54 protein-coding genes, 1 other RNA gene and 1 pseudogene (1 of these 56 running past the window's edge) are annotated in these 57,671 nt (G+C 41.7%); 27 read left to right on the top strand and 29 right to left on the bottom strand.

Going from position 1 to position 57,671, the window contains the following annotated elements:
- The 4 genes from lptB to FTT83_RS05575 all read left to right on the top strand — a co-directional run.
- Positions 1–481, top strand: the 3' portion of a protein-coding gene (gene lptB, locus FTT83_RS05590) for an LPS export ABC transporter ATP-binding protein (protein WP_166168127.1). The gene continues 266 nt to the left of window position 1, outside the view; 481 of the gene's 747 nt are visible here — the last part of the coding sequence; its start codon lies beyond the left edge, outside the window; it ends in the stop codon at positions 479–481.
- A gap of 162 nt (positions 482–643) precedes the next feature.
- Positions 644–1,243, top strand: coding sequence for a YigZ family protein (locus tag FTT83_RS05585; RefSeq protein ID WP_180176338.1), 600 nt, complete (start codon positions 644–646; stop codon positions 1,241–1,243).
- Positions 1,236–1,853 (top strand): DapH/DapD/GlmU-related protein, encoded by a 618-nt coding sequence (locus FTT83_RS05580; protein ID WP_180176337.1) that lies wholly within the window; start codon positions 1,236–1,238, stop codon positions 1,851–1,853. The genes FTT83_RS05585 and FTT83_RS05580 overlap by 8 nt, the downstream gene beginning before the upstream one ends.
- Before the next feature lie 132 nt (positions 1,854–1,985).
- On the top strand, positions 1,986–2,828 hold the full coding sequence (locus FTT83_RS05575) for a universal stress protein (protein ID WP_180176336.1): 843 nt from the start codon (positions 1,986–1,988) through the stop codon (positions 2,826–2,828).
- Between the two features lie 142 nt (positions 2,829–2,970).
- Here the strand turns inward: FTT83_RS05575 and FTT83_RS05570 are convergent, their stop codons facing one another.
- The 20 genes from FTT83_RS05570 to FTT83_RS05475 form a co-directional block, all read right to left on the bottom strand.
- Positions 2,971–3,636 carry an O-methyltransferase gene (locus FTT83_RS05570; RefSeq protein WP_180043665.1) on the bottom strand — a complete coding sequence of 222 codons (666 nt, stop codon included), beginning with the start codon at positions 3,634–3,636 and terminating at the stop codon, positions 2,971–2,973.
- 135 nt (positions 3,637–3,771) lie between these two features.
- Entirely contained in the window at positions 3,772–4,485 is a 714-nt protein-coding gene (locus tag FTT83_RS05565) for a D-Ala-D-Ala carboxypeptidase family metallohydrolase (protein ID WP_086195110.1), read from the bottom strand.
- Positions 4,486–4,625: 140 nt separating this feature from the next.
- Entirely contained in the window at positions 4,626–4,949 is a 324-nt protein-coding gene (gene fdxA, locus FTT83_RS05560) for a ferredoxin FdxA (RefSeq protein WP_004279936.1), read from the bottom strand.
- Between the two features lie 200 nt (positions 4,950–5,149).
- Positions 5,150–7,801, bottom strand: coding sequence for a DNA mismatch repair protein MutS (gene mutS, locus FTT83_RS05555; RefSeq protein ID WP_180176335.1), 2,652 nt, complete (start codon positions 7,799–7,801; stop codon positions 5,150–5,152).
- A gap of 329 nt (positions 7,802–8,130) precedes the next feature.
- Positions 8,131–10,140, bottom strand: coding sequence for an alpha/beta fold hydrolase (locus tag FTT83_RS05550; RefSeq protein WP_180043653.1), 2,010 nt, complete (start codon positions 10,138–10,140; stop codon positions 8,131–8,133).
- A 132-nt stretch (positions 10,141–10,272) separates the two neighbouring features.
- Entirely contained in the window at positions 10,273–11,187 is a 915-nt protein-coding gene (locus FTT83_RS05545) for an ABUW_2363 family tetratricopeptide repeat lipoprotein (protein ID WP_166168139.1), read from the bottom strand.
- Between the two features lie 111 nt (positions 11,188–11,298).
- On the bottom strand, positions 11,299–12,108 hold the full coding sequence (gene cysE, locus FTT83_RS05540) for a serine O-acetyltransferase (protein WP_086195115.1): 810 nt from the start codon (positions 12,106–12,108) through the stop codon (positions 11,299–11,301).
- A complete protein-coding gene (locus FTT83_RS05535) occupies positions 12,101–12,958 on the bottom strand; it encodes an RNA methyltransferase (protein WP_180176334.1) in 858 nt (285 codons plus the stop codon). The genes cysE and FTT83_RS05535 overlap by 8 nt, the downstream gene beginning before the upstream one ends.
- 33 nt (positions 12,959–12,991) lie before the next feature.
- A complete protein-coding gene (gene dnaE / locus FTT83_RS05530) occupies positions 12,992–16,561 on the bottom strand; it encodes a DNA polymerase III subunit alpha (protein ID WP_180176333.1) in 3,570 nt (1,189 codons plus the stop codon).
- A 242-nt stretch (positions 16,562–16,803) separates the two neighbouring features.
- Positions 16,804–17,499 (bottom strand): methionine ABC transporter permease, encoded by a 696-nt coding sequence (locus FTT83_RS05525; RefSeq protein ID WP_086195118.1) that lies wholly within the window; start codon positions 17,497–17,499, stop codon positions 16,804–16,806.
- Positions 17,496–18,521, bottom strand: a complete 1,026-nt coding sequence (locus FTT83_RS05520; protein WP_180043649.1) for a methionine ABC transporter ATP-binding protein — start codon at positions 18,519–18,521, stop codon at positions 17,496–17,498. The genes FTT83_RS05525 and FTT83_RS05520 overlap by 4 nt, the downstream gene beginning before the upstream one ends.
- A gap of 73 nt (positions 18,522–18,594) precedes the next feature.
- A complete protein-coding gene (locus tag FTT83_RS05515; RefSeq protein ID WP_086195120.1) occupies positions 18,595–19,467 on the bottom strand; it encodes a MetQ/NlpA family ABC transporter substrate-binding protein in 873 nt (290 codons plus the stop codon).
- A gap of 439 nt (positions 19,468–19,906) precedes the next feature.
- A complete protein-coding gene (locus FTT83_RS05510; RefSeq protein WP_180043647.1) occupies positions 19,907–20,743 on the bottom strand; it encodes a TIGR02391 family protein in 837 nt (278 codons plus the stop codon).
- Between the two features lie 85 nt (positions 20,744–20,828).
- Positions 20,829–22,112 carry a phosphoribosylamine--glycine ligase gene (gene purD, locus FTT83_RS05505; protein ID WP_180043645.1) on the bottom strand — a complete coding sequence of 428 codons (1,284 nt, stop codon included), beginning with the start codon at positions 22,110–22,112 and terminating at the stop codon, positions 20,829–20,831.
- A 130-nt stretch (positions 22,113–22,242) separates the two neighbouring features.
- Complete coding sequence (purH, locus tag FTT83_RS05500) at positions 22,243–23,817, bottom strand: bifunctional phosphoribosylaminoimidazolecarboxamide formyltransferase/IMP cyclohydrolase (protein ID WP_180043643.1); 1,575 nt, start codon at positions 23,815–23,817, stop codon at positions 22,243–22,245.
- Positions 23,818–23,905: 88 nt separating this feature from the next.
- Positions 23,906–24,175, bottom strand: coding sequence for a DNA-binding transcriptional regulator Fis (gene fis / locus FTT83_RS05495; RefSeq protein ID WP_001086304.1), 270 nt, complete (start codon positions 24,173–24,175; stop codon positions 23,906–23,908).
- Between the two features lie 390 nt (positions 24,176–24,565).
- The gene (locus FTT83_RS05490) at positions 24,566–25,441 is read right to left on the bottom strand and encodes a DUF3426 domain-containing protein (RefSeq protein ID WP_180043641.1); all 876 of its coding nucleotides are present in this window, start codon (positions 25,439–25,441) and stop codon (positions 24,566–24,568) included.
- Between the two features lie 3 nt (positions 25,442–25,444).
- Positions 25,445–26,362: a 50S ribosomal protein L11 methyltransferase gene (gene prmA / locus FTT83_RS05485; RefSeq protein WP_180043639.1), complete on the bottom strand. Its 918-nt coding sequence runs from the start codon at positions 26,360–26,362 to the stop codon at positions 25,445–25,447.
- A gap of 132 nt (positions 26,363–26,494) precedes the next feature.
- Complete coding sequence (locus tag FTT83_RS05480; protein ID WP_180043624.1) at positions 26,495–27,370, bottom strand: bile acid:sodium symporter family protein; 876 nt, start codon at positions 27,368–27,370, stop codon at positions 26,495–26,497.
- 137 nt (positions 27,371–27,507) lie between these two features.
- Positions 27,508–27,945, bottom strand: a complete 438-nt coding sequence (locus FTT83_RS05475; protein WP_180176332.1) for a hypothetical protein — start codon at positions 27,943–27,945, stop codon at positions 27,508–27,510.
- A 254-nt stretch (positions 27,946–28,199) separates the two neighbouring features.
- Between FTT83_RS05475 and mnmG the strand changes: the two genes are divergently transcribed.
- The 3 genes from mnmG to FTT83_RS05460 all read left to right on the top strand — a co-directional run bounded on the left by mnmG (position 28,200) and on the right by FTT83_RS05460 (position 32,052).
- On the top strand, positions 28,200–30,089 hold the full coding sequence (gene mnmG / locus FTT83_RS05470; protein WP_086196403.1) for a tRNA uridine-5-carboxymethylaminomethyl(34) synthesis enzyme MnmG: 1,890 nt from the start codon (positions 28,200–28,202) through the stop codon (positions 30,087–30,089).
- 308 nt (positions 30,090–30,397) lie between these two features.
- A complete protein-coding gene (gene mhpT, locus FTT83_RS05465) occupies positions 30,398–31,603 on the top strand; it encodes a 3-(3-hydroxy-phenyl)propionate transporter MhpT (RefSeq protein WP_086196402.1) in 1,206 nt (401 codons plus the stop codon).
- 122 nt (positions 31,604–31,725) lie between these two features.
- On the top strand, positions 31,726–32,052 hold the full coding sequence (locus FTT83_RS05460; protein WP_086196401.1) for a hypothetical protein: 327 nt from the start codon (positions 31,726–31,728) through the stop codon (positions 32,050–32,052).
- Between the two features lie 67 nt (positions 32,053–32,119).
- Here FTT83_RS05460 and glnG read toward each other — a convergent pair whose 3' ends face one another.
- Together glnG and glnL are read right to left on the bottom strand one after the other, a co-directional pair.
- Entirely contained in the window at positions 32,120–33,598 is a 1,479-nt protein-coding gene (gene glnG, locus FTT83_RS05455; RefSeq protein ID WP_086196400.1) for a nitrogen regulation protein NR(I), read from the bottom strand.
- Positions 33,585–34,694, bottom strand: a complete 1,110-nt coding sequence (gene glnL, locus FTT83_RS05450; protein WP_166168179.1) for a nitrogen regulation protein NR(II) — start codon at positions 34,692–34,694, stop codon at positions 33,585–33,587. The genes glnG and glnL overlap by 14 nt, the downstream gene beginning before the upstream one ends.
- 360 nt (positions 34,695–35,054) lie before the next feature.
- Between glnL and rimO the strand changes: the two genes are divergently transcribed.
- The 12 genes from rimO to lpxA all read left to right on the top strand — a co-directional run bounded on the left by rimO (position 35,055) and on the right by lpxA (position 47,393).
- Entirely contained in the window at positions 35,055–36,398 is a 1,344-nt protein-coding gene (gene rimO / locus FTT83_RS05445) for a 30S ribosomal protein S12 methylthiotransferase RimO (RefSeq protein WP_180043566.1), read from the top strand.
- Positions 36,399–36,456: 58 nt separating this feature from the next.
- Positions 36,457–37,185 (top strand): UMP kinase, encoded by a 729-nt coding sequence (gene pyrH / locus FTT83_RS05440; RefSeq protein ID WP_086196397.1) that lies wholly within the window; start codon positions 36,457–36,459, stop codon positions 37,183–37,185.
- A 78-nt stretch (positions 37,186–37,263) separates the two neighbouring features.
- Positions 37,264–37,818, top strand: coding sequence for a ribosome recycling factor (frr, locus tag FTT83_RS05435; RefSeq protein ID WP_180176331.1), 555 nt, complete (start codon positions 37,264–37,266; stop codon positions 37,816–37,818).
- A 6-nt stretch (positions 37,819–37,824) separates the two neighbouring features.
- Entirely contained in the window at positions 37,825–38,577 is a 753-nt protein-coding gene (uppS, locus tag FTT83_RS05430; protein ID WP_086196395.1) for a polyprenyl diphosphate synthase, read from the top strand.
- A 3-nt stretch (positions 38,578–38,580) separates the two neighbouring features.
- Positions 38,581–39,405, top strand: coding sequence for a CDP-archaeol synthase (locus FTT83_RS05425; RefSeq protein WP_086196394.1), 825 nt, complete (start codon positions 38,581–38,583; stop codon positions 39,403–39,405).
- Entirely contained in the window at positions 39,406–40,602 is a 1,197-nt protein-coding gene (gene ispC, locus FTT83_RS05420) for a 1-deoxy-D-xylulose-5-phosphate reductoisomerase (protein WP_180176330.1), read from the top strand. It abuts the gene before it with no gap.
- Positions 40,603–40,605: 3 nt separating this feature from the next.
- Complete coding sequence (gene rseP, locus FTT83_RS05415) at positions 40,606–41,961, top strand: RIP metalloprotease RseP (protein ID WP_180043570.1); 1,356 nt, start codon at positions 40,606–40,608, stop codon at positions 41,959–41,961.
- A 41-nt stretch (positions 41,962–42,002) separates the two neighbouring features.
- On the top strand, positions 42,003–44,513 hold the full coding sequence (bamA, locus tag FTT83_RS05410) for an outer membrane protein assembly factor BamA (protein WP_180176329.1): 2,511 nt from the start codon (positions 42,003–42,005) through the stop codon (positions 44,511–44,513).
- 35 nt (positions 44,514–44,548) lie between these two features.
- On the top strand, positions 44,549–45,046 hold the full coding sequence (locus FTT83_RS05405; RefSeq protein WP_086196390.1) for an OmpH family outer membrane protein: 498 nt from the start codon (positions 44,549–44,551) through the stop codon (positions 45,044–45,046).
- 3 nt (positions 45,047–45,049) lie between these two features.
- Positions 45,050–46,117 (top strand): UDP-3-O-(3-hydroxymyristoyl)glucosamine N-acyltransferase, encoded by a 1,068-nt coding sequence (gene lpxD, locus FTT83_RS05400; protein ID WP_180043574.1) that lies wholly within the window; start codon positions 45,050–45,052, stop codon positions 46,115–46,117.
- Between the two features lie 5 nt (positions 46,118–46,122).
- Positions 46,123–46,608 (top strand): 3-hydroxyacyl-ACP dehydratase FabZ, encoded by a 486-nt coding sequence (gene fabZ / locus FTT83_RS05395; protein ID WP_171263214.1) that lies wholly within the window; start codon positions 46,123–46,125, stop codon positions 46,606–46,608.
- Entirely contained in the window at positions 46,605–47,393 is a 789-nt protein-coding gene (gene lpxA / locus FTT83_RS05390; RefSeq protein ID WP_086196388.1) for an acyl-ACP--UDP-N-acetylglucosamine O-acyltransferase, read from the top strand. Before fabZ ends, lpxA begins: the two co-directional genes overlap by 4 nt.
- A gap of 52 nt (positions 47,394–47,445) precedes the next feature.
- Here the strand turns inward: lpxA and FTT83_RS05385 are convergent, their stop codons facing one another.
- A complete protein-coding gene (locus tag FTT83_RS05385; RefSeq protein WP_180176328.1) occupies positions 47,446–48,306 on the bottom strand; it encodes a YbgF trimerization domain-containing protein in 861 nt (286 codons plus the stop codon).
- A gap of 294 nt (positions 48,307–48,600) precedes the next feature.
- On the opposite strand from FTT83_RS05385, the gene ffs reads away from it, so the two are divergent.
- Positions 48,601–48,697, top strand: an RNA gene (gene ffs / locus FTT83_RS05380) — signal recognition particle sRNA small type.
- A 39-nt stretch (positions 48,698–48,736) separates the two neighbouring features.
- Here ffs and FTT83_RS05375 read toward each other — a convergent pair.
- From FTT83_RS05375 to FTT83_RS05360, 4 genes are all read right to left on the bottom strand, one after another.
- On the bottom strand, positions 48,737–49,336 hold the full coding sequence (locus FTT83_RS05375; RefSeq protein WP_180176327.1) for a regulatory protein RecX: 600 nt from the start codon (positions 49,334–49,336) through the stop codon (positions 48,737–48,739).
- Positions 49,337–49,409: 73 nt separating this feature from the next.
- Positions 49,410–50,453: a recombinase RecA gene (gene recA / locus FTT83_RS05370; RefSeq protein ID WP_086196385.1), complete on the bottom strand. Its 1,044-nt coding sequence runs from the start codon at positions 50,451–50,453 to the stop codon at positions 49,410–49,412.
- A 156-nt stretch (positions 50,454–50,609) separates the two neighbouring features.
- Positions 50,610–51,047, bottom strand: a complete 438-nt coding sequence (locus FTT83_RS05365) for an RNA-binding S4 domain-containing protein (protein WP_180176326.1) — start codon at positions 51,045–51,047, stop codon at positions 50,610–50,612.
- A complete protein-coding gene (locus FTT83_RS05360) occupies positions 51,040–51,726 on the bottom strand; it encodes an HAD-IA family hydrolase (protein WP_180176325.1) in 687 nt (228 codons plus the stop codon). Before FTT83_RS05360 ends, FTT83_RS05365 begins: the two co-directional genes overlap by 8 nt.
- Before the next feature lie 13 nt (positions 51,727–51,739).
- Between FTT83_RS05360 and FTT83_RS05355 the strand changes: the two genes are divergently transcribed.
- Both FTT83_RS05355 and FTT83_RS05350 read left to right on the top strand, forming a co-directional pair.
- A complete protein-coding gene (locus FTT83_RS05355) occupies positions 51,740–52,594 on the top strand; it encodes a 3'(2'),5'-bisphosphate nucleotidase CysQ (protein ID WP_180176324.1) in 855 nt (284 codons plus the stop codon).
- Positions 52,595–52,652: 58 nt separating this feature from the next.
- Complete coding sequence (locus tag FTT83_RS05350; RefSeq protein WP_180176323.1) at positions 52,653–53,396, top strand: histidine phosphatase family protein; 744 nt, start codon at positions 52,653–52,655, stop codon at positions 53,394–53,396.
- 179 nt (positions 53,397–53,575) lie between these two features.
- Here the strand turns inward: FTT83_RS05350 and rpsT are convergent, their stop codons facing one another.
- On the bottom strand, positions 53,576–53,842 hold the full coding sequence (rpsT, locus tag FTT83_RS05345; protein ID WP_039622003.1) for a 30S ribosomal protein S20: 267 nt from the start codon (positions 53,840–53,842) through the stop codon (positions 53,576–53,578).
- A 214-nt stretch (positions 53,843–54,056) separates the two neighbouring features.
- On the opposite strand from rpsT, the gene FTT83_RS05340 reads away from it, so the two are divergent.
- The 5 genes from FTT83_RS05340 to FTT83_RS05320 all read left to right on the top strand — a co-directional run bounded on the left by FTT83_RS05340 (position 54,057) and on the right by FTT83_RS05320 (position 57,593).
- The gene (locus tag FTT83_RS05340; protein WP_180176322.1) at positions 54,057–54,731 is read left to right on the top strand and encodes an NAD(P)H-binding protein; all 675 of its coding nucleotides are present in this window, start codon (positions 54,057–54,059) and stop codon (positions 54,729–54,731) included.
- A 3-nt stretch (positions 54,732–54,734) separates the two neighbouring features.
- Entirely contained in the window at positions 54,735–55,247 is a 513-nt protein-coding gene (gene rraA / locus FTT83_RS05335; RefSeq protein WP_086196380.1) for a ribonuclease E activity regulator RraA, read from the top strand.
- A gap of 22 nt (positions 55,248–55,269) precedes the next feature.
- Complete coding sequence (locus FTT83_RS05330; RefSeq protein WP_166168228.1) at positions 55,270–56,049, top strand: glutathione S-transferase N-terminal domain-containing protein; 780 nt, start codon at positions 55,270–55,272, stop codon at positions 56,047–56,049.
- 309 nt (positions 56,050–56,358) lie between these two features.
- Complete coding sequence (locus tag FTT83_RS05325; RefSeq protein ID WP_180081291.1) at positions 56,359–57,042, top strand: response regulator transcription factor; 684 nt, start codon at positions 56,359–56,361, stop codon at positions 57,040–57,042.
- Positions 57,039–57,593, top strand: a complete 555-nt coding sequence (locus FTT83_RS05320) for a hypothetical protein (RefSeq protein ID WP_373456106.1) — start codon at positions 57,039–57,041, stop codon at positions 57,591–57,593. Before FTT83_RS05325 ends, FTT83_RS05320 begins: the two co-directional genes overlap by 4 nt.
- On the opposite strand, the pseudogene FTT83_RS16035 reads toward FTT83_RS05320, so the two are convergent.
- Positions 57,555–57,671, bottom strand: a pseudogene (locus FTT83_RS16035) (transposase); the annotation flags it as partial. The gene FTT83_RS05320 and the pseudogene FTT83_RS16035 overlap by 39 nt on opposite strands.

Genomic DNA, 57,671 nt, shown 5'->3' with positions numbered 1-57,671 from the left:
TTTGCCGCAAGAAGCCTCAATTTTTAGAAAACTGACGATTTCTGAAAACATTATGGCAATTCTTGAAACCCGTAAGGATTTGAACAAGCAACAGCGTCAACAGCGTTTAAATGAACTATTGGCAGATTTTAAAATCACGCATATTAAGGATTCACTGGGGATGAGTGTGTCTGGTGGTGAGCGCCGCCGTGCTGAAATTGCCCGTGCTTTGGCGGCCGATCCCAAGTTCATGTTGTTGGATGAGCCTTTCGCGGGGGTTGATCCTATTTCTGTAGCGGACATCAAGGATATTATCCGTGAGCTTAAAGACCGCGGAATTGGTGTATTGATTACCGATCATAACGTACGGGATACATTAGCGATTTGTGAGCATGCCTATATTGTCAGTGAAGGTGCGGTAATTGCAGAAGGTACACCGCAAGAAGTGCTTGAAAATGACACTGTGCGCAAAGTCTATTTGGGTGAAGATTTTACTGTTTAATTAAAGTTTAATCAGAATGATTTAATCTTATAAATTACAGTATCATTTGACTTAAAATATTTTTTTAATTTAAGAAACCTTCTTTTATAGGAGGTTTTTTTGTATCTGCAAGCGGTTCAAAACAGGCTATACTGCTGCTGTATTGTTATTTATTCCAGATTTATGCCATTTACAATTGCCTCATCCGTTACTTTCGAAGAAGACATTAAAAAAAGTCGCTTTCAGGCGATTGCTACACCAGTAGAAAATGAACAGGATGTCAAAAACTTTTTAGAGTTCCATAAAGATATCACCACCACACATCAGTGCTGGGCCTGGAAAATTGGTCATAATGTTCGTTTTAATGATGATGGTGAACCATCAGGTACTGCGGGAAGACCGATTTTGGCAACCATTGAAGGCAATGAATTAACCAATATCATCGTTCTGGTCAATCGCTGGTTTGGCGGTATTAAACTCGGAACGGGCGGGCTAGTTCGGGCCTACGGTGGTTGTGCAGGGCAGTGCCTGGTACTGGCGGAAAAAATTGAACTGATTGAAAAAAAGAAAGTCAGCTTTGCCTGTCAGTTTAATGAATGGGCCATTTTTCAGTATGAGTTGAACCAGCAAAACATCGAATTTCAAGAACAATATACTGCCACAGGCGTACAGGTCGAAGCCTTGTTACAAGTTCATCAAATTCAGCCTTTGGCACTGAAAATTCAGGATGTGACTCGCGGACGTGAACAACTGAAAATTGTAGAAGAGCCGAACTATGACTGAACAGGATCCGCTATTAAAATATCGTGAACAGCACAAGCATCGTTTGAATTACATGCCGTGGCTGTACTGGTCATTAAAACCGAAAAATCGCGGCTGGGCAGAACAGTGGCAAAAAGAATATCAGGCTTATTTGATGGAAATGGAAACTGTCGAAATTGGTGAAAACTGTTTTATTTCACCGCTGGCCCATATTTTTGCCGAGCCAGGCCGGAAAATCATGATTGGTGATAATACTTTCATTGCCGCAGACTGTACCTTGCATGGTCCTTTAGAAATTGGCAATGAAGTGGCCATTAACCATCACTGTATTCTCGATGGTGGGCGCATGGGGATCAAACTGCATGATCAGGTCCGTATAGCTGCATATTGCCATTTATATGCCTTTGACCACGGGATTGAACTTGCACAGCCCATTTACCAGCAAGCGGTACGTTCTCAGGGTATCGAGATTGGGCAAGATGTCTGGCTGGGCGCGCATGTGGGGGTCAAAGATGGTGTTAAAATTGATGCTCATGCCATTGTCGGCATGAACAGTATGGTCACAAAGAATGTTGAAAAGGCAACTATTGTTGCAGGTAATCCGGCCAGGTTTATTCGTCATCGGGATTAAAAAATCCAAGAAAATGAAGATGAATTAGGGAGTAAGTTTAATTACATAAAAGCCTGCACAGCGGTGAAGAGTTATGCTAAGTTAAAATAACAATTAGACTTAAAGCCTGTATGGGCGAAAAGCGAGGCGAAAATGAAACGTGTAATCGCTTGTATTGATTCTTCTCCATGTGTAAATGCAGTGGCTGAAGCTGCGGCATGGGTTGCAAAGCAGACACAACGTGAATTGGTACTATTACAGGTTTTAGATTATTACCCGGCTAGTTATCATTTGGGGGAAATTAGTGGGGTGATCGGGTTTGAAAGTAATGCAATGTTACTGAAAGAACTGGCAGAACTTGAACAAAAACAAAGTGAACTGGCACTGGATTACAGCAATAATCTTTTAACCCATATTTCTGACATGATTCAGCAGAAGTATGAGATTAGCACCTCGCATCTGCAAGAAAAAGGCGATTTCCTAGAACAAAGTTTTCATGTGCTTAAAGAAGATGACATCGCCATTATTGGCCGGGTCGGAGAGCATTCTGCGGAACGCAACAAACCAATAGGCAGTAATGTAGAAAATTTTATTCGTGGTGCAAAATGTACCGTAATGACCGTCGGGGAACAGTTTAAACCACCCACACGATTCATTTTTGCCTATGAATATTCACCAACCTGCGTTAATCTGATGAAACGTGTCGCACAAAGTGATTTATTAAGACTCTTACAGTGCCATCTGTTATATGTAGGTGATCATCCGGAAATACTGAATGAACCTTCGCAGTATTTACGTGATGCCGGGATGGATGTGGTGACTGAATACCGTTATGGCGATGTTTCGGAAAATATACTGGAATACCAAAGTGAACATGGCATACAACTGATATTGCTGGGTGCATTTAGTCACAGCAAGATTCGCCAATTCTTTTTGGGAAGTGTGGCAACAAGTATATTCCGAAACTCAACCGTACCCTTACTGGTGGTGAAATAACTGAGTCAATATCTAACAGGTTTGATTAATAATTGCCCATAGTTATCCGCATAAGTTGTGGATAACTATATGGACAGTATCTGTAAGTTATTAATAAAAAACAAAAAAAATAAAAAGATTGTTTTTTAACCTTTGTGTCATATTATTTCACTATGGCAAGTGCAAAGCCATCATGTCCTTTGCTACCAACTGTTTGTAATGCAGTACAGGACAAAATTCGAGGATGGTCTTGCAAGGCGACAAACATATCGCGAATACCTTCAATACTAGGTTTGTGGTTTGCAGGATTAATGATCTCGCCAGCACGAATCACGTTATCCAGCACAATAATAGTCCCTGAATGGGACAAGTTTAAGCTGAGTTCTAGATACTCTGGATAACTCTGTTTGTCGGCATCAATAAACACAAAGTCAAATGGTTCAAAATCTGCAGGCAATGCCTTTAATACATCTGCTGCACGCCCTACCTTAAGCTCAATGGTCTGCGGAAGTTTGGCATGATCAATATTTTCCTGACCCAAAGCTGCATGAGTATCACGACCCTCAATGGTCAGAATGTAGCCATCTTCTGGTAGCGCACGAGCCAACCACATTGTACTGTAGGCAGCAAAGGTACCCAGTTCCAGTACACGTTTGCACTTGTTCATCTGAATCAGCATTTGCAGCAGCATGCCCTGATTGGGTGCGACTGCGAGGTGATCTGGAAAACCTTTATCTTCAGTATTTTTTAATGTCTGTAGCAGAATGGGGTCTTCTGGAATTAAATGTGAATCGATGTAAGCATCAATCTCTGTCCACATTTGTTGCATAGTCTGGTCACCTGTGTTGCGATGCATGCATTTTAAACTTTTCCATTCAGAGTGCAATTTATCGTTTTGATTTATTGAAAATAGGGCAATAAAAAAGAGATCAGCAGGATCTCTTTTTTACCGCAATACACGATTTTAAAAATTACACATCGAGCTGTGGCGTGAGTGGTCTGGACCCCAGGTGCGGTAACCTTGAGTATCAATATGGATTTGACCAGAAGCATATAGCCCAAGTCCCATATTCAGGCTTTGTCCGTACTGCACCCAGAATTGACATAATTTAAATTTGCTATTTTCAATAAATGCATAATCTTCTGCTTGGGGCACTTCAGGCCCAATACGGAAATCGATCGCCGAATTAAATAAGTGGCGTGATGAATTTGCGCCACCGGCACACTGGTTAAGTGACAAATCCCGGTAAACAGAGGTCACTTCAAAGTCAGTAAGCACTTTGGCAGCAACCAGGTATTTAAAGACACGTAAAGTTGCAATTTGATTGTTCCACAATTCACGGTTAGGAATCATATATTGTGGACGGCCGCATTTTTGCCAGTCACGGGCAGAACGCAACAATTCGAAACTTGGGATAATATTGCCGACACCATTACGTTCCAGAAAATTTTCATATTCACGGACACGATGTAAATTATCACCGATGGCAATCCATGAATTATAAACATAAGGTACTGTTTTAGGTGGAATTGGGCGTTCAAGGCTAATGCGTTCTTGAGGAATGAAGATCCGTTTTCCATGGGGCATTTGCCCTTGTTTCTGAGGAGATGTGCTACATCCAATCATGACAAGTGGGACCAAGCTCAAGCCCAGTAAGCCCTTTAAAACATGCTTCATTATAGAAATCAGATATTTATAAATACATGCTATTTTAATCTAATTTGAAGGATAAAATTTGAAAATATTGCAATCAAATGTTTTTTTAAGTATAAAAAAAGATCAGCCTATGCTGATCTTTTTCAGGCTCAGAAACAGTCTTATTTTTCCAAGTATTGTAACTTGTCGGCTTTACCGTTCCATTCTTCACGATCGGCAGGCTGGTCACCAATTTGAGTGATGTTTGGCCATTTTTGTGAAAGATCGGCATTCAGCTCAATAAAGACTTCCTGACCTTCAGGCAACTCATCTTCCGAGAAAATAGCATTTGCCGGGCATTCAGGTTCGCATAATGCGCAGTCAATACATTCATCTGGATTAATCACGAGGAAATTTGGACCTTCGTAGAAACAATCTACCGGACAAACTTCTACGCAGTCTTGGTATTTACATTTAATACAATTTTCAGTGACAACAAAGGTCATGGCGACAGCTACCTAAAAAATATGGTTCTAGTTACTCTTGCTGTATTTTAGGCAAAAATGCTGCTAAGTAACAATTGCTTTTATTGATATTTATTATATATAAGGCTGTTAATTTTAGTAAAAATTGAATATTTCATTAAATATATGTAGTAAATGAAAAAGACTTCTATTTAGAAGTCTTTTTCTGGCACAGATTTAAATTAGCTTTCCAGGGCATCTTTTAAAGCATAAATCTGTTGCAAAGCTTCACGTGGAGAAAGATTGTCTACATCCAGCGATCTTAACAAACTTAGTGCAGGGCTATCTTTTTCAATTTCCACTACACGTTCAATAATTTCTACAGCCGGTTCATCGATCGCACTAAACAAGTCATTTTGTACTACCTTATTGACCTGTTGATGTTGCTGTTTTTCCAGAATCTTTAACCGATTTTGTGCTTCTTTGATCACGCTGGCAGGAATACCGGCCAGTTTTGCCACCTGTAAGCCATGGCTTTGACTGGCAGGGCCGTGCTGAACCTTGTGTAGCAGGATTAAATTACCGTTCAGCTCCTTGGCTGTGACATGATAGTTATCAATTCCTGATTCCTTGCCCAGTTCGGTCAATTCGAAATAATGAGTCGCAAACAGGCACAGGCACTTAATCCGTTTGCTCAGGTCAATCACACAAGCCCAGGCTAGAGACAAACCATCATAGGTACTGGTTCCGCGTCCGACTTCATCCATCAGTACCAAAGACTGGTTGGTGGCATGATGCAGAATTTGCGAAGTTTCGGTCATCTCCACCATAAAAGTCGATTTACCGGTCGATAAGTCATCTGCTGAACCAATACGGGTAAACACGCGATCAATCGGGCCTAATACTGCGGACTTTGCAGGCACATAGGAACCGCAATAGGCCAGTAAACTGATCAGTGCGGTTTGACGCATAAAGGTGGATTTACCGCCCATATTCGGACCGGTCACAATGGCCATACGGTGGTTGAAGTCCAATGTGGTATCGTTCGGGGTAAAAGCAGTTTTGCTTAAGGCTTCCACCACAGGATGCCGGCCTGCAACAATTTTAACCCCAATTTCAGGGCTGAATTCTGGACGGGACCAGTTGCGTAAACGCGCCTGATGGGCAAAATTGGCCAGCATGTCAATCTGGGCAATAGCGCTGCTCATCATTTGTAAATTGCCAATGTCTTGACGTAATTCATCCAGCAGCATTTCAAACAGCATTTTTTCACGCGCGAGGGCACGTGATTCGCTCGACAGGACTTTATCTTCAAAAGATTTTAGTTCCGGCGTGATATAACGCTCAGCATTTTTCAAGGTCTGGCGACGGATATAATGATCCGGTGCTTGCTCGGCTTGAGCGCGGGTCAGTTCAATATAGTAGCCACTGACACGGTTATAGCCAATTTTCAGGGTTGAAATACCGGTGTTAGCACGCTCTTGAGTTTCCAGATCAATCAGAAATTGTCCTGCATGATCACGGATTTTACGCAGCTCATCCAGTTCATTGTCAAAGCCTTCTGCAATGACATTGCCATCACGGAGTAATACTGGTGGATTTTCGACAATCGCAGACATCAGGCGTTGATGCAGGCCATTAAAATCACCCAGCTCATCTGTCATTTGCTGAATCAGAACGGATTGCTTAGTCTGCGTCATTGGCTGTAGGGCATGGCGTAAAAAAGGAATTTGCGCACAGGCCTGACGTAGTTGTACCAGATCACGCGGACGTGCCCTGCCTAAAGCGACACGGCTCAATACACGTTCAATATCGCTAATTTCTTTCAGGACCAGACGAATCGGTGTTTCATGATAACCGCTTAACATAGCAGCAATGGCATCCAAACGGGCATCCAGTATTTTGGTGTCGCGTAAAGGTTGCATCAGTGTACGGCTGAGCAGTCGGCCACCCATGGCAGTCTGGCAGTCATTGATCAGCTGGAACAGGGATGTACCATGTTCAAATAGAGGTTCAACCAGTTCCAGATTGCGACGCGTGACCGGATCTAGCGCAATAAAATCACTGCTTTGTTCTAGCTGAATCGAGCGGATATGCGGTAAAGCAGTTTTCTGGGTTTCTTTGGCATAATGGATCAGTGCCGCTGCCGCCGCTTTGGCCAGCGGTAAATGGTCAATTCCGAAGCCGGACAGGGTAGATACCGCGAACTGGTCACATAAGGTTTTTTGTGCATTATTCAGGTTGAAATCGACATTCGGACGACGGGTCACAGGGCAGTCGAGTTGTTTTTTGATCTGCTCGATAATATTGGGATCGACAATATCTTCATCTACCACAATTTCACTTGGCATTAAGCGGGAAAGTTCAATTGCCAGTTGTTCGTGATGAAACTCTTGTTGTTGTACCTTGAAAATACCGGCACTTAAATCCAGCAATGCAATACCAATTTGCCCCTGATGTAAGCAGAGTGCAACCAGATTGGAAGACTGATGACTGTTCAATAGCGCATCATCGGTCAGGGTGCCCGGAGTGATGATACGCACCACACCACGCTCCATAGGTGCCTTTCCGCGAGAGCCTGCGCTCTCGCCCTCACCCAGCTGTTCGCAAATGACCACGGTTTCGCCTTTTTTGACCAGACGGGCCAAATAGCCTTCAGCGGCATGATAGGGAACACCTGCCATGGGAATCGGTTCGCCATTGGCCTTACCGCGGTGGGTTAAGGTAATCCCCAGTAATTTGGCGGCTTTATGGGCATCGTCAAAAAACAGTTCATAAAAGTCACCCATGCGATAAAACATCAGGGAGTGCGGGTGCTGCATTTTGACGCTCATGTACTGCTGCATCATCGGCGTTAAAGTGGAAAGATCAGCCATGATTTCCGGGTAACTCATTGAGGTAAAATCCTTAAATATTTAAATACATCTCATCGTTAAAATTTGGCTGTCTCACCAATTTCAAATTTATGCATGAAACGATATGCGTTAAATCCTAGACTCTGGCTTTGTTCTTATTCTTATTTTCAAGCCAACCCGAGCTATGGAAAAACGCTATTTCATTTGCTCAGACATCTTATCAAATTTGCATGAATTGCGAAAAATGCTTTGCAGTAAATGAATAAAAATTAGGAGAACAGTTTGACGGGTTTTATCGCAGTGCTGATTGTACCGGCAATGAAAATGACGCTGCGGGTTGATACGAAACTGGAGAACTCAAGCGGACATTAGGGCTGATGCAAACCAAGTCTGGTTAAATGTAGACGCAAGATACGACGCAATTCTAAAACAGCTTCTGGTGTTTCCTGAATGGAATGACCGCCTTTAATAATTTTTTCCGAAATAGCACCCTCCAGATGGGCACTCTTATAGGGCACTATGTCATCAGTGATCACATGGATATCATTACTGTTGGTGATATTGCCAATAATGGAATGAAAGACCAATCCTTTACGCGGGTTAATGTCTTTGGTCAGTTCAATAAACTTGGACTGATAACTTAAATCACTCGGTCCATTTTGAATCAGGCCATGATCAATCTGCTGTAACAGCTCTTTCAAATCCAGATCCTGAGTTTGTATGCTATCGCTAATCGCAGAGAGGAAAGCTCCGGGAATACGGATGATTTTACGTGCTGCCTTGGTAAACCAGCGATCGGCATAATCGGTTCCCCGATGCGGGGTGGCCAGAAAAATCGCCCGAGAAAAATTAGGAATGTCCTTGATCACCAGGCGCTGCGAAATAATCGGTAATTTCTGAAACTTGTTTAACTGACGATTATTCATCATGGATAAGGCTTTTTGGGTTAAGTCTGCATCACTGACCAAAAGCCGGGCAATAATGCCCCCCATACTATGTCCGACCAGTACCGCATCTTTTTTGGCAGGGGCATTGGCATCGACCTGGGCAAAGGCCTGAGTCAATAGGGCATAAATCTGAAAACGGCTTTCCATAATCGGCATATTAGTTGAATAAAATACCTGCCAGACCTGAAAATTTTCCCGTAGTACTGTGTCCCCCATAATATCGTTCGTCAGACGAATCCAAGCTTCGGGACTACTGGCCAGACCGTGGATTAAGACAATCACTTTTTTATTCGGATTATAAGGTTCCAGCATATATAAATGCGGCATGGTGAGATGATCATCACGGTCAATAAGGGTTAAATAGGCTGCCCGGCCGAGATTGTTTTGTGCAAGCCATAAGCCATAAGGCGTAGAAAAGTTTCCAGCCAGCGGATAGGTCTTTCCGGCCATATTGACCTGATCATATTTGTACGGATCAAAGGCTTTTATTTCAAATTCTGCATTGTTTAAAATGTCTTCTACACTGCTGGCCGCTTTAGGCTGGGCAGTCAGGGTTGCCGCTAAATAGCGGGCCTGATGAATATTGGGATTGACCCCGTTTTTGTAACTGAAATTTATTGGGTTAATAATATATTTATTTTTCCCTTCGCTAATACCATCCTTGACCTGCGGTAGAACCAGGACAAATTCTGAGCCAAAACCATCGCGACGGTTAATGGAACGTAAGCCTGAAAAATTCAGGTTGTAACTGGAAAGCAGCTGCTCGATTTTCTGATTTTTGAGCTGTGGATAGTAATCAAAGTTGATCTGATAAATACTTTTACCCACCTTGACCTGTGGCTCAACTACAGTAGGTTTATGACGCAAGGCATAAGCAGTTACCAGTTTAGCCAGTGCTAAATTATAAAAGTCACGTATTTGCACCTGCCGGTTGTCAAAAATGCGGTCTTTGGGCTGTCGTTTGGTCTTAAACATGTAGGCATAGCTGTAGCGGATACTTTTATCCAGCATATACAGTTGCTGATCCAGACATTGATCATAGGTTTCTTGTTGCTGTTTCTGTTTTTCTTCGGATCGGGTACTGGCTAAAGTACTGGTTTTACAGTCAGAAGAATTTTCAAATTCCAATGCTTTGGCCAGGTAAATTTCGCTGGAGGTAGAGAGCAGCTGTTCGTCCTGAATTTGCGGAATCTGTTGCAGTTCCTGAATACACTGGTCGGGTTGGTCGGAACAGATTTTAGCTTCACGACCGGTCATGGACAGCACATTTAAACTGGCTTCACTCAATTTATTTCGGGTAAGGATACTTTCACGTTCATTGGCAATGGTGACATTAATGCCTTGGCTTTTGACGCTGACAATTTGACAACCTGTAAGCAGATAACTACTCAGCAGTGAGGCAAATAAAAGCTGATATATTTGTTTTGGCATAAAGTATGTCTACGTTCAGTATTTATTTGAGTTTTGTTCATCATACGATGATTCTTCTAATTTTCAATTCGTACATATAAAAATAGACCGTTTTGAACGGTCTATCTGAAAGGTGAATGGACAAAGTAAAAATTAAGACGTTTTAGCCGGATTAAGTACTTGCCATACATTCCAGCGACCTTGCTTTTCAATTTCGGCAATTAAGCGGTCAGCAACTTCAGCTTCTTGCGGATATTTCACTTTGTAATTTTTCAAGACCTGAATCGCATTTTTCTTTTGTTCCATGGCAATGTAATTGTTTGCCGCGGATAAATAGGCTTCCTGCACACCTGCCTTCATGGCCTTGTCTAAATAAGGAATGGCTTCACGTTGACCACCACCTTCAGATAAGCCAAAACCGAACCAGAAGTTTGCCTCGGCATCTTCTTTATTAATTTTCAAAATGCGCTGTGCATAAGTTAAAGACTTGGTGGTATAGACTGAACCCAGGTCCAGGTTACGTGCCATAACACTGGCTTTAAATGCACGAATCAACACATCAAAAGAGGCATTGTCTTTGGATGCCAGGGTATCGAGCTGTTGAGTCACTTGTTTCAGTTTGGCTTCAAAGCCTTTACGTTCCTGACGTTCAGTAAAACGAGGCGGATAATGGCGTGCTTTGCCTTCTACCAGCTGCAAGAAGTCATCAATTTCGGTGATATCTACTTCATTGTCACCCGCCACAACCGCATATTTTACATTACGTTGCTTGCTGTTCACGGTAGGAATAATCAGCTTATTGACATCAAGCATCACTTTTTTCTTTGGATCACCCGGCAGTGTGACTTCCATTTTGGTTACCGGCTGTGCAGCAGCTTTTTGTAAGGCAATTTCAAATGGAGGTGGGGCATCATAGTTAAATGGATTTAGCGCATAGAATGGCGCAGTCAATTCAGGTTCAGTGAAAACGATCGGTGCATTGGAATTTTTATCTTTTGTTGGTGTCGAGCTACAGGCTGAGAGTAAAGAAACAGCAATCAATGTACATGCCAAAGGCTTAAGGGTCATAGGGGTCATCCGTTCATTTAATTTTAAAATTAATTAGTAGGTATGTTCCTCAGTCTAAAAAAACTTTCAGGAACATACAAGTCAGGGCTTGTTAATATTCAGGACAGCTGTTCAGGCTTTGGACTGACTGCTTTGCGCTTCGCATTCACGGCGAACGTCCTCCATAATTTTTAATTCTTCTGCACTAAAAGGTTGTTCATTCTGCTGCTGCTTTTTAAATGAAGGATCAATCACTGATAAACGCTGACATAGGGTATTCATACGTTTTTCATTAAGCTGAATCCGGTCCAGCAGTACGCGCATGCCATCCAGAATCGGGTCAGACTGGTCCTGTGTGGCTGCATAAGGCTGAAAGCCAATACTTTCTGCATAATCACGACGGCGGGCTTCTTCTGCGTCTTTAGGCTTATCTTTTGTAATAAAGCGCGCCGGGTTTCCTACAGCAGTGGTATTCGGTGGAACAGCCTTGGTTACCACGGCATTGGAACCGACTTTGGCATTTTTACCCACGGTAAAAGGGCCCAGAATTTTGGCACCAGCACCAACCACCACGCCATCTTCCAGCGTAGGATGACGTTTGCCCTTGTTCCAGGTGGTACCGCCCAAAGTGACGCCGTGATAGAGCGTGACATCATCTCCAATTTCAGCCGTTTCACCAATTACTACACCCATGCCATGATCGATAAAGAAACGGCGACCGATTTTGGCACCCGGATGGATTTCAATGCCGGTGGCAAAACGGCTAAAAGAAGACAGCAGGCGGGCAGAGCCTTTACACTCTTTTTGCCAAAGTTCATGGGCAATACGGTGCATGATCAGTGCATGAATGCCGGGATAGGTAGTGAGAACTTCTAAAGTGTTTCGTGCTGCAGGATCGCGCGCGAATACAGCTTGGATGTCTTCTTTGAGCTGTTTAAGCATTGGATTGATCCTCTGAAGAATCGGTTGTTTTGTCTGTAGATTTTTTCCATGTACCATTGTTCAATGCCTGTACACGGCTAAAGATGCCACGCAGTAAATGATATTCCATACGATCTAATTGTATACGTCCAAATAAACGACGCAAGCGTAAAGGCAATAATCGTGGGTTTTTCGGGTCCATAAATTCAATTTCAGCCAGCATTTTTTCAATATGCGGATAAAACTGTTCCATCTGTTCATGTGTGACCAATGGTTCATCCCACTGCATGTCAATTTCATCGGTGACATGCATGGTAGCTTCAGGATCTTTCTTTTGTTCAGTCAATGCCATGGCAGCCATACGCATTTCATAGCAAATGACCTGAATGGCCTGAGCGACATTCAGTACGCCATAATCGCTATTTACAGGAATGGTCACATGATAATTGGCCATCGCCAATTCTTCATTGGTCAAGCCGCGATCTTCACGACCAAATACAATCGCAATTTCCTGTTTGTTCTGTACCACAGCTTGCAATGATTTTTCTGCAGCAGGGCGGGCATCGAGTAAAGGCCAGGGAATAGTGCGGCTACGGGCACTGGTTCCAAAAACCAGATGGCAATCTTTAATCGCTTCTTGCAAGGTCGGCACAATTTCAATCTGTTCAATCAGATCGGTTGCGCCTGCGGCCAGTGCATCAATATCAGGATGCGGATAGATTTTAGGCTCTACCAGTACTAGTTTGGATAGGCCCATGGTTTTCATGGCACGTAAGGCGCTGCCGATATTGGCAGGCAAGGTAGTATTGACCATGACAATACGCACATGAGAGAGATGTGCGGAAACCACAGCATTGTCAACTTGACTCATAAGGTGTCCGATTTGAATTTAAATATTTAAAAATTAAGAATATTGAGTGGCTTCAGCCTGATACATATCCATCGCTTCATCCATGCTCACATTGGCTGGAGGCGGCGGGACATTCGCAGGCATGGCCTGCTCGTAACTCACAGCTTTGGCCGCCTTGGATTTGACCTGATATTCAATATGAATTACGTCTTTACCAAAATAGTCACGTAATTTCGTCAGTAACTCATCCAGTGGAGCCACCTTCCAATTCAGGCCCAGGTTGATATCAGCAGAGGCATAGGAATAATCAATGTGTAATTGCATCGGGATATGATTGCACATATCGACATTACAGAACGGGGTTAAGATTTTGCGTAAATCCTGACTGAGTGAAGGGTTGAGGTGTTCCGCATTCAGCTTGATTTGAATACTGTTGGCACGTTTCTGACGGATTTCATTCAGGCTAAAAGCTTTGGTCAGGCGTCCCATAGGACGGTCAAAACCTTCACGTTCATAAATTTCGCCTTCAATCACCACCACTTTTTCATTTTGAATAATGTCTTTAAAACGCTGGAAGCGTTCATGATTAGCCGAGACTTCTATACGTGCAGTGCCATCATCCAGAGTGACCATCATACGGTTCGGGAAGTTGGCGACATCGACCACCAGACCGGCAAATACGGTAGTCACACCACGGCGTGTAGGGGTGAGCTCATTAATACGTGCAGGAATAAAGGATTTAAGTTCTGGACGATACACATCAATCGGATGTCCGGTCAAGTACAGTCCCAAGGTGTCTTTTTCACCTTTGAGGCGGACTTCATCTGACCACGGTTTGACCGGTTTGGCTGGTTTGCGCTGAACTTCCTCAACTTCACCAAACAGGTCCATCATGCCGGTTTCACGATTAGAGCGTGCCTGTTCTGCGGCTTGAACCGCTTCAGGAAGTTGCGCCATGAGGTCAGCACGTTCAATGCCCAAACAGTCCATCGCACCTGCACGGATGAGTGCTTCAAGGGTGCGTTTATTGATTTTTTTCAGATCGACTCGGTGGCAGAAATCAAACAAATCTTTATAAGGACCATCCTGTATGCGTGAATCAATCACCGACTGCATTGCAGCTTCACCCACGCCTTTAATTGCACCTAAACCATAGACAATGGTATTCGGACTGCTGGCATGGAAGTTATATAAGGACATATTGATAGATGGGGGAAGAACCTCTAAACCATTGATACGGCAGTCATCAATCAGGAACACGATGTTGTCGGTGTTCTGCATTTCCGAGGTCATTACCGCAGACATAAACTCTGCAGGATAATGCGCTTTTAGCCATGCGGTTTGATAAGCAACCAGGGCATAGGCGGCAGCATGCGATTTGTTGAAACCATAACCGGCAAATTTTTCCATATAGTCGAAGATATGGTTGGCGGTCGCTTCATCAATATCTTTTTCAGCAGCACCTTTAATAAAGATCTGGCGCTGTTTGACCATTTCCTCAGGTTTTTTCTTACCCATGGCACGGCGCAGCAAATCCGCACCGCCCAGACTGTAACCGGCACAGAACTGTGCAGCCTGCATCACCTGTTCCTGATACACCATAATCCCGTAGGTCGGTTCCAGAACTTTTTCCAGTAATGGATGCAGGTATTCAAACTCACCACCATGCATACGGTGAATAAAGTCAGGAATCAGATCCATTGGACCCGGACGGTACAGGGACACGAAGGCAATAATTTCTTCAAACTTACTTGGGCGTGCCTCTTTCAGCATCTTTTTCATGCCCACGGATTCAAACTGGAATACCGCAGTGGTATTGGCGTTGGCAAAGATTTCGTAGGCTGGTTTATCGTCCAGTGGAATATAGGAAATATTGACCGGCTCTGTGACATCTGGACGCGCATTGATATGCTTAATCGCATCTTCAATTACGGTTAAGTTACGTAGACCCAGGAAGTCGAATTTGACCAGACCGGCTGCTTCGACATCGTCCTTATCGAACTGGGCAACACGGTTAGTCCCGTCAGCATCACACATCACGGCTGAGTAGTCGGTCAGCTTGGTCGGTGCAATGACCACACCACCGGCATGTTTACCAGTATTCCGGGTAATGCCTTCAAGTTTGAGTGCCATTTCCCAGATTTCAGCGGCATCGTCATTATCCGGGTTGGACGGATTGGTGACAATATCCTTGAGCTGTGGCTCAGCTTCCAGCGATTCTTCCAGACTCAAACCTAAGGGCTTGGTTGGAATCATTTTGGAAATACGGTCCGCTAGACCATAGGATTTACCTAAAACACGTGCCACGTCCCGAATTGCACCTTTGGCCGCCATGGTCCCGAAAGTGGCAATCTGCGATACCGCATCCCGGCCATAAGTACGTGCCACATAGTCAATTACGCGGTCACGGCCGGCAATACAGAAATCGACGTCAAAGTCGGGCATCGACACACGTTCCGGGTTCAAGAAACGTTCGAACAGCAGGTCGTAACGCAGTGGATCCAGATCGGTAATCTTTAAGCTATACGCCACCAGTGAACCGGCACCTGAACCACGACCCGGACCGACAGGTACACCGTTACCTTTGGACCATTGAATAAAGTCCATTACGATCAGGAAGTAACCAGGGAAACCCATATCCAGAATAATCTTCACTTCGAAGGCTAAACGCTCATCATAGGGTTTGCGAATTTCTGGCCAGTCTTTACCGCGTTTTTCAGGTGGATACAGGAAGTTAAGTCGTTCTTCCAGACCTTGTTCGGATAAATGTGCAAAGTAGGTATCAATGGTGTGACCTTCCGGAATCGGGTAGTCTGGCAAGTCATTAAAACCTAAGCGTAAAGTCACATTACAACGCTTGGCAATGTGGTAGGTATTTTCAATGGCTGTTGGAATATCTGAAAATAGTTCCGTCATTTCTACAGCAGTTTTAAAGTACTGTTCAGGGCTATAGGTTTTAGGACGGCGGTTATCACCCAATACATAACCATCGGCAATACAGACCCGGGCTTCATGCGCTTCAAAATCATCACGTGTAATAAAGTGTACGTCGTTATGGGCGACCACGCCTATATTGTATTTTTTTGCAAGTTTGACAGCTTCTTCAATAAAGGCATCTTCATCAGGGCGGTTGGTACGAGTCAAAGCCAAATAAACCCGATTGCCGAATTTTTCAATCCATTCTTGAAGGAGGGGTTCAGCTTTATCTGGATTTGATGTGATCAGCATTTTGCCGACATCAGATTGCATGCCCAATAGCACAATCAGATCTTGATGCTGATCTAAAATCCAGTCTTTTTGCACACAAGGAATATCGAGTTGCTGACCTGAAATAAAACCTTGAGAAACCAGTTCGGTCAGACTGCGCCAGCCTTTATTGGTCATGGACAATAATGTCACACGATGTTCAGCATCATTCAGGCGGATTTCTGAACCTAAAATAGGTTTAATGCCTTTATCCAGACATTTTTTATAGAATTTTACCGCAGCATGCAGATTGGACAAGTCGGTAATGGCCAGTGCTGGCATTTCATCATTTGCAGCAGCTTTAATTAGATCAGATATACGTACGATAGATTCTGTAATGGAAAATTCTGTATGTATACCAAGATGAACAAAGTGCATAAATGAGTCCCTGCAAAAACCACTGGATAGTTTAGCACGCTCCAAGAAAAGTCATGGATTATTATTTAGCTAATTCAAGTTCAAAATTGACTTTTTAAGTGTGATGAATAGGTGATTAAAATCATATCAGTAGGTTAAACGAATTTGAGTCCTCCTAATATTGATGGGAAGTGAAGCGGTGCTTAAACTTAATTCTGAATATAAAAAAGCCCTCAATCGAGAGGGCATTCAATAATGGTATTTTATCTTAATCGTGACAGCCATTCACCAAAGGTCTGTACAAATTGCACCAGCAATAACAGGACAATCACGGTCAAAATGACCACACTGGTATCAAAACGCTGGTAACCATAGGAAATGGCCAGGTCGCCAATACCACCGGCACCCACGGCACCTGCCATCGCCGTTGCGCCGATCAGGCTAATAGTGGCTGTAGTCAGGTTTAAAATCAGCGAGCTGCGTGCTTCAGGCAAAATAAACTTGAAAATAATTTGCAGGGGCGAAGCACCCATGGCTTGTGCCGATTCGATAATACCTTCATTCACTTCAAGCAATGAAGTTTCAATCAATCGACCCATATACGGACCAATATAAATGGTCAGTGGCACAATTGCCGCCCATGTACCAATCGATGTTCCCACCAGCAATTTAGTCAGCGGAATAAAGGCAATCAGCAGGATAATAAAGGGTAAGGAACGCAGTGCATTTACAATTGGGTTTAAGCCATGATAAATCACCCGGTTCGGCAAAATACCTGCCGGACGGGTCACCAACAAAATGATGGCCTGGATAAAGCCCCAGATACAACCAAACAGCATGGCAAAGAACACCATGTGCAAGGTTTCTTGCAGCGCGGTTACAAACTGGTCAATCGAAAGTGAGCTTTTCCAGTAAGGCGCCGTGATTTCAGTCAGCCATTGAACAATTAAATCTCTCATGCGCTGACTCCAGACTGTTCAACTTTGACCCCATTTTGCTGGAAAAATGCAACAGCTTGCTCAATCACCACAGGATCACCTAGCAGCTGGACAAACATTTGTCCTATCACTGAACCGTTAATTTCAGTCATATTGGCAAACAGAATATTCAAGCTGATATCAAACTGTTTAATGGCTGCCTGTACTACGGTTTCTTGTGCAGATGTACCCAAAAATTGCAGGCTATAAATGCTGTTATGATTTTGATTTTCCAGGTTTTGTAGAATATTAAAAGGAAGTTGCTGCTGCAAAACGGTCTGAATAAAATTCTTCGTGGTTGGATGCTGTGGCTGACTGAAAATTTCCAGCGTCGAACCGGTTTCGATCACTTTACCCTGTTCCATTACCGCAACATAATCACAAACAGATTCAATCACATCCATTTCATGGGTCACCATAACAATGGTAATGCCTTGTTCTTTATTAATCTTTTTAAGCAAATCTAAAACAGATTTGGTGGTTTGCGGATCCAGTGCCGAAGTCGCTTCATCACAGAGTAAAATTTTAGGATGATTGGCGAGGGCACGGGCAATACCGACACGCTGTTTTTGACCGCCAGACAGTTCATCCGGATAAGCATCTTTCTTATGCTTAAGATCGATAAACTCGAGCAATTCCGCTAAACGTTTTTCACGCTCGGCTTTGCTCCAGCCCAACAGTTTCATTGGCATTTCAATATTGGCTGCGACAGTTTTACTCTGCAACAAATTAAAATGCTGAAAGATCATCCCGATGTTGGCACGTTCCTGACGTAATGAACGTGCATCCAATGCGGTAAAATCTTTTTGATTAATGATGACTTGACCATCATTTGGTCGTTCCAGCAAATTAATCAGGCGGATTAAGGTACTTTTACCCGCACCACTATAGCCAATAATGCCAAAAATACTGCCATCTGGAATCTGTAAATTAATTTGATCCAAGGCACGAATTGTTTGACCTTTAAGCTGATAATGTTTTGAAATATTTTTAAATTCAATCATATGGTCAAAAACTATCTATAAAAAGAAAAACAGGCAAAGAAACTTTGCCTGTTTAGATAAACCAATTATATTACTATTTCGAGTCAGTGAGATAGCTAATCGGTTTATTTACGTCAACTTTGGTACCGCCAAATTTCTGTTGCACAAATTTTTTCACGGCTTCAGAGTGGTAAAGTGCACCTACTTTTTGCAATACTGGGTCATTTTGACGACCTTCTGCAACAGCAAGAATATTGACATTCATTTTGGTGCTTTGGTCGATTGGCTCATAATAAATAGAGTCTTTCAGCACATTTAAGCCACCTTCCATTGCCAAAGTATTACCCAAAACAATGGCATCGACTTCGTCTTTTACACGTACAGCAGTTGCCATCTGAATTGGTTTGATCACAATTTTTTTGTTGTTTTCAACAACATCGGCAGGGGTGCCTTTTACGTTGTCAAAATTAGTTTTTAATTTAACCAAACCGGCAGATTGAAGTAACAATAATGCACGTGATTCATTTGCACCATCGTTAGGAATGGCAATCGTTGCACCTGTTTTGAATTCATCAAGTTTCTTCACTTTACTTGAATAAATACCCATTGGTTCCAGGTAAGTGGTAGAAAGCGGAGCAATCTTGTCTTTATTGGATTCGTTAAAAGCAACCAGGTAGGCATAAGACTGGAAGGCATTCACATCAATTTCTTTATTGGCTACTGCTGTGTTCATAGACACATAGTCAGTGAAGTTTTTCACTTCAAGCTTAATACCAGCAGTTTTGGTTTCCGGAAGTGTGGCAATATAACGCCAAACTTCTGCATCCGAACCTGTAGACGCCATAGTGACCGTTTGCAGACCATTCGCGTCTTTTGTTTGAGCTGCATTATTTGCAGGCGCTTCTTGCTTACCACAGCCAGACAAGCCAACTGAAAGACCTAAAACAAGACCAAGGAGCTTTTTCATGTATATGTCCTAGTAAATTTAATTTGGCGATAAATTTACGAATATGTCATTGGAGAGATTAAATCAAGTGTGAATCAGATCAACTGATTGATGCAGATAACTTTAAAATGTCCCATTCATCAACGCAATTGGATATCGGTAGCATCATGGAGAGATGTTTTTTGTTTGAAAAAAGCAAATTGCTGTAATCAAACAATTTTCATGATGACTTATTCCTAAAAATTGGATACATCATAACAATTTTTTTTTATGCATAATAGTGATTATAAATCTGATATTTAGCTTAATTTTGCATAAAAAAGTGAGACGTTTTTATAAATTAATTCATAAAACAATAGATTAAATTTATTGAAATGAGTAAAACCGATAATTAAAGAATTTTGTTTCTATATAAATTTTTTGAAAATACAAAGCTAAAAAATGGATATTGATAAAAATACTAATTGTTTGGTATTGATTCATTCTCTAAAAGATAAAGTTCATTAATTAGCATAAATTCGCGTATTTGCATTTTGTAGTGTTTATTGATTTCTCCGTGGGCGCGTTCCTTTCTATATGCTGTAAAAATGTGAGTGAACAAGCGTCCTATAGCATTTGATACCTCTTCATTATCTACATTCCACTTGTACATTGATTTATGTTTATCAGAAATGAATGCAGTCTTGAGCAGATTTGAAGAAAATAAATCTGTCTTGGTTTTGTGTCTAAGTATGTCTTCAAGTCTGGCATATGCTGTCATAATTGCATTGTTAGGCTCTTCCTTAAATTTTAAAGCTAAATCAAAAATACGAGGGTCGATAAGGTGATAGCTAAGCTCAATTGGATAATGTCGATCATTGATTTGTTGATATTCTAATGTTTCATAGATTGTATAAATATATTCATGAATACGTAAAGGGCGAACAAATTTACTTTCTAATATGTGTTTTACATCCGACTCTAAAATTAATGCTTTATTAACTTTCTTCATTAGTTTTTCGGAAATATTAACTTCTTCAATGTCTATTTGATGTTTCAGGAGAAGTTGAAGCGAAGATGCTAGACCTTTTGGACCCTCACCCATATAACCGGATGTAAATCCTGATCGGACTACGTAAGTATTTCTTTCAGAAATAATTAAGAATGCATGATATTGTTTATTTGATAGAAGGATAGCTTTTTCTATATTTTGTTGTGTTTGAAGTATAAATCCTAAAGCTTCTAAACAATCTTGTGTATAGCAAGTACCTAAATATTGTATTTTTTCTGAACCTTGAGTAAATAGAGTACTGAGCATTTTTAAGTAAATGATTTTATAGAATAAAATTAATATACATTAAAAAAACCCGCACTAGGCGGGTTTTTTTGCTGAATTAAATCAATCAAGCATTTTCGCGTGCAATTGCGCGGTAACCAATATCCTTACGGTATTGAACACCATCAAAAGTCACTTTTTGGCAAAGTTCCAAAGCTTTGGCTTGTGCTTCACCGATGGTATTGCCGAGTGCAGTTACGCAAAGCACACGACCACCAGCAGTCACAATTTCACCTTTTTCATTGGCTTTTGTACCTGCATGGAATACTTTTGTATCTACCATTTCAGTGTTTAAGCCTGAAATTACATCACCATTGCTTGAAGTTTCCGGATAACCTTTAGATGCCAGTACGATACCGACAGTCTTACGTTCATCCCATTCAGCGTCCGCAGGTAAGCTACCTGCAATACCTGCTTCAACCAGATCCACTAAAGATGATTTTAAACGCATCATGATAGGCTGGGTTTCAGGATCACCAAAACGACAGTTGAATTCGATCACTTTAGGTTGACCTTGTTCATCAATCATTAAGCCTGCATACAAGAAACCTGTATAGACATGACCATCAGCTTTCATGCCATCAACGGTTGGACGCATGACTTCTTTCATGACTTTTTCAAAAACGTCAGCAGTCACAACAGGAGCAGGAGAGTAAGCACCCATACCACCAGTGTTTGGACCTTGGTCACCTTCAAAGATACGTTTGTGATCTTGCGATGTTGCCATTGGCAAGATGTTGTCGCCATCAATCATACAAATGAAAGATGCTTCTTCACCTGCAAGGAACTCTTCGATCACAACGCGAGAACCAGCATCACCAAATTTGTTGCCAGCCAGCATGTCATCAATGGCATCAAATGCTTCTTGATTGGTCATGGCAACGATTACGCCTTTACCCGCAGCAAGACCATCGGCCTTGATTACGATTGGCGCACCATTTTTCTCAACAAATGCTTTGGCTGCATCTACTTCAGTAAATACGTCATAGAAAGCAGTAGGAATGTTGTGACGTTTTAAGAAGTGCTTGGCGAATGCTTTAGAGCCTTCAAGCTGTGCAGCAAATTGAGTTGGACCCCAGATTTTAAGCTCAGCCGCGCGGCAAGCATCGACTACACCATTTACCAGTGGTGCTTCAGGACCAACGACAATTAGATCAACTGCATTGTTTTTAGCAAAGTCGATAATTGCAGCATTGTCTAAAATATTTAACGCAACATTTTCGCATTTATTTTCTGTTGCAGTACCTGCATTACCCGGTGCTACAAATACTTTTGCGACTTTGTCATCTTGCGCGATTTTCCATGCCAAAGCATGTTCACGACCGCCATTACCCAAAACTAAAATATTCATCGGTTCATACTCCATGAATCGAAAATGACATAAAGTCCTCAACCTAAAAATAGGAGAGGACTTTATGCAAGATTAGAAATCTATTTGTCTAAATGTAGATGACTTTGTCATTACATTAATATCCAATCACTTAGTGACGGAAGTGACGCATGCCAGTGAAGACCATTGCAATACCAGCTTCGTCAGCAGCAGCAATTGTTTCTTCATCACGCATAGAACCACCCGGTTGGATAATGCATTTAATACCTGCTTTAGCAGCATTATCAATACCATCACGGAATGGGAAGAATGCATCAGACGCCATGACAGCACCTTCAACCACTAAGCCAGCATGTTCAGCTTTGATCGCAGCAATACGAGCAGAGTTTACACGGCTCATTTGACCTGCGCCGACACCAATGGTTTGACGGTTTTTCGCATAAACAATCGCGTTAGATTTTACATATTTCGCAACTTTCCAGGCGAAGATCATGTCATCGATTTCTTGCTCAGTCGGTGCACGTTTAGTCACAACTTTAAGATCATCTTTGGTGATCATACCCAAGTCTTGATCTTGAACCAGTAAACCACCGTTTACACGTTTGTAGTCAAGCTGTGCTTTACGCTCATCAATTGCTGGCAATTCACCACATACAAGAACACGGACGTTTTTCTTCGCACCAGTGATTTCAAGTACGCCTTCAGCTACGCTTGGCGCAATGATCACTTCAACGAATTGACGGTCAACAATCGCTTGCGCAGTTGCAACGTCTAATTCACGGTTGAATGCAATGATGCCACCGAATGCAGATTCAGGGTCAGTTGCATAAGCAAGATCATAAGCAGCTTTAATACCGTCAAGCGATACTGCAACGCCACACGGGTTCGCATGTTTTACAATCACACAAGCAGGCTTCGCAAATGATTTCACACATTCAAGTGCTGCATCTGTATCTGCAATGTTGTTGTAAGAAAGTTCTTTACCTTGCAGCTGTTTCGAAGTTGAAACAGAAGCTTCTGTTGCATTAGCTTCTACATAGAAAGCAGCAGCTTGATGTGGGTTTTCACCGTAACGAAGGTCTTGGGCTTTATTCAATTGAGTATTGAAAGTACGTGCAAATTTGTCTGCTTGACCTTCTTCTTTACCTACGCGAGCGCCTAAGTAAGAAGCGATCATGCCGTCATATTGTGCAGTGTGTTCAAATGCTTTCACCGCTAAGTCGAAGCGAGTTGCATAAGACAATGCACCTTCAGCTTTAAGCTCGGCAACTACAGTCGCATAGTCAGCAGCATTTACAACAATACCTACAGATGCATGGTTTTTCGCAGCTGCACGAACCATAGTAGGACCACCGATGTCGATGTTTTCAATTGCATCAGCCAGTGAACAGTTTGGTTTTGCTACAGTTGCAGCAAATGGGTAAAGGTTCACCACAACCAGATCGATGGCATCGATGTTGTGTTCAGCCATTACAGCTTCGTCTAGACCACGACGAGCGAGGATACCACCATGGATTTTCGGGTGAAGTGTTTTTACACGTCCGTCCATCATCTCTGGGAAACCGGTGTGCTCTGAAACTTCAACTACAGCGATATTGTTGTCTTTTAAAAGTTTGTAAGTACCGCCAGTAGATAAAATTTCTACCCCAAGAGCAGCAAGGTCTTGTGCAAATTCGACAATGCCGGTTTTGTCAGAAACAGAGATTAAAGCACGTTTAATAGTCATGATGTCGTCACAGTTATCAAGAATTAAATCAAAAAGCTAAATAGCAGGCCAAAAAAAATGCCTGCGGAAACCGCAAGCATTTTATCACTTATTCACTCATTAAACCGTGAGCTTTTAACTTTTTGCGCAAAGTACCACGGTTAAGGCCTAGAATTTCAGCAGCGCGGGTTTGGTTGCCGCGAGTGTATTCTAAAACAACAGATAAAAGAGGTTTCTCCATTTCTGCCAGCACCATGTCATACACCTGAGAGGGTTGCTCGCCTTGCAATTGTGCAAAGTAATGGCGAACTGCGCGATCTACGTGAATACGAAGAGCGACATCAGATTGTGCAGTAAAAATAGGAGACTTGCTATTCATGCGAATTAATCCGAAAAATCAAATATCACTTGGGTAAAGAGATATATAAAAGTGGTCTATAGAAATTCAATGAACCCCGTTTTAGATCCTAAAACGGAAGTTCTAAAACTTGATCATTTAGCTTGCCACAACTCGACGTTTTTGATCGAAATTTAAGCGTAACAATAGATTAATATTTGTTACCACCCAAAATCAAAACAAAAAAATCTACTCAATACGCTATATTTAATAAAGCGCATTTCAGTTAGACAATTTTGTTGTAAAAATTTTCGAGGAGTTTGCAGCACTAAGCTTTCGTGGCGCGTATGATAGCATTGTCTAAGAAAAAGTGAGCAAGAAAACTACATTTTTTTTACATTTTTTTGTATTTTTTAATAGTTTTTTTCAATGTTACGGGCGAATTATTTCTAAACTATAAGTGTCAAAGCTTTTGCGTGGCATAGGAACGCTAAATTTGAATTTAAAAGGACTATTCTGGGGAATTCGTTGAATTCCTTGCAGACTCGTAATCAGATATTCAGAAGGCTTAAAGGAATAGGTCGAGATGGTTTCCCCATTTGCTTTCAGATCCACCCTGATCATTGGAAGAGCCAGGCTTTGAGTATGATAGTTAATTAGTTCTCCGCTAAACTGGGTTTCTTGTTTGGAAATTTGTTTAACCTTTAACTTGTTGGTAGAGAGTAGTCGATAATTTTCTTCCATAACCGAACATTTAAGTGCCTGACATGCTGTATTAAACAAAGCACTGAATACTGGGCTATTGTTTAAAATTTTCGGATTAAACCAGAAAAACTGAAAAACAAGCAAGCTGACTAAACATAAGTTGATTGTTCCCCATAAAACATAATGCCGCGCACCATATTTTTTCTCTTGTTCAGCTTTTTCTGACCAGTTTAGTGTGGGGTAGTTGCCAATCGGTTCTGTACTAAAATAATTCAAGTTATTGAGATAAGTTTTTAAATCGATATTCGAGTTTTCAACTTTATGATCGAAAATATCCAATAAATGTTTTACCGGTTTCTGTTCTGTAATGAACTGTTCTTTAATGAATGCATTGGATAAAGAAGTTTGTTTGGCTGGATCTAAAGAGGGAGTTGCTTGAGGGAGAGAAAAAGCCTCTTCTTTCTCTACGACCAGATGACTCAATGCATTAAAGTTGGTTGAGCATTTGGCACAACAAACCATGCCGCGAGCAACTGTAAGTTGAGCCACAGAGACTTTGTACTTGGTAAAACAGTTGGGGCAGCAGGTTTGTTTTTCGCTCATAGTCTATTCATGATTAGCAGGGGTATTTTTGCGTTTACCCGAAATTCGACACCAATGTTCGTCACGTTTTTCGACTTGCAGTATATCAAAAAATTCAGAATAAACACTAGAAACATCAGCAACTTGCTCTTCTAATATGCCGGCAAGTGCGAACTCCCCCTCAGATTTAACCAAAGTTGCGAATTCAGGCGCAAGCTCCATTAAGGGACCTGCCAGAATGTTGGCAACAAACACATCTGCTTTCTGATTTTTCAGCTCTTTATTGAACTCTTCAGGTAGTCCAACATACAGATTTTCAAGTACACCATTCAATTCTGCATTTTGTTTGGTTGCCAGTACAGCTTGTGGGTCAATATCGGTAGCATAGACTTTTTTTGCGCCCAGTAATAAAGCGGCAACCCCTAAAATGCCTGAACCACAACCATAATCGATGACAATTTTATCTTTGAGATCGACTTTGCCGAGCCATTGCAGGCAAAGGAAAGTTGAGGCATGGTTACCGGTACCAAAAGCCAGACCTGGGTCAAGCTTGATATTTACTGCATCGGCTTCAGGAGCTTCCATCCATTCAGGTACAATCCAGTATTTCTCGCCAATTTGAATAGGCTCATAGGTATCCATCCAGGTACGTTCCCATTCTTGGTCTTCAAGAAACTCGTAACGTAATGGTGCTTCAGGCATCTGTGCAGTAATAAAGGTAATGAGGGCATCTACATCAATTTCTTCATCATCTTCCTGCGCATAGATACCGGTTACAATGACTTTATTCCACAGAGGCGTTTCACCTGGAAGTGGTTCAAGCAAGTCCTGATTTTCAGCATCGTCTAAAGTTACGCTCACTGCACCCAATGAACTTAATAATGTTTCAGTAAAATCGACTTGAGCCTGCTCAACAGTAATATGAATTTGTAACCACTTCACGGAGATAACCTAAATTTGTGTTTTTAAAAATGCCATTGTAACGGAACTCAGGCTGAAACCACTATATATTGATGAAAACTATCTTGAAAAAGCAAAAGAAGCAGTTTGCACTCTTTATTTACAGAAGCGAAATCAGGGCGTTATAGCCGCTGGATGAGCTGCGAATTTATTTAATAACATGCCGAATAATGTGGCAAAAATATACATAAAAATAGTGTAAATTCCTGCGGGAATGGCAATGGTGGTATTTGATAACACGGAAAGTGCAATAGTAAGCGCCATGCCTGTGTTGTGAATTCCTACTTCAAATGTACATGCGCGTGCCTGTTTGTCGGAAATTCCAGATAAATGTGGAACTAGATAACCCACTAAAAAACTGATGAGGCAAAACAGCGCGATGGCAACCCCAATCTCGGAAAAGTATTCGGTGACATTGAATCGTTCTTTATAAAGGGCATACAAGAAAATCGAAAATAAAAAAATTACTGAACATAATCGCATGGGTTTGTTGAGTTGCAATGCAGTGTTGGGGGTAAGTGAACGAATCAACATACCCAAACAAACCGGAACAAAAATAATTAAAAAGACTTGGGTTATTTTTTCAATAGGCATGGCAACACTTTGCGACTCACCTAAAAAATAATGCATGGATAAATTGACAATAAACGGCAGGGTAAAGGTACAGATAATAGAATTAAGGGCTGTAAGGGTGAGGTTTAACGCCACATCTCCCTTGAAAATATAGCTAATCAAATTTGCTGTAGGGCCACCAGGAGAAGCGGCAAGCAACATTAAGCCAATCGCTAAAAGTGGAGAAGGCTTAAATAAAATACAGATAAAAAATGCCACGCCAACCAAAATGACTTGTTGCGAAAATAAAGCTAAAAAAATAGCTTTAGGGTGATGACGGATACGAAGAAAATCTTTAACTGTGAGTTCAAGCCCTAAACCAATCATCATAAAAGCAAGTATAAGAGGTAAAAAAAGGGTAAAGAGACCTGAATCCATTGAATATCCTTTATTGTTTTTATCCTTTGATATCCGTAGAGTTTAAACAAGATTTTTAAATAAGCAATATATGAAACGGGTAAAACCTAGGTATTTTACCCGTTAATAATTTTAATAAAATTAACATTTTATGGTGATTATTGTGGTTGCATCTCAGGTTTTGGCTGCATTTGAGGCTGGGTTTGCATTTCTGGTTGAGCATGCTGCATCTGCATTTGGGGTTGAGAAGAAGGACGAGGAGCCATAAAACCTAAAGTACATTTACCTTTAACTTCAGTCCCGTTGATGTTTACAGTTGTTGCACCGGTATCTCCGCTACATGCACTGGTTAACTCAGGTTCATCTCCTGCGATGGACGAATTTTTTACTGAAGGAAAGAATTGAGGTTCACAGGTACCATTCCAGATAATACCTCGATATGCAAAACTCACCTGTGCACCCTGACTTTTACCTTTACACACCTTTTGGTACCTTTGAGTATCATATACCTTTTCGACCTTATCATTTGCTGAAGCTGCAAATGGCGCAAAACATAAACCACAGAGTATGGATGAGAGGAAAATATTCTTATTCATCTTTTATACCTTTGTTCGTAATGTATCCAATCTATAGATTAAAAAGTAATCAAATTTAAACAATGCTAATCAAGTAAAAAAAATTGCTTAAATGTTTAATTTCTATAGCGAGTTTGAAAAGCAGGATTACATTGCAACATTAAAAGGTTAAAAATCTCTTCAATCTTCATCAAGAAATTTGACTCATTTTGTCAACTTATTTTGCTCAGTTTTGATATAATGCTCCGTCATCATTTTTAATCTCTCAAACCATTATGCATTATCCTAAAGTTTACGATGTCATTGTTATCGGTGGCGGTCACGCAGGTACCGAAGCAGCCCTTGCTGCAGCGCGTATGGGTCGACAGACTCTGCTCTTGACTCACAACATTGAGACTTTAGGGCAGATGAGCTGTAACCCGGCCATTGGTGGTATTGGTAAATCACATCTGGTTCGTGAAATTGATGCTTTGGGCGGTGCAATGGCATTGGCTGCCGATAAAGGTGGTATTCAGTTCCGTATCCTGAATTCACGTAAAGGTGCTGCAGTACGTGCAACACGTGCCCAGGCTGACCGTGTACGTTTTAAAGCTGCAATTCGTCATACTCTGGAAAATCAGGCGAATCTGGATATTTTCCAGCAAGCGGCAGATGACCTGATTGTTGAAGGCGATACCGTTAAAGGTGTTGTAACCCAAATGGGCATCCGCTTTGATGCGAAAACAGTAGTCTTGACGACCGGTACTTTCTTGGGTGGTGTGATTCACATCGGCTTAAACAATGCCTCTGGTGGTCGTGCCGGTGATCCTCCATCTATTGCATTGGCTGCACGCTTACGTGAATTAAACTTGCCTGTAGGTCGTTTAAAAACAGGTACGCCACCGCGTATTGATGCACGTTCAGTGGATTTTTCTGTCATGACTCCGCAACCGGGTGATTTCCCGTCTCCGACCATGTCATTTATGGGTGATGCATCAATGCATCCGGAACAGATCAACTGTTATATCACCCATACCAATGAAAAAACTCATGACATCATTCGTGGAGGCCTCGACCGTTCACCAATGTATACTGGTGTGATTGAAGGGGTAGGTCCACGTTACTGCCCATCGATTGAAGATAAAATTCACAAATTTGCCGATAAAGACTCGCATCAGGTATTCCTTGAGCCGGAAGGCCTGGATACGCACGAGCTTTATCCAAACGGTATTTCTACATCTCTTCCATTTGATGTTCAGTTTGAACTGGTGCGCTCAATTCGTGGTATGGAGAATGCACATATTCTTCGTCCAGGTTATGCTATTGAATATGACTATTTCAATCCGCAAGCCTTGAAATTCTCATTGGAAACTAAAGCCATCAATAACCTGTACTTTGCAGGTCAAATTAATGGTACAACTGGTTATGAAGAAGCAGGTGCGCAAGGTTTGTTGGCAGGTTTGAATGCGGCACGCCGTGCATGGGATCAGGAACAATGGACACCGAAACGTGATGAAGCGTACATGGGCGTATTGGTTGATGACTTGATTACACTCGGGACCAAAGAACCGTACCGCATGTTTACCTCACGTGCGGAATATCGTTTGATGCTGCGTGAAGACAATGCGGATCAGCGTTTAACTGCCATTGGCCGTGAAATGGGTCTGGTGGATGATGAGCGTTGGGAATCTTACTGTGAAAAAATGGAAGCGGTAGAAACAGAAAAAGGCCGTTTGCAACACCTTTGGGCTGCGCCAAACAACCCGATGGGTAAAAAATTCGTGGAAATGACTGGTGCAGACTTGTCTAAAGAATGTTCTGCTATTGATTTGTTGAAACGTCCTAACATCAGCTTTGCTCAAATTGCGGAACTGACAGGTTCAGAAGTTTCTGCATTTGTCGGTGAGCAAATTGAAATTGCGGTGAAGTACGAAGGTTATATCAACCGTCAGCAAGAAGATGTGGCGCAAATGAAGCGTCTGGAAGAAACTCGTATTCCAGCAGACTTTGATTATGATGTGGTTTCTGGTCTTTCTCGGGAAATTACACTTAAATTAAAAGATGTGCGTCCTGAAACATTGGCTCAAGCAAGCCGTATTCCAGGCGTAACACCAGCAGCAGTTCAACTGGTGATGATTACCATTCGTAAGAACAATCAAGCGAAAAAACTGCTTAATACAATGTGAGTCAAGTTAATAAAAGCCCGCTAAATGCGGGCTTTTTTATCATTTAATTTTAAACTATTACTTTTGACTATGGTTTGATCATAAATAACTACCAAAATTATAAGTATTTGAAAATATGAAATAATAAATAAAATTAAGATCTATTATGTCTATTTTTTTAATCTTTTATGTCTAATTTGAATGATTTTCTTTGAGGTAGCGCACATTAAACCCGACCATTGTAGTGGTATTTATTTCAACAGATTGATCTGAAAATAGTGAAGCAAATTGCTGTGGGCTAATTTGCTTAATATGGACGGAGTTCAATCATGGCACAAATACAAACAGGTAAAATGCAGAAATTCTTAACAGTATTTTTGTGTTTTTGGGTCGCATTTTTTGAAGGTTTTGATCTTCAGGCTCCCGGTATTGCCGCAAAAGGAATTGCTGAAACATTTGCTCTAGACCAGGTGCAAATGGGCTATGTATTTAGTTTGGGTGTTTTTGGTATGTTGTTTGGTGCGTTCTTTGGTGGACGTGTTGCCGACTTTTTGGGTCAGAAGAAAGTTTTAATGCTTTCAATTGCAATTTTCGGCCTATTTATGTCGCTTACTGCGATCGCGCCGAGTATGGAAATTTTATATGCAGCGCGCTTTTTTACCGGCTTAGGCTTGGGTGCTGCGATGCCAACCATGATTTCTGTGGTGGGTGATGAGGCGACTGAAGCCAATCGCGGCAAGCTGAACAGCTTGATGTATTGCGGATTACCGGTAGGCGCAATTTTTGTTGCAGGCTTGGCTATCTTATTTAAAGATATTTCTTGGCATACTCTATTTTTGATTGGTGGCTTAACCCCTTTAGTTCTGCTGCCATTCATGGCGATTATTCTTAAAGACAAGCCTAAGAAAGTCGCTGTTGAGCAAGCTGCAGATGAAGCTGTTCCGGGTATGGTTGAGGTGCTATTTAAAAACCAGCAATATAAATATACCATGCCGCTTTGGGTGGGCTTTTTCTTTACCCTGATGATCAATTATATTTTGATTAGCTGGTTACCTAATTTGCTTATGGAACAAGGTTTGGAAAAACCACAGGCTTTTATGGTGATGCTGGTATTCCAGGTAGGTGCTGTAATTGGTACTCTGGCTTTGGGTTATTTGCTGGACCGTTTAAAACTGTGGCAAATGGCGGTGATTATCTATAGTGGTTTATTTATTGCCCTTGTACTGTTATTTACCTCTAGCTCTATTCCAGTACTTGTTTTGGCAGGCTTTATGGGCGGGATTTTCTCGACAGGCGGACAATCGATTCTGTATGGCATTTCACCGATTTTCTATTCGGGTACAGGTAAAGTCACAGGCGTGGGCAGTGCGATTTCTTTGGGTCGATTAGGTGCAATGACTGGGCCGTTACTCACAGGAAAAATTTTAGCGATCGGCTTGGGAACAACAGGGATTTTAATGGCCAGTTTACCTGCTGTGGCTATCTCGGCAGTAGCGGTGACTGCACTCTCACATTATAAAGCAGCACATAAATAAAAGCATAAGGCTATGAAAAAAGGGGGAATCTTGAGGATTCCCTTTTTTTATTAAGTATTTTAAGCATTCACTTTACTTGAGTTTGTTAATATAGCCGGATAGAAAACTGAATTTAAAATGTTATGAGCTATCAACTGATCGAACTCGATATTCAAGCCACAGATAATATCCAATGTCCACACTGTCAGCAGCACGTGATCAATTGGGCTGAAGAACAATATATACAACCCTGTGAACATGTCTTGTTTATCGCTATGGATATTGGCTTTGAATATATCACGGATGAATTCGAACACACCATGCTGCGCTCTGTAGATGATCTGCATGCCCATGATGACCAGGTGAATATGTGGGCCGAAATTATCCAAGCTACGTATCCCGATTATCTGATTTTTAAATCTGATCTGGGGGCTGAAGGCTATTTTCGTTATGTGGGTTTTACTGCGTAAGTATTTACTAGGTGAAAATACAATAATAAAAAAGCGCCTTTAGGCGCTTTTTTATGGATAGAAAAGTTTAGCTTTCGATTTCTTCTTCTACATCATCATCGGCAGTATCCATACCCAGCTCTTTCAATTTTCGGGTCAGGGTATTGCGTCCCCAGCCCAGTAATTCAGCTGCATGACGTTTACGCCCGCGGGTTTGCTGCAAAGCGGCAGTAATTAGCGTGCGTTCAAACATTGGTGTGGCAATGTCCAGAATCTTCATTTCACCATTTTTCAGTTTCTGGATGGCCCATTGACCCAATAACTCATCCCAATGATGTAGGGAAATACGGTCAAAGGTGTTGTGTGGTTGTGTATCTTCGGCTGAGCGCTGAATTGGAATCTGTTTCAGTTCTGAAGGCAGGTCTTCAGGATAAACTTCACGTCCGGTAATCATGACAGTCAGCCAGCGACAGGTATTTTCTAACTGACGCACGTTGCCTTGCCAGGGTAGCTGTTGCATATATTCCTGGGTTTCAGGGCGCAAGATTTTAGGATTGACACCCAATTCTTTACCCGCGCGAGCCAAGAAGTGCTGCGCCAGCATAGGAATGTCTTCGCGACGATGGGCCAGTTTTGGAATATGAATACGGATCACATTTAGACGGTGATACAAGTCTTCACGGAAGCGTCCGTCATGCACCAGTTTTTCCAGATCCTGATGGGTTGCTGCAACAATACGTACATCGACCTTAACCGGGATATGTCCACCGACACGATAGAACTCGCCATCTGCCAGAACACGCAGTAAACGGGTTTGGGTTTCAAATGGCATGTCACCAATTTCATCTAGAAATAGGGTGCCACCATTGGCTTGCTCGAAACGGCCTTGGCGCTGTGAGTTGGCACCAGTAAAAGCACCTTTTTCATGACCGAAAAGTTCGGTTTCAATCAGGTCTTTAGGAATGGCTGCCATATTTAAAGCAATAAAAGGTTTGCTGCTGCGTGGAGAATGGCGGTGTAACGCATGCGCGACCAGCTCTTTACCAGTTCCCGATTCACCATTGATCAATACGGTAATGTGTGACTGGGATAAACGGCCAATCGCGCGAAACACTTCCTGCATGGCAGGAGATTCACCAATAATTTCAGTCGATTGAATGGCCGGGGTGACTTTGGCAGATTCCTGCTGCTGTAATTTGGCAATATGCAGGATGGCACGGTTGACCAGTGCCAGCGCTTCATCAATATCAAAGGGTTTTGGCAGATATTCAAAAGCACCGGTTTGATAGCTGGATACGGCAGATTCCAGATCTGAATGCGCGGTCATGATAATAACCGGTAAATCAGGATGGGTGCCTTTGACTTTGCCCAGGAAAGTCAGACCATCGATGCCAGGCATACGAATGTCAGTTAAAATAACATCAGGTGCATCTATGCTGAGCTGATCCAGTGCAGACTGTGCCTCTTCAAAACTGGTCACGTCAAAGCCTTCTTCTTTGAAGGTTTTTTCCAAAACCCAGCGCATGGCACGATCATCATCAATGACCCATATTTTATTTCGCGACATGGTTAGACTCCCAAGGTAAATATAAGCTAAATACTGTTTTTCCTGGAACAGATTGGCATTCAATCATTCCGTTATGTTGGTGCATAATATTCTGTGCAATGCTCAGGCCCAGTCCGGTGCCTTTAGCACGTCCTGTGACCAGTGGATAAAATACCGATTCTAAAATTTCTTCTGGAACGCCTGGACCGTTGTCTTCAATATCAATACGGACTGCAGAACGTTTTAATACCCCATTAATGGTGACCAGGCGCTGAATCCGGGTTCTTAAAATCAATTCCGGTTGATGATCAACAAAGAATTCTCTGTTTTCCATCATGGCCTGTACGGCATTGACACTGATATTGAGCATGACCTGAATCAGCTGGTCGCGATCTGCCATGACTTCGGGCAAAGACAGATCGTAATCACGGGTAATCTTGATTTTCTTTTTGGTTTGGTTGGTAATCAGTGAACGTACACGTTCCAGAGGCTCATGCACATTGACCAGTTCGTAACTTGGTAGTTGGCGGGAGCCGAGCATTGTGTCGGCCAGATTGCGCAAACGGTCTACTTCACTAATGATAATATCGGTAAATTCTTTGTATTGCGGGTCATTCAGGCTGCGCGCCAGTAATTGGGTAGCGCCACGAATTCCGCCTAAGGGGTTTTTGATTTCATGGGCGACACCACGAATCAGTTGTCTCGCCACTTGGTGTTGTTGAATCAGGTTTTCTTCTTTGGATATTTTCAGCATCCGGTCAATTTGATTCAGCTCAATCAAGAGGAGCGGATGATAGGGTTTCTGCGAATTAATCAGAGATACAGTGTAATCGACATGAATATCTTTAAAATTGACACTAATGGTCGCTTCGCGACGGGTATAGGGCTGTCCGGTTGTAAAAGTATTGAGTAAGGCTTCTTCAGTATTGAACTCATCATCCGGCATATGCAGCAAATTTAACACCGGCTGTCCCGCCGCCCGTAGTAAACTGATGTCGAACAAGGATTCGCAAGAAGAATTTAAATAAAAAATATTCAGGTTACTGTCGACCAATAAAACTGCAGTGGTTAAATTATCCACTAAAAGGCGATAGTCGATAGCGACGGGTTGATCCATTTGCGAAAGCATCCTGTATTAAAATAGCGCAATGGCATCTGCACTTCTTTTCATTTCTCCCTGTTATGGGACATTCAACGAGTTAAACGTGGTCGAAATAAAGCAAAATGCACGCCAACTTTGAGCATGGAGGTAAATATAAATTCTGCCGCTATAAAACTGTGCTTTTTTGTTTTTGATAACAGAATTCCAATTTCATAGTAATAGAAATATAATTATTAGTGAACCAAAATGGTGCGTTTGAATTATTTGCTAAAAATATAGCCGTATTTTGGTGCGTAATACAAAGAGTCGGGATTCCACCTGTTTTTATGATTGGAAAAGACATACAATACGCGCATTATAGTGGAGCGCAGATTCATGAAATCCCCCAAAGTCGGTTTTGTTTCTTTAGGTTGTCCTAAGGCATTGGTAGATTCCGAACGAATTTTAACTCAGTTGAAGACTGAAGGTTATGATGTAGCATCGGATTACGATGGTGCTGATTTAGTAGTTGTTAATACCTGTGGTTTTATTGAATCTGCAGTACAAGAATCTTTAGATGCAATTGGCGAAGCCATGAGTGCAAATGGTCGTGTGATTGTGACTGGCTGCTTGGGTAAAGATGAAGAAAAAATTCGCCAGATGCACCCCAATGTCCTTAAAGTGACGGGTGCTGCAGCATATCAAGAAGTGATGGAAGCCGTACACCAGTACGTGCCTGAACCACCAAAACATAATCCGTTTATTGACCTTGTTCCGGAGCAGGGTATTCGTTTAACCCCTAAACATTATGCCTATCTAAAAATATCAGAAGGCTGTAACCATCGTTGTACCTTCTGCATTATTCCAAGCATGCGCGGTGACCTGGTATCACGTCCGGTCGGTTCTGTACTTGAAGAAGCAGCAGCGCTCAAGCGTGCAGGTGTGAAAGAAGTCCTGGTGATTTCTCAGGATACTTCCGCTTATGGTGTAGATACCAAATACAAGCTGGATTTCTGGAACGGCCAGCCGGTAAAAACCAAGTTTTACGATATGTGTGAAGCATTGGGTCAGTTAGGTATCTGGGTGCGTCTGCACTATGTCTATCCATATCCGCATGTGGATGCAGTCATTGATTTGATGGCACAAGGTAAAATCCTACCTTATCTGGATATTCCATTCCAGCATGCCAGCCCTAAAATTCTGAAACTGATGAAACGTCCAGCGCACAGTGAAAATACATTAGAGCGTTTAAAATTGTGGCGTGAAAAATGTCCGGATCTTGTGATTCGTTCAACTTTTGTGGTGGGTTTCCCTGGCGAAACAGAAGAAGACTTCCAAATGCTATTGGAATGGCTCAAAGAAGCTCAGCTTGATCGCGTAGGTTGCTTTACTTACTCACCCGTTGAAGGTGCAACTGCCAACGATTTGCCAGGCCATGTACCGGAAGAAATCAAGCAAGACCGTTATGAACGTTTCATGCAAGTGCAGCAGGAAATTTCTGCAGCCAAACTGCAAAAACGTATTGGCCAAACCATGACTGTGCTGGTCGATGATCTGGAAGATGAATTCCCGGTTGCGGTTGCGCGTTCTTATGCCGATGCGCCTGAAATTGATGGTAATGTCTTTGTAGAAGATATTGATAAAAGTCAGATTAAAGCGGGTGATTTGCTGGAAGTGGAAATTACTGATGCCGATGAATATGACTTATATGCAAAGTTGATTCGCATTAAATCAGCTTGATCTGTCATAAAAATAGACGAATAAAATTTTAGATATTGGAAGATTTGGAGATTTCCTGATGTTGGACTCAAAAAAGCCCCGTTATGCACGTATTTTATTGAAACTTTCTGGTGAAGCACTTGCCGGAAACAAAGATATGGGTATTGACGCCACTGTGCTTGATCAAATGTCCCTGGCGATTGCGCACTTGGTCGGTTTAGGCGTACAAGTGGGTATCGTAGTGGGCGGTGGTAACCTGTACCGCGGTAGCCAATTGCAAAAAGATGGTCTGGTTGGCCGTGTCACTGGTGACCAGATGGGTATGTTGGCTACGGTAATGAATGGTCTGGCATTACGCGATGCTTTAGTGCGCCGTAACATTAAAACCCGCTTAATGTCAGCACTTCCAATTGGTGCTGTGGTTGAATCTTATTCAAGTCGTGATGCGATTCGTCATTTAACTCAAGGCGAAGTCTGTGTATTTGTTGCCGGTACAGGTAATCCGTTCTTTACTACCGATACAGCAGCCTGCTTACGTGGTATCGAAATTGAAGCCAACCTGATCCTAAAAGCAACTAAAGTGGATGGTGTTTATAATAAAGACCCAAGCAAATACGATGATGCTGTGAAATACGAAGCACTGACTTTCGATCAGGTACTTGATGAAAAATTAGGTGTGATGGATTTAACCGCGATTTGCCTATGTCGTGACCATAACGTGCCACTTCAAGTATTCGATATGAACAAAGCTGGTTCATTGCTTTCAGTGGTGATGGGTGAAAAAGAGGGTACTCACGTTACGAATTAATGTACGTGAGCCTGAAAGCTCTTTATACTACACGCTATTTAGTTATTACATCTCTTAGAATTAAGTAAGGAAGATCACATGATTAACGATCTTAAAAAAGACGCTGAAGACCGTATGAACAAGACGCTTGAGTCTTTGGAGCATGGTTTTTCCAAGGTTCGTACAGGACGCGCGCATCCATCCATCCTGAACGGTGTTATGGTTCCTTACTATGGCTCGGATGTGCCATTAAACCAGGTGGCGAACGTGGGGGTTGAAGACTCGCGTACATTGCTTGTTCAGCCATTTGAACGTTCAATGGTCTCTGCAATTGATAAAGCGATCCGTGAATCAGACTTGGGCTTGAACCCAATTACGGCTGACGCGATTCGTGTACCGATGGCGGCACTGACTGAAGAAACACGTCGTGACATGCAGAAAGTTGCACGTAATGAGGCTGAAAATGCCAAAGTTGCCATTCGTAACATTCGTCGTGATGTGTTGGGTGACATCAAGGCATTATTGAAAGAAAAAGAAATTTCTGAAGATGATGAGCGTCGTGCAGGTGATGACATTCAGAAAATCACTGATAAATTTGTTGCTGAAGTTGAAAAACGTCTGGCTGCTAAAGAAGCTGAATTGATGAAGGTCTAAGATTGAATGACCGTATCAGAAGATAATATGCTTCTTCCAAAACATGTTGCCATCATCATGGATGGCAACAATCGTTTTGCAAAAAAAAAGCAAATGCAAAAAGGGGCTGGACATCGTGAAGGGAAAAATGTCCTGGATCCGATTGTTGAACATTGTAGAAAAAATCATATTCAAGCGCTAACCGTTTTTGCATTTTCCAGTGAAAACTGGAATCGCCCTCAGTTTGAGGTTGATTTGCTCATGCTACTGTTGGAAGAAACTATTCATGAGCAATTGCCACGGATGGAAAAATTCAATATTGCCTTACGTTTTATTGGTGACCGTTCACGTTTGTCCGACCGTTTGCGCGAGTTAATGTTGCAAGCCGAACAAAGGACTGCTAAGTTCGACAGCATGACTTTAACCATTGCTATCAGTTATGGTGGTATGTGGGATATGGCTCAGGCTGCAAAACAGATTGCAGCAGATGTGCTGGCGAAAAAAGTTGCGGTTGAAGATATTGACGTGGAGCTTTTTGGGCAACATGTCTGCATGGCCGATTTGCCTGCTGTAGATTTACTCATTCGTACAGGGGGTGATTATCGTTTGTCAAATTTTTTACTTTGGCAAGCTGCGTATGCTGAGCTATATTTTACCCCAACCTTGTGGCCTGAATTTACTGTAGAAGAATTAGATGATGCATTCGCGGTCTTTGCTGGACGTGAACGTCGTTTTGGTAAAACTTCAGAGCAAATCCAACAAGAGAAACTTGAGAATTAATAAATGTTAGAGCGGATTATAACCGCATTGGTATTGGTAGCAGTTGTACTGAGTTGTATGTTTGCTACACAGTCTCAGTATCCAATGTTTATGCTGATGATTGTTGCAGCAGGGGTTGCAGGGTATGAGTGGTTTAAGCTTATGCCAAGAAAGAATAAAAATCTTATTAAGCCCTTAGCTTGGGTTTATGGATTTGCTACTGCCGCTTTAGCAACTTTAGCATTATATTTTAATGATATTGCTCTGCTACTTTGGGCAGCTTCCATTATTTGCTGGATCTGCAGTATTTTTTGGGTTAAATCGTATCCAAACTATGATGGATGGTACAATTCCAGCTTAAAGATTATCGGATTTATTTTAGTTTCTGCTGCAGTCACCGCAATTTTCTCTGTATGGCATAGCTCGCCATGGTGGCTCATGTACCTGTTTTTACTGGTATGGGGTGCAGATAGCGGTGCTTATTTTGTTGGGCGTAAACTGGGCAAGAAAAAACTTGCTCCAGATGTTAGTCCAAATAAATCAGTAGAGGGTTTATATGGTGGTATTTTTACTGCCATGCTGATTGTGGTAGCGGTAGAAATCCTTTATTTGGATTTAACTCTGGCACAGCATATCTTGTTTTTAATTTTATCTGTGATTACCGTATTTAGTTCGGTTCTGGGCGACCTGTTTGAATCCATGATTAAACGTCGTGCTGGAATTAAAGACTCGGGTCGTATTCTGCCAGGACATGGTGGGGTGCTTGACCGTATTGATTCATTGCTTGCTGCTGCTCCAATTTTTGCTGCAGGCATGTATGTTTTGAAACTTATTGGTGTAGATTTATAGATGTCACAATCTGTTTGTATATTAGGTGTAACGGGTTCAATTGGTCAAAGTACCTTAAAAATTCTGCAACAGCATCCTGAAAAGTATTCTGTTTTTGCAGTCACGGCGCATAGCAGAATTTTAGAACTCGTTGCAATATGCAAACAATATCGGCCAAAAGTCGTGGTCGTTCCTTCTAGTCGTGTTAAAGAATTACAGCAATATTTTCATGATCATTCTTTAACAGATATTGAAATTCTGACTGATGAAGCGGGTTTGATTGCTGTTGCTGAACATGCAGATGTCGATGTGGTTATGGCAGCTATTGTAGGTGCTGCGGGCTTATTGCCGACCTTGGCTGCAGTTAAAGCCGGTAAGCGTGTCTTGCTGGCCAACAAAGAAGCACTGGTGATGTCGGGTGATCTTATGATGCAGGCAGCACGTGATTATCAGGCTGAATTGCTTCCAGTCGATTCTGAGCATAATGCGATTTTTCAATGTTTGCCTGCCGGTTATTTTCAGGTAGAGCGCAATGGGCAACCTAAACAGGGGGTGTCGCGCATTCTGCTCACCGCATCGGGTGGTCCATTTTTAAACCATAGTCGGGAGCAACTGCTAAATGTGACTCCTGCACAGGCATGCAAGCATCCTAACTGGTCTATGGGTCAGAAAATTTCAGTTGATTCGGCAACTTTAATGAATAAAGGACTGGAGCTGATCGAAGCCTGCCATCTCTTTGCAATTTCAGAACAGTTTGTAACAGTGGTGGTACATCCACAGAGTATCATTCATTCTATGGTTCAATATGTGGATGGGTCGACTTTGGCACAAATGGGCAATCCTGATATGTGTACGCCAATCGCGCATGCACTTGCATGGCCAGAGCGTATTCAAACCCATGTGCCTGCACTCGACCTTTTTGTCAATCAGCAACTCGATTTTCAGGAACCTGATACACTGCGTTTTCCGGCATTAAAGCTTGCACGTCAAGCCATGCAGAGCGGTGGTTTAGCTCCTGCAATTCTAAATGCTGCCAATGAGATTGCTGTTGCTGCCTTTTTGAAAAGTGCCATTGGCTTTACAGAAATTCCTCAGGTAGTCGAACAGACTTTAAATCAGGTTGAAGGGGGCGCTGCAGAGTCGATTGAGCGTATTTTACAAGTCGATCGAATGGCTCGATCTGCTGCCCAGCAAATTGTCATCAATAAAGGAAGCTAAAAAATGAGTGCCTTGTTTATGATTGTGGCAGCAATTTTACTTCTTGGACCGCTCATTGCGATTCATGAGTTTGGACATTATATTGTTGCGCGTAAACTGGGTGTTAAAGTTTTAGTTTATTCGATTGGCTTTGGGCCGACCTTAGTCAAGTGGACCTCTAAAAAATCGGGCATTCAATATCAGCTTTCAGCATTACCGTTAGGTGGCTATGTCAAAATGCTGGATGAACGGGAAGGCAGCGTTGCTGAAGAGGATTTACCTAAGGCATTCAACCGTCAGCATCCCTGGAAACGGATCGCAATTGTTGCTGCCGGGCCGTTAATCAATCTGGTTTTTGCCGTCTTATTGTTCTGGGTTTTGTTTATTCCATCGCAAGAACAATTGAACACCCGTGTGGGTAAAGTGTTGCCAAATACCCCGGCAGCTACAGCTCAAATGCAGGTTGGTGACAAAATTACAACAGTCGATGGAACGCAAGTCACAACTTGGGAAAAGTTAAATTTTGCTTTGGTGGATCGTGTTGGTGAAACCGGTTCTATTGAAATTCAGGCAGACCGTCACGGTCAGTTACAAACCTTTTACTTGCCTATCCAGAACTTCTTAAAAAATCAAGACCAGTCTGCATTGGACAGTTTGGGCTTTATGCCATACCGTCCATATATTGCTCCCGTGGTCAGCAAGCTGAGTGAAGGTGGTGCAGCTATTCGTCAGGGGATGAAAGAAGGCGACAAAATTGTGGCCATTGATGGTGTGAAAATGAATGACTGGTTCGATGTTGTTCAAGTTGTTCAGGCTTCTCCAGAAAAATTATTAAAAATAGATGTATTACGTCAAAATCAACTGCTACATTTACAGGTGATGCCACAAGCCAAGCGTGACAGCATGGGTAATGTTTCAGGTATGCTTGGTGTACAAAGTACCCCTGGAAAAATAACCATTCCCGAAGAATATAAGCAAACCATTCAATATAGTCCGACTGAAGCACTGGTGATGGCTATTGATAAAACGGGCCAAATTTCAGGTATGATTTTGAACTCGATGGTTAAGATGGTTCGTGGTTTAATTGGGCTGGATAATTTATCTGGACCGATCACCATTGCCAAGGTAGCAGGGCAAAGTGCGGAAATGGGTTGGCAAACCTTTATCTCATTTATGGCCTTAATGAGCGTGAGTTTAGGTATTTTAAATTTATTGCCTATACCAATGCTTGATGGTGGACACTTGGTTTACTATGTTATTGAGCTAATTCGTGGTAAACCTGTTTCTGAACAAATACAATTGTTTGGTTTAAAAATTGGTATGGTACTGCTCGGTAGCATGATGCTCCTTGCACTATTCAATGACTTCATGCGTTTATAACAACGTAAATATGTAATAAATTAACATCGGAAAAGACTGGCATGCAGCACACACATTTATTTATGCCTTTGGCACTCGTTAGTGCAATGGCAGCAGTACAACAAGTATATGCAGCAGATGAATTCATTGTTCGCGATATCAAAATTGATGGACTTGTTCGCTTAACGCCAGAAAATGTTTATGGAGTGTTGCCTGTCAATGCTGGCGATCGGGTTAATGATGCGACCATTGCAAATGCGATTCGTGCCTTGTATGCCACTGGCCTGTTTGATGATATCAAGGCATCTCAACAAGCAGATACGCTTGTTTTTAGCGTGGTAGAACGCCCGGTTATTTCCAAGGTTGAGTTCAAGGGGAATAAACTTATTCCTAAAGAAGCCCTGGAAGAAGGGCTGAAAAAAATGGGGATTGCAGAAGGCGAGGTTTTGAAAAAATCTGCTTTGCAAACCATTGAAACTGAACTTGAACAGCAGTATATGCAGCAAGGTCGTTATGATGCCGATGTTAAGGTAATCACGACTGCCAAACCGAATAACCGTGTTGATTTAACCGTTGACTTTGTTGAAGGTAAGGCAGCTAAAGTTGTTGATATCAATATTATTGGCAATACCGTTTTTAAAGAAAGCGATATCAAGCAGGCTTTTGCTGTTAAAGAAAGTACATGGAGTTCGATTGTTACCAGTAACGATCGCTATGCACGTGAAAAGATGGCTGCCAGCCTTGAAGCTTTACGTGCTTTATATTTAAACAAGGGTTATATCAATTTCAATATCACCAACTCAAGTTTGAACTTGAGTGAAGATAAAAAAAATATCTTTGTCGAAGTTGCGGTAGAAGAAGGCGAACAATTTAAATTTGGTCAAAGCAAGTTTTTGGGTGATGCACTTTATAAACCTGAAGAATTAAAAGCACTGCAAATTTATAAAGATGGCGACATTTATTCTCAAGAAAAAGTCAATGCGGTCAAGCAGCTTTTACTGCGTAAGTATGGTAATGCCGGTTATTACTATGCGGAAGTGAATATTGTTCCTGAAATCAATAAAGAAACCAAACAGGTTGATTTGAATTATTATATTAATCCGGGTCAGCAAGTCACTGTGCGTCGTATCAACTTTACTGGTAATAGCAAAACAGCCGATGAGGTATTACGTCGTGAAATGCGCCAGATGGAAGGTGCATTAGCCAGCAATGAAAAAATTGATTTATCTAAAGTTCGTCTAGAACGTACAGGTTTCTTTAAAACAGTTGAGATTAAACCGACACGTATTCCAAATGTACCTGACCAGGTTGATTTGAACGTCAATGTTGAAGAGCAGCATTCAGGTACCAGTACACTGGCAGTCGGTTTCTCGCAAAGTGGTGGTGTAACCTTCCAGGCGGGCTTAAGTCAAACCAACTTCTTGGGTACAGGTAATGCGGTATCAATTGACTTGTCGCGTTCAGAAACACAAGATTATTATAATTTAAGCGTGACTGATCCATACTTCACCATTGATGGTGTACGTCGCGGTTATAACATGTATTACCGTAAAACCAAGTTGGATAATAACTATAACGTCAATAACTATGTAACCGACAGCTTTGGTGGTGGTATCAACTTCGGTTATCCAATTGATGAGAATCAGAGTATCAGTGCAGGTCTAAATATTGACCAGACTGATGTTACTACTGGTTCTTATGTTTCAACTTATGTTGCTGATTATTTGGAAAAAAATGGTGATGGACAAACACAAGGTGGTGAGTATTGCCCACAGTCGTTGGTTCCAATTACAGATGCTAATGGCAATATCACAGGTTATCAGCTTTGTCCTAATCCAATTTCATATGGTAAAGAATTTAAAGGTGGTTTCTTAACTTATAACTTAAACTTGGGTTGGTCTTATAATACCTTAAACCGTCCTGTCTTCCCAACATCAGGTATGTCGCATCGTGTGAATGGTGAAATTGCATTACCAGGCAGTGATGTGGAATATCAAAAAATCACCTATGATGCCCAAGCCTTCCAGCCTTTAGGTAAGGGCTTTGTACTGCGTGGTTATGGTAAGTTGGGTTATGGTAATGACTTGCCATTCTATAAAAACTTCTATGCCGGTGGCTTTGGTTCAGTGCGTGGTTATGATAACAGTACGCTAGGTCCTAAATATCCAGGGGTTTATTTTTCTGATACGAGCCAAACAGATCCTTCTCCCGAAGAAGTCGGTGGTAATGCTTTAGTACAATTTGGTACCGAACTGGCTTTACCATTACCGTTTAAAGGTGATTGGACACGCCAAGTTCGTCCGGTACTGTTTGCTGAAGGTGCCCAAGTTTTTGATACGCAATGTAATGTTTCTAATGATAATATTTTTGTCAAAGGCTCATTGGTAAGTGCGAAACAATATTGCGAAGATAACTTTGGCTTTGATGCAGGTAATATGCGTTATAGCGTAGGTGCAGGGTTTACCTGGATTACCATGATTGGTCCACTATCTCTTAGCTATGCTTATCCGTTAAATGAAAAAGACGGTGATAATACTAAAAATATCCAATTTGAAATTGGTCGTACTTTCTAAGTGCGACCCTCAATGGGTTTAAAGAGGATATGTGTATGAAGAAAATATTAATGAGCCTTGTTTTTGCTGGTTTGGCGAGTACGTCGATAGTACATGCCGCTGGTTATGGGGTTGTTGATCTGGAAAAAGTGGTAGAAAATAGCACTTATTTAAAACAGCAGAATGTTTCTTTACAGCAAAAAGTCAAGCCGCAAACCACTAAACTGGAACAGTTAGCTAAAGAACTCGAAGCTCTACAGCAACGTGCTCAGCAAACGCCTAATTTATCTGATGCTGAAAAGCAAAAAATGTCTGTGCAATTTCAGACTCAGCTAAAAGAATTTAATACGCTGCAGCAAAGTGTACAGTCAACCGTTCAGTCTACGATTCAGATGATGAATAAGACTTTAGGGGCTCGAGTTAAGCAAGTTGCAGAACAATTGCGTAAAGAAAATAACTTGGATGTTGTTTTGAATAAAAATTCAGCACTTGCTTATGACCCTAAATATGATTTAACTGATAAAATGATTCAAAAGGTTAACGTTATTAAGTAATCAATGAATCCTAGACAATTTCGCTTAGAAGATCTTGCCCGTCTGGTACAGGGCGAGCACGTAGGTCAATCTGATTTAATATTAGAAGGATTGGCCAGCTTGGATGCAGCTCAAGCGAAACATATTGCATTTGTAAATGCTGATAAATATCTGGATCAGGCACGCGCTTCAAAAGCGGGTGCATTGATCGTTACTTCCTCTCTAAAAAATCAGTTAGATACGCACAATAATTTTATTGTAGTCGATAATCCTTATCTGGCTTTTGCCATTCTGACGCATGTATTTGAAAAAAAAAATCGGCATCAGGGGATAGAAAGTACAGCTCAAATTGACCCTTCTGCCATAATTGCCGATAGTGCCTATATTGGACATTATGTTGTTATTGGTGAGCATTGTGTGGTGGGTGATGACACCGTCATTCAGTCACACGTTAAAATTGATGATGATGTCGAAATTGGTCAGCAATGCTTTATCGATTCACATGTCACATTAACTGGTGACACAAAAATTGGGGATCGTGTCCGTATTCATGCCAATACCGTGATTGGGGGAGAAGGCTTTGGTTTTGCTCCTTACCAAGGTAAATGGCATCGTATTGCGCAATTAGGTTCAGTTAAAATCGGAAATGACGTCAGAATTGGATCAAATTGCAGCATTGACCGTGGTGCACTCGATGATACTATTCTGGAAGATGGTGTCATTATTGATAATCTTGTGCAAATTGCCCATAACGTAAAAATTGGTGCAAATACAGCACTTGCTGCGAAATGTGGTATAGCAGGTAGCACAACAATTGGCAAAAACTGTGTACTAGCTGGAGCCGTGGGAGTGGTAGGTCACATTAATATTGCCGACAATGTCACAATTACCGGTATGTCAATGGTCACAAAAAGTATTTCTGAGGCAGGAAGCTATTCTTCTGGCACACCAATGCTGGAAAGTTTGCACTGGAAACGGGCTGCAGTACGCTTTAAACAATTAGCAGATGTGCCATTGACCCAGTTACTTAAACGGCTTGATCATATACAGGCTCAAATCGAGTCCCTTGAATCAACTTTTAAGCGTAAATAGATATGATGACTGAGTCGAATACTCCTGCATTTACGAAACCTGAATTGCCAATGCACATTCAACAAATTCGTGAATATTTACCTCACCGCTATCCATTCTTATTGGTCGATCGCATTGTAGATGTGACTGACAATGGCATTGTGGGCTATAAGAATGTTTCAATCAACGAAGAGTTTTTACAGGGGCACTTCCCGGGCTACCCGATTATGCCAGGCGTTTTGATTGTTGAGGCATTAGCTCAAGTCTCTGGTATACTTGGTTTTATCATGAATAATGAAAAACCTGGTCCAGGATCATTGTTTCTTTTTGCGGGTGTTGAAAAAGTCCGTTTTAAAAAACAGGTCGTTGCTGGTGACCAATTGGTATTAAAATCAGAATTGGTTATGCACAAACGTGGAATTTACAAATATAATTGTATCGCCACAGTGGATGGCGTTGTAGCAACAACCGCGGAAATTACGGTTTCGCATCAGAAAATAGAGCAGGCATGAGTAATAACGATTTAATTCACCCAACCGCCATTATAGACTCATCTGCAGTCATTGCTGCAGATGTACAAATTGGCCCTTATTGTATTATTGGGCCACAGGTCACCATTGGTGAGGGCACCAAGCTACATGCACATGTAGTGGTTGGTGGTTATACTCGTATTGGGAAAAACAACGAAATATTCCAGTTCGCGAGTGTGGGTGAAGTTTGTCAGGATTTAAAATATGCTGGCGAAGAGACCTGGCTTGAAATTGGTGATCATAACTCTATTCGTGAGCATTGCAGCTTGCATCGTGGTACGGTTCAAGATCAAGGTCTTACCAAAATCGGTAGTCATAATTTATTGATGGTCAATACACATATTGCACATGACTGTGTGGTGGGCGATCATAATATTTTTGCCAATAATGTTGGTGTTGCCGGACATGTTCAGGTTGGCGATTATGTGGTTGTGGGTGGAAACTCAGGTATTCATCAATTCTGCAAAATTGATTCTTACAGCATGATCGGTGGTGCTTCGTTAATCTTAAAAGATGTACCTGCTTATGTTATGGTTTCAGGTAATCCAGCGCATGCCTTTGCCATGAATGTTGAAGGTATGCGTCGTAAGGGTTGGTCTAAAGATGTGATCCAGGCCTTACGTCAAGCCTTTAAATTGATTTATAAAGAAGCTTTAACCACTGAGCAGGCCATACAGCAGATTCGTACCGACCTGTTGCCTGAAGCTCCTGAAGTACAGTTATTGATTGATTCATTAGAGCAATCCAAGCGTGGTATTGTTCGTTAATCGAATATACTGCTATAAAAAAGACACCTATTAAGGTGTCTTTTTTTGTCTTTTATTTCTTCAGATATCCAGCTTCTTCAGATTTGGGATAATTTTTTTGTAGTTTTATTTTTAACTGGTTGGCGAGAGTCATATTGTGATCGACATCTTTGGCTATATTGTAGAGTTGATATAGGGAACGTGATGCCTTGGCAGAATTGGGGTATTGATTGACCACGATATTATAGTTCTTTTTAGCTTCTGCATAATTGGTCGGTTCCACGGCCAGATTAAATTCAGCCAGCCAGAAATAGGCATTACTAATGTAGATACTATTGGGATTGTTCTTGATAAAGTTTTGCATAGGAGCAATAGCTTTTTTTGCACCGCCTTGTTTATAAGCATCCAGCGCTACAGTATAGGCTGCTTTATCAAGTTCAGTTGAAGAGGGCTGAGCATTGGCGGGAACTGCTTGCTTGGCTGTTGCTGGAGCCACTTCTTTAGCGGATGTATGAGATGCTACTGTGGCTTGGCTGTTTGAGCTGCTGGGAGAAGTATCCTGTTGGTTATCCTCCTCTGGAGCTGCACTTTCTGGGTCTACTTTCTGTTGCAGAAGTTCCAGACGTTGGTCCAAGTCGGTATAGCGATTGGTCAATTCGTGTTTAAGCTGTTCAATTTCGTTGTCCTGTTCTTCAATTTTGCCGCGTAATACGCGAATGTCATTTTCTAATTGCTGGTTTTTTTGCATGATTTGCCAATTTAAATTGGTTGGCACATTGGCAACTGTTGCACCTGGGTTCATAGCCACATTGTTGGCACTGAGGTCAATACTGTTGTTTTGACTCAAGCCGCGTGATTCAATCGGGACATTGGCGTAAAGTGAAGCCGAACCCAAGAAGGTGAGTACGCATAAGGCATGCTGTTTGAGCATCATAAAAAACATCCATTTTGTATTTTTCGGTCCGTTCTAAATACAAGATTTTAGAGTGTGACCATTTAAAAGACATGACGACATTAAAAACGTCCGGCCCATGAAATGCAATATGCGTTTACAATCTTGTCATAGTTTTAAAGTAATTGATTGTGCAGATAAAAACATTCAAGAATGCTGTTTTTAATCAAGATTGTTTTTTTAATAAGCAAACAAAAGCAATGTTGCTAGAAAACAGGTTAGAGTACTTGCAAGTTAATTAAAAATCTCTATACTCTGTTCTTGCAATGGTAGCCCTGCCGGTTACTTCGCAATTGTACTCTACGAACCCCGCCAGGACCGGAAGGTAGCAACGGTAGTAGAACTATGATGTGCCGAAGGTTTGCTGGTAGGGTTGCCACCAATTTTTATAATAATTCATATTTCCCTATATTTATATTTCATCTGCTTTTTTGCTAATTGCTTTCATAATTGCATCCATTTCAAATCCACGATACATCAAAAAGCGTATTTGTTTAGCTTTCAGTTTGGGCTCTTTTTCAACATCAAGACCGAATTTTTTTACTTTCAGTTGATAGGCCTGTTCATTCCAGTCAGTTTCTTTTAATTCATCCTGAATTAAACTGCTATCAATTTTTTTTGATTTTAATGCCATCTTGATGCGGTTTGGACCTTTACCTTTACGTTTCTGGCTCGACAGCATCATTTCAGCTACACGCTGATCACTCTGATAATTTTCACTCGCCAGTTCATCCACCAGTTTAATGACTTCATCACGATCCACGGCATAAAGTGCAAGTTTCTCGATCAGATCCGCTTTTGAGTATTCCTTACGTGTCAATACTGCAAAAGCGTAGGAACGTAAGCGTGTGCCAGTCAAGCCTTGAGCTTTTGGTTCAGATGGATTTTCAAAGTGTAAAGCATCGGATTCTTTAGGCGGAATTGAACAGGTGGACAATTCTCCAGGCGACTCATTAAATTGTTGCTTGAGTGCTGCGTAATCCAGCATATTGGGAAATTTGGGATTGTTCATAAGGGTCTATATCACATCAAATATAAAACGCCCCGTAGGGCGTTTTACAGTTTAACTTTTATTATGCCGGAAATTAAGCATCTAAAAAGTCTGGTTCAGCTTCATCCTTGTCTTCTACCGGTGCTGTACCTGTAGTAAGGAGTTGTTCACGAATCAGTTTTTCCACTTCTACTGCAATTTGTGGATTTTCTTCCAGATGGCGAATCACGTTGTTTTTACCTTGGCCAATTTTATCGCCCTGATAAGAATACCATGCGCCAGCTTTTTGGATGATCTCTTGCTGTACGGCGAGGTCAATCAATTCGCCTAAATGGTTGACACCTTTACCATACAGAATTTGGAATACCGCTTCTTTAAATGGAGGCGCCATCTTGTTCTTCACGACTTTTACGCGGGTTTCCGAACCGATGATTTCATCACCTTCTTTTACCTGACCGATACGGCGGATATCGAGACGTACAGAAGCGTAGAATTTAAGCGCATTACCACCCGTTGTGGTTTCAGGGCTACCAAACATCACGCCAATCTTCATACGGATCTGGTTAATGAAGATCACCATACAGTTAGAGCGCTTTGCATTACCGGTGATTTTACGCAATGCTTGGCTCATTAAACGGGCTTGCAGACCCATATGCGAGTCACCCATTTCACCTTCAATTTCCGCGCGTGGGGTTAGGGCTGCTACGGAGTCGACCACGATCAGGTCAATCGCGCCAGAGCGTACCAGCATGTCGGCAATTTCAAGTGCCTGTTCACCATTGTCAGGCTGTGACACCAGAAGATTGTCGATATCTACGCCTAACTTGCGGGCATATTGCGGATCAAGCGCATGTTCGGCATCAATGAACGCACATGTACCACCCGCTTTTTGACATTCTGCAATAGCTTGCAAAGTCATGGTGGTTTTACCTGAAGATTCAGGGCCGTAAATTTCAACGATACGGCCTTTAGGTAAACCACCAATACCCAGAGCAATATCCAGGGTTAAAGAGCCTGTAGAGACCGCTTCAACGGCCTGTACAGTATTGTCACCAAGGCGCATTACTGTATTTTTACCAAACTGTTTTTCAATCTGGCTTAGGGCAGCATTTAGCGCCTTGCTTTTATTATCATCCATCTCACAACCTCAAAACGATGTCACAAAAATATTCACTTAAGTGGATGTGTTGCTTTCAAACGTGTTCCACCCAAGTATAGTGACAGATTCATTCCTTATGTACTATATCAATTCAGTCGAATGCGACAGAATGTGACGCTTAAATATCAACAGCTTCTAATCGTGATATGACCAGTGCTGATCGAACTGCTGATCATTATCTTGTTTGAATTTACTGATTTGTCTTCGATCTTTTTTACTCGGCCGATGTTCAGGTCGGGCTAGATTATGCAACTTTCTTTGGGTGGCAATCAACTCTCGTCTTGCAACACTCACTTCGGTTTCTTCATAAAGTTGCTGTGCAATCGGTGCTGCACCGCGCACAGCGGATAAGGCATTGATGACGACAGTTTTACGGTCAAAACCCTGCTGGATGGTGAGCTCCATCCCGACACGAATTTCTTTGGAAACTTTAACCCGTTCACCGTTATGATGAACTTTACCGCCTTCAATGGCAGCTTTGGATATTGAACGTGTTTTAAAAAAACGTGCTGCCCACAACCATTTGTCAACACGCATACTTTCAACATTGTTCTGTTGAGAAGAATTAGGCATATTTTTTCAGATCCTCAGCTTGTTCTAAGATCACCATTAAATCGGTCAGCTCTTGTAAAATTGGATAGGAACTTTCAGTCCTAATTTCTTTTTGAGATGAGGGCTGGGCAATGGTAATTAAATGCTGGATACCAAATTTTTCTGCACCTTTGAGTACTTTTTCAGTGTCATCAATAAAATAGGTATGTTCGACCTGAAAGGGGTGCAGTGAATGGAGTTTCTGCCAAAATTCGATGTTTTCTTTGGCGTGACCAATCGTTTCACTGCTGACAATTACATCAAAATAATGCGCGATTTGGGTTTGTTCAAGTTTGAATTTCAGGCCTTCACAATCGGCATTGGTTGCAATCCAGCAGGCATAGCCCTGAGCTTTAAGATATTCCAGCAGTTCAATACATCCTGGACGTAAAGTTACCTTGTGTTGAAATTCCTGTTGCAGCGCCAATGTATCAACCCCTACTTTTGCACTCCAGAAGCGTGTGGAATACCAATTTAAGGTATGATTGTATTGCTGGTAAAACTGAAATAGCGCTCGGGTACTTTGTTCGAGTGTACAGTTATGCTTTTCTGCATAGCGAATAGGGAGTTGATGATTCCAGATGAAATCATCATAAGCAAGATCAAGAAGCGTACCATCCATGTCAAAGATGATGGTGGGTTTTTCTGAGGAATTCGGCATATGAAGGTAATCTATGTTTAATGCAACTACGGCACCGCAAGATGCTCTGATTTTACAGTTAGTTCCCATTGTGACACAGGCATGTGAAATTTTGCGAGCAGAATATCAAGCCTATTGTGCAGGTGAAACTTTTGATGTCGAGCATAAAAATGATCAATCACCCGTAACCCAGGCAGATTATCGGGTCAATGCGTTTATCACGACCGCATTACACAAAATTTTTCCGAACATCTCGTTGTTGTCTGAAGAAGGTGACTATACCGAGCGTGAGCAATGGCAAAAATTCTGGTTGCTTGACCCTTTGGATGGTACCAAGGAATTTCTGCATAAACGTCCTGAATTTACCATTAATTTGAGTCTGGTTGAGGGGGCGCATACCACCTTCGCTGTATTAGCCATCCCTGGTGAACAAACGATATATTTTTGTCCCAAACATGGCCTGCCTTTAAAATTAGAAATTGCAACGGGGCAATGGCTGCAATATGTTGATGATCTGCCATCTGAAACTGTTCAGGTCGGTTTAAGTCAAAGTAGTCAGAACAAACCTAAATATGCTGAATATCTGGACATCCTGAAACAGCAGGTGGATATTGTAGAGTTTAGGGCGGGCAGTGCCTATAAGTTCTGCATGATGCTGGAAGGTAAAGTGGATATTTACCCACGCTTTCATCCGACCAGTGAGTGGGATACCAGTGCAGGGCAATGCCTGATTGAACGCATCGGTGGCGGGCTGGTAGATTTTAAAGGCAGACCCTTTGTATATAATCAGCGCGAGAGTTTACTGAATGGTGGTTTTATCGCATTTCGTAATATCGAGATGAAAAATTTGGCATTCCAGGCCCTAGGACTTATGGCGAACATACATTGAGCTGATGCATTAACATGCTATAGTATGCTATGTACCCATGTTTAATTTTGGCTGCTTCATGGCGTTAGATTTACTCCCTATAAGTATGCTGAAGGCGATTGATTTATTGCCTGATGCTAAAACACCTGTCACTCTGTTTACCCGCCATTCTATTCGCGAGGTCGTTACAGGGCAGGGTTTGGCAGGCTATGATTTGCAGTTAACTGAACAAGGCCGTGAGCTTGCCCAGGCATGGGGTAACTATTTAATTGATAATACGGATCGTAGCATCCAGCACTGTATTTCAAGTCCGATTCAACGCTGTGTCGATACTGCTGCTTTAATGATACAGGGTGCCGATTCGAGTATGCTGGCACAAAATACCCATCATATTGAAATTGTCCAGCAAGGCTTACTGGTTGAGCCGGGAAGTTTTGTGCTCGATATTAAACAGGCGGGGCCTTATTTTCAGAAACAAGGTGCTTTGGGTTTTATTAACAGTTTTGTCAATAATGCCTTGCCTGGAATGAAACATCCGATTACTGGTGTAGTCGATGTGCTGGAGCTGATTTATAACACTCATCCGCAAGATCATTTTGGTTTAAGTCTGGCTGTAAGTCACGATACTATTTTGGCAGCCATTATTGCGGTGATTTCTGGGCGTAATACCGTTAGCCATGAAGACTGGCCAAAAATGATGGAAGGCCTGTTTGTCTGGTTTGAAGGTGATGTGTTTTTAGAATCCAAACTGAAATGGATTTGGCGTGGTCAAGTGAACGAGTTGTCGATTCGCGAGTTTCAGAACCTGGAAAAAATAAAATAAAACAGCATTGCTTTTAAAAAACGCCCTCTTGATATTCTTCCTGAATAAAGTAATCCTAAAAAAAATTTTTAATAGAAGTTTTGAAGTGCTTTATGTTTTTATAAGGTGCTATTTTTAGACCTAATAATTTTTTATAGACGTAAAAAAAGCCCTAAAAGGGCTTTTTTTAATGCAACAACTTAGTTAGCTAAAGCTTTAACTTGTGCATTTAAACGGCTCTTATGACGAGCAGCTTTGTTTTTATGGATGATACCTTTATCAGCCATACGGTCAATTACAGGAACCGCAGTTTTGTATGCTTCTGTAGCAGCAGCATAATCACCAGCAGCGATTGCAGCTACTGTACGTTTAAGATAAGTACGAACCATAGAACGTAAGCTTGCGTTGTGTTTACGTGCTTTAACGTTTTGACGAGCACGTTTTTTAGCTTGAGCAGAGTTTGCCACTCGTGCACTCCTTGAATTAGATTGGTCTGGGCGGGCTGAAATTACAACTGAAAACCTTCATCAGAAGAATTATCACCAGCCCGTAAACAAGTGCCATATTGTGATTAAACTATGGCGTTAAGTCAAGTCTTGACTTGATTCAGCAACATTTTAGATGCATAAAAAGTATAAAAAAACTGTTACGTTAGTAAAACCTATAGAGATCGATTAAAAAATGACTAAATCAATTAAAAGTGTAATTGTGATTGGTGCAACAGGTCTAGTGGGACGTGAATTGCTGAAACAGCTCAATGAGCTTGAAAGCTGTGAGAAAATAACGGCTGTGGTTCGGCATGAAGATCAGCAGATTAAAAGTCTGGAAAAAGTACAACAATTTATCTTGCAGGATTTTCTGTTACTGAACGATGAAGATGTAAATGGTTATAGTCATGCCTTCAGCTGTTTAGGCACGACACTAAAAAAAGCCGGTTCAAAACAGAATTTTTATAATATTGATTATGAAATCAATGCACATTTTGCTGATTTATTTGAATCGACCCAGACCCACTATTTATTAATTAGTACCATGGGCGCAAACGCACAATCCAGAATTTTTTACAATAAAGTCAAAGGTGAACTGGAACAGCATATCCAAGGCTTAAATCTGGAATATGTATCTGTTCTGCGCCCATCACTATTAATCGGTGAACGACCAGAACAACGCACCTTAGAAGATATGGCGCAAAAATTGTATCAAAAATTCTCGCATTGGGTTCCTGATACATTTAAATATAAGCCCGTGACAGCAGTACAAGTAGCTCATACTATGGTCGAGGCTGCACAAACTCAGACTGAAAAGTTTGAAATTTATGATAATTTACGCATACAAAATTCCAAACGAGGGAAATAAAAAGTGTCTAATCCAGCATTCGTAACCTGTGACTTACTTGATGACAATCCAGAAAAAGAAATTCAGGTGGTCACCCCATCAATGGATGGAAAATTCTTTAAAAGCTATGGTGCACGTAAAAGTTTTGGTGGTCAGGCAGTCACTGTAAAGTGTTTTGAAGATAATTCACGTGTCAAAGAACTGCTCGCAACCGATGGTACTGGTAAAGTGCTTGTGGTGGATGGTGGAGCATCTATGCGCTGTGCCTTGATGGGCGATATGATTGCTGAATCAGCGGTGAAAAATCACTGGAATGGGGTAATTATTTACGGGTGTGTACGTGATGTCGATGCGATTGCCGAACTGGACCTGGGTGTACATGCGTTGGCTGCAATTCCGCAAAAAAGTAATCGCAAAGGCATAGGCGAAGTGGATTTAACTTTGTATTTTGGTGGTGTAAGCGTCAGTTCTGGCGATTATATCTATGCCGATAACAACGGCATTGTGGTGGCAAAAGAAAAATTAGTCGATTTATAAAGACAGAGATACAAGGATAAAAATGGTGAATCATCAAATTAAAGTGATACAAGCGCTGGCTTCATCTTTGACTGAAGGCGGACGAGGTGTGAGCGGTACAGCTTTTCCCAAGCAGCCTGAAAAATCACTGAAACTTTATGAGTTTGAGGGTTCGCCATTTTGTCGCCGTGTGCGTGAGGTTTTAACCTTGTTAAATCTGGATTATGAGGTTTATCCTTGCCCTAAGGGTGGCCAGAAATACCGGAAAATTGTCAAAGAAAAAGGTGGAAAAAAACAGTTTCCATTTTTCGTAGATGAAAATACCGGTACAGAAATATATGAATCACAAGCCATTATTAATCATTTATTTAAACATTATGGCCGAACGGGAACCACACCGAAAAAATTTGCCCATTATCCCAAAATCCCTGTCGTGGCTTTAGCTGGCACCATCGTGAATGGTGCACGCGGCGTCTGGATTAACCGGAAAATTAAAGATCGTGCAGCACCAGAGCAACTTTTGGAGTTATGGGGTTTTGAAGCCAGTCCTTTTACCCGTGTGGTACGAGCAATGTTAACTGAGCTTGAGCTACCTTATATTTATCATAACGTGGCTAAAGAGCGCTGGCAGGATATGGGGCCGGCAATATTGCGTTTAAAACCTGGAAAATATCAACCCTTAGCGGGTGGTAAACGTGAAAAGACCGTTGAAATTATGGGGCGAGATATTCAGGTTCCTTATTTAATTGATCCAAATACCGGAGTGAAAATGTTTGAGTCTGCACAGATTGTGAAATACTTAAACCAGCAATATGGTCACTAATCTCATCCGAAGTAAGAAACTGCTAAAACAGCGGTTTTTTTTGGCCTATATCTGATTAATTTAAGCAAAAACTAAAGTAAGTTATACCCTGGTATGATAGTCAGAATATTGAATGGATAACTGATGGCTAAATCATCGATTGAAACTTTAAAATTTGTATTTTATGGTCTTAACACTGGCTGATTACAATGTAATAGTAAATAAAATTGATCGTTTATTAATATAAAAGTTATTAAATTACCTGATTTTAGGGATATTGTTTAGCTTGTATTTTTCGCTATAGTAGGCGGTTATAATAGGGGGTGCTGTGTGTCAGAATTAGCAACGATTTTACCCGTTCCAGTTTTAATTGTTGAAGATGAAGGGCTGATTCAAGAACGATTAAAAAAGATATTGGCAGAACTGGGCTATAGCAAAGATATGCTGATTTTTGCTAAAAACTTGCAACAGGCTTTTGTAGAAATAGAGCAGCAACCTGTTTCTTTGGCTTTGGTTGATTTGGGACTGCCTGACGGTAACGGCATAGAGCTGATTGAAAAGCTTCATGCACAGGATAGCAATGCCATGATCTTGGTGATATCGGCTTGGAGTACTCAGGAAAGTTTATTTTCAGCAATCAAGGCAGGCGCGACAGGTTATGTTCTGAAAGAACGTGATGATGTTGAAGTTAAGTTATCCATTCGTAGCATTTTACGTGGCGGTGCGCCGATAGACCCTTTTATTGCTCAAGAAATTTTGAAACAGATATCAGCTGCGGTTATACCGGCAGTAGCTGATCAGAAAATCATAGATGCAGATATGGAGCTGTTAACCAGCCGGGAAACTGAGATTCTAAATCTGGTCGCTCAAGGAATGAGTAACCGGGAAATCGCTGAACAATTGTTTGTTTCTAAATATACTGTTGAAAGTCATATCAAGCACATATACCGTAAATTGTCGGTGACCAAAAGAACAAAGGCCGTGAGTGCAGCAAGATCCTTAGGGATTCTATGAAGTCATTGATTGTGCATTATTTTTTTATTCTTGTTCTTAGCCTGCTGAGTCAAGTCAGTTCTGCCGAAATAATTGAAAATATTAATGCACAATGTGCAGTACACATTCATTCTATTGATACTGTCAAAACCAGTTCAGTCACAGTTTTACCCCGACAGGGCTGGGAGTCTGTAAATTTACCCGATCAGTGGCAAAAACGCTGGAAAAATTATAACGGAGCAGCGTGGTACAAAATTCAATGGAGCTGGTCCTGTCAGAATCAGGCTAGACTTGCCGAGCCGATTGCTTTTTCAATTGATTATATTAATTCTGCCGGCGCAGTCTTTTTGAATGGTGATTTACTCTGGAGAGATAAGCATTTACAAGAACCACTGTCAAAAAGCTGGAATATGCCGCGTTACTGGATTTTACCAATATCGGGATTAAACAGCGGCGAAAATGAAATTTTAATTTATGTGAATGGCTTTGCTTTCCAGTCTTCGGGTATTGGTCAGATTGCTTTTAAGTATCAACTAAAAAGTAAACATGTATTCATTACCAAAACCCTTTGAAATCTGCCCAACCCAACGCTCTATTTGATCTGCCTTCATCACCTTAAAATCCCGCCAGTTATACTTCATCTGCTTCCA

This window comes from Acinetobacter sp. YH01018, from assembly GCF_013420295.1.
Lineage (GTDB): Bacteria > Pseudomonadota > Gammaproteobacteria > Pseudomonadales > Moraxellaceae > Acinetobacter.
This window is presented reverse-complemented; position numbering and strand designations above follow the sequence as displayed.

Excerpts from the sequence above, each read along its gene's own strand:
- FTT83_RS05385 (WP_180176328.1), bottom strand. The coding sequence starts at position 48,306 with ATGATGCTCAAACAGCATGCCTTATGCGTACTCACCTTCTTGGGTTCG.
- FTT83_RS05585 (WP_180176338.1), top strand. The coding sequence starts at position 644 with ATGCCATTTACAATTGCCTCATCCGTTACTTTCGAAGAAGACATTAAA.
- FTT83_RS05515 (WP_086195120.1), bottom strand. The coding sequence starts at position 19,467 with ATGAAAAAGCTCCTTGGTCTTGTTTTAGGTCTTTCAGTTGGCTTGTCT.
- FTT83_RS05525 (WP_086195118.1), bottom strand. The coding sequence starts at position 17,499 with ATGAGAGATTTAATTGTTCAATGGCTGACTGAAATCACGGCGCCTTAC.
- glnL (WP_166168179.1), bottom strand. The coding sequence starts at position 34,694 with ATGGATCAACCCGTCGCTATCGACTATCGCCTTTTAGTGGATAATTTA.
- lpxA (WP_086196388.1), top strand. The coding sequence starts at position 46,605 with ATGAGTAATAACGATTTAATTCACCCAACCGCCATTATAGACTCATCT.
- FTT83_RS05520 (WP_180043649.1), bottom strand. The coding sequence starts at position 18,521 with ATGATTGAATTTAAAAATATTTCAAAACATTATCAGCTTAAAGGTCAA.
- FTT83_RS05375 (WP_180176327.1), bottom strand. The coding sequence starts at position 49,336 with ATGAACAATCCCAAATTTCCCAATATGCTGGATTACGCAGCACTCAAG.
- FTT83_RS05320 (WP_373456106.1), top strand. The coding sequence starts at position 57,039 with ATGAAGTCATTGATTGTGCATTATTTTTTTATTCTTGTTCTTAGCCTG.
- cysE (WP_086195115.1), bottom strand. The coding sequence starts at position 12,108 with ATGCTTAAACAGCTCAAAGAAGACATCCAAGCTGTATTCGCGCGCGAT.
- FTT83_RS05460 (WP_086196401.1), top strand. The coding sequence starts at position 31,726 with ATGAGCTATCAACTGATCGAACTCGATATTCAAGCCACAGATAATATC.
- FTT83_RS05565 (WP_086195110.1), bottom strand. The coding sequence starts at position 4,485 with ATGAAGCATGTTTTAAAGGGCTTACTGGGCTTGAGCTTGGTCCCACTT.
- FTT83_RS05570 (WP_180043665.1), bottom strand. The coding sequence starts at position 3,636 with ATGCAACAAATGTGGACAGAGATTGATGCTTACATCGATTCACATTTA.
- fabZ (WP_171263214.1), top strand. The coding sequence starts at position 46,123 with ATGACTGAGTCGAATACTCCTGCATTTACGAAACCTGAATTGCCAATG.
- FTT83_RS05360 (WP_180176325.1), bottom strand. The coding sequence starts at position 51,726 with ATGCCGAATTCCTCAGAAAAACCCACCATCATCTTTGACATGGATGGT.
- ispC (WP_180176330.1), top strand. The coding sequence starts at position 39,406 with ATGTCACAATCTGTTTGTATATTAGGTGTAACGGGTTCAATTGGTCAA.
- pyrH (WP_086196397.1), top strand. The coding sequence starts at position 36,457 with ATGTTGGACTCAAAAAAGCCCCGTTATGCACGTATTTTATTGAAACTT.
- fis (WP_001086304.1), bottom strand. The coding sequence starts at position 24,175 with ATGAATAGCAAGTCTCCTATTTTTACTGCACAATCTGATGTCGCTCTT.
- FTT83_RS05550 (WP_180043653.1), bottom strand. The coding sequence starts at position 10,140 with ATGCCAAAACAAATATATCAGCTTTTATTTGCCTCACTGCTGAGTAGT.
- glnG (WP_086196400.1), bottom strand. The coding sequence starts at position 33,598 with ATGTCGCGAAATAAAATATGGGTCATTGATGATGATCGTGCCATGCGC.
- mutS (WP_180176335.1), bottom strand. The coding sequence starts at position 7,801 with ATGAGTTACCCGGAAATCATGGCTGATCTTTCCACTTTAACGCCGATG.
- rimO (WP_180043566.1), top strand. The coding sequence starts at position 35,055 with ATGAAATCCCCCAAAGTCGGTTTTGTTTCTTTAGGTTGTCCTAAGGCA.
- FTT83_RS05545 (WP_166168139.1), bottom strand. The coding sequence starts at position 11,187 with ATGACCCTTAAGCCTTTGGCATGTACATTGATTGCTGTTTCTTTACTC.
- FTT83_RS05510 (WP_180043647.1), bottom strand. The coding sequence starts at position 20,743 with ATGCTCAGTACTCTATTTACTCAAGGTTCAGAAAAAATACAATATTTA.
- dnaE (WP_180176333.1), bottom strand. The coding sequence starts at position 16,561 with ATGCACTTTGTTCATCTTGGTATACATACAGAATTTTCCATTACAGAA.
- uppS (WP_086196395.1), top strand. The coding sequence starts at position 37,825 with ATGACCGTATCAGAAGATAATATGCTTCTTCCAAAACATGTTGCCATC.
- FTT83_RS05575 (WP_180176336.1), top strand. The coding sequence starts at position 1,986 with ATGAAACGTGTAATCGCTTGTATTGATTCTTCTCCATGTGTAAATGCA.
- FTT83_RS05350 (WP_180176323.1), top strand. The coding sequence starts at position 52,653 with ATGGCGTTAGATTTACTCCCTATAAGTATGCTGAAGGCGATTGATTTA.
- FTT83_RS05490 (WP_180043641.1), bottom strand. The coding sequence starts at position 25,441 with ATGAGCGAAAAACAAACCTGCTGCCCCAACTGTTTTACCAAGTACAAA.
- purH (WP_180043643.1), bottom strand. The coding sequence starts at position 23,817 with ATGACTATTAAACGTGCTTTAATCTCTGTTTCTGACAAAACCGGCATT.
- FTT83_RS05340 (WP_180176322.1), top strand. The coding sequence starts at position 54,057 with ATGACTAAATCAATTAAAAGTGTAATTGTGATTGGTGCAACAGGTCTA.
- mhpT (WP_086196402.1), top strand. The coding sequence starts at position 30,398 with ATGGCACAAATACAAACAGGTAAAATGCAGAAATTCTTAACAGTATTT.
- FTT83_RS05535 (WP_180176334.1), bottom strand. The coding sequence starts at position 12,958 with ATGAGTCAAGTTGACAATGCTGTGGTTTCCGCACATCTCTCTCATGTG.
- bamA (WP_180176329.1), top strand. The coding sequence starts at position 42,003 with ATGCAGCACACACATTTATTTATGCCTTTGGCACTCGTTAGTGCAATG.
- FTT83_RS05355 (WP_180176324.1), top strand. The coding sequence starts at position 51,740 with ATGTTTAATGCAACTACGGCACCGCAAGATGCTCTGATTTTACAGTTA.
- lpxD (WP_180043574.1), top strand. The coding sequence starts at position 45,050 with ATGAATCCTAGACAATTTCGCTTAGAAGATCTTGCCCGTCTGGTACAG.
- FTT83_RS05405 (WP_086196390.1), top strand. The coding sequence starts at position 44,549 with ATGAAGAAAATATTAATGAGCCTTGTTTTTGCTGGTTTGGCGAGTACG.
- mnmG (WP_086196403.1), top strand. The coding sequence starts at position 28,200 with ATGCATTATCCTAAAGTTTACGATGTCATTGTTATCGGTGGCGGTCAC.
- rseP (WP_180043570.1), top strand. The coding sequence starts at position 40,606 with ATGAGTGCCTTGTTTATGATTGTGGCAGCAATTTTACTTCTTGGACCG.
- FTT83_RS05365 (WP_180176326.1), bottom strand. The coding sequence starts at position 51,047 with ATGCCTAATTCTTCTCAACAGAACAATGTTGAAAGTATGCGTGTTGAC.
- purD (WP_180043645.1), bottom strand. The coding sequence starts at position 22,112 with ATGAATATTTTAGTTTTGGGTAATGGCGGTCGTGAACATGCTTTGGCA.
- frr (WP_180176331.1), top strand. The coding sequence starts at position 37,264 with ATGATTAACGATCTTAAAAAAGACGCTGAAGACCGTATGAACAAGACG.
- FTT83_RS05330 (WP_166168228.1), top strand. The coding sequence starts at position 55,270 with ATGGTGAATCATCAAATTAAAGTGATACAAGCGCTGGCTTCATCTTTG.
- fdxA (WP_004279936.1), bottom strand. The coding sequence starts at position 4,949 with ATGACCTTTGTTGTCACTGAAAATTGTATTAAATGTAAATACCAAGAC.
- FTT83_RS05480 (WP_180043624.1), bottom strand. The coding sequence starts at position 27,370 with ATGGATTCAGGTCTCTTTACCCTTTTTTTACCTCTTATACTTGCTTTT.
- FTT83_RS05475 (WP_180176332.1), bottom strand. The coding sequence starts at position 27,945 with ATGAATAAGAATATTTTCCTCTCATCCATACTCTGTGGTTTATGTTTT.
- FTT83_RS05425 (WP_086196394.1), top strand. The coding sequence starts at position 38,581 with ATGTTAGAGCGGATTATAACCGCATTGGTATTGGTAGCAGTTGTACTG.
- recA (WP_086196385.1), bottom strand. The coding sequence starts at position 50,453 with ATGGATGATAATAAAAGCAAGGCGCTAAATGCTGCCCTAAGCCAGATT.
- FTT83_RS05580 (WP_180176337.1), top strand. The coding sequence starts at position 1,236 with ATGACTGAACAGGATCCGCTATTAAAATATCGTGAACAGCACAAGCAT.